Source organism: Porphyrobacter sp. TH134, assembly GCF_002855495.1.
In the GTDB taxonomy this organism is placed as follows: Bacteria; Pseudomonadota; Alphaproteobacteria; order Sphingomonadales; family Sphingomonadaceae; genus Erythrobacter.
The window spans coordinates 1-44519 of sequence record NZ_PKRO01000025.1 but is presented as its reverse complement, the minus strand read 5'-3'; the positions used below and the strand labels follow the sequence as shown (position 1 = coordinate 44519).

The 44519-nt window shown below is 63.7% G+C and carries 36 protein-coding genes; 15 read left to right on the top strand and 21 right to left on the bottom strand.

Features of this window, described 5'->3' with window-relative positions; translation table 11 throughout:
* Window positions 1-42: 42 nt before the first annotated feature.
* From C0V72_RS11265 to C0V72_RS11245, 5 genes are all read right to left on the bottom strand, one after another.
* A complete protein-coding gene (locus C0V72_RS11265; protein ID WP_172439002.1) occupies window positions 43-660 on the bottom strand; it encodes an FkbM family methyltransferase in 618 nt (205 codons plus the stop codon).
* On the bottom strand, window positions 653-1825 hold the full coding sequence (locus C0V72_RS11260; RefSeq protein WP_101794235.1) for a hypothetical protein: 1173 nt from the start codon (window positions 1823-1825) through the stop codon (window positions 653-655). The genes C0V72_RS11265 and C0V72_RS11260 overlap by 8 nt, the downstream gene beginning before the upstream one ends.
* Window positions 1822-2487, bottom strand: coding sequence for an HAD family hydrolase (locus C0V72_RS11255; protein WP_101794234.1), 666 nt, complete (start codon window positions 2485-2487; stop codon window positions 1822-1824). Before C0V72_RS11255 ends, C0V72_RS11260 begins: the two co-directional genes overlap by 4 nt.
* A gap of 6 nt (window positions 2488-2493) precedes the next feature.
* On the bottom strand, window positions 2494-3288 hold the full coding sequence (locus C0V72_RS11250) for an NTP transferase domain-containing protein (protein WP_101794233.1): 795 nt from the start codon (window positions 3286-3288) through the stop codon (window positions 2494-2496).
* A 105-nt stretch (window positions 3289-3393) separates the two neighbouring features.
* A complete protein-coding gene (locus C0V72_RS11245) occupies window positions 3394-4941 on the bottom strand; it encodes a tryptophan halogenase family protein (RefSeq protein WP_101794232.1) in 1548 nt (515 codons plus the stop codon).
* A gap of 158 nt (window positions 4942-5099) precedes the next feature.
* On the opposite strand from C0V72_RS11245, the gene C0V72_RS11240 reads away from it, so the two are divergent.
* The 4 genes from C0V72_RS11240 (at window position 5100) to C0V72_RS11225 (ending at window position 13397) form a co-directional block, all read left to right on the top strand.
* Window positions 5100-8468: a TonB-dependent receptor gene (locus C0V72_RS11240; RefSeq protein WP_101794231.1), complete on the top strand. Its 3369-nt coding sequence runs from the start codon at window positions 5100-5102 to the stop codon at window positions 8466-8468.
* A gap of 202 nt (window positions 8469-8670) precedes the next feature.
* Window positions 8671-9729: a LacI family DNA-binding transcriptional regulator gene (locus C0V72_RS11235; protein WP_101794230.1), complete on the top strand. Its 1059-nt coding sequence runs from the start codon at window positions 8671-8673 to the stop codon at window positions 9727-9729.
* Complete coding sequence (locus tag C0V72_RS11230; RefSeq protein ID WP_101794229.1) at window positions 9726-10925, top strand: MFS transporter; 1200 nt, start codon at window positions 9726-9728, stop codon at window positions 10923-10925. Before C0V72_RS11235 ends, C0V72_RS11230 begins: the two co-directional genes overlap by 4 nt.
* A 93-nt stretch (window positions 10926-11018) precedes the next feature.
* A complete protein-coding gene (locus tag C0V72_RS11225) occupies window positions 11019-13397 on the top strand; it encodes a glycoside hydrolase family 3 protein (protein WP_101794228.1) in 2379 nt (792 codons plus the stop codon).
* Between the two features lie 6 nt (window positions 13398-13403).
* On the opposite strand, the gene C0V72_RS11220 is transcribed toward C0V72_RS11225, so the two are convergent.
* Window positions 13404-15356 carry an alkyl/aryl-sulfatase gene (locus tag C0V72_RS11220; protein ID WP_172439001.1) on the bottom strand — a complete coding sequence of 651 codons (1953 nt, stop codon included), beginning with the start codon at window positions 15354-15356 and terminating at the stop codon, window positions 13404-13406.
* Between the two features lie 209 nt (window positions 15357-15565).
* On the opposite strand from C0V72_RS11220, the gene C0V72_RS11215 reads away from it, so the two are divergent.
* Window positions 15566-16702, top strand: a complete 1137-nt coding sequence (locus C0V72_RS11215; RefSeq protein ID WP_101794226.1) for a hypothetical protein — start codon at window positions 15566-15568, stop codon at window positions 16700-16702.
* A 12-nt stretch (window positions 16703-16714) separates the two neighbouring features.
* Window positions 16715-17104, top strand: coding sequence for an ArsR/SmtB family transcription factor (locus tag C0V72_RS11210; protein ID WP_233999907.1), 390 nt, complete (start codon window positions 16715-16717; stop codon window positions 17102-17104).
* Between the two features lie 24 nt (window positions 17105-17128).
* On the opposite strand, the gene C0V72_RS11205 is transcribed toward C0V72_RS11210, so the two are convergent.
* The 3 genes from C0V72_RS11205 to C0V72_RS11195 are packed head-to-tail and all read right to left on the bottom strand — an operon-like array spanning window position 17129 to window position 19798.
* Complete coding sequence (locus C0V72_RS11205) at window positions 17129-18697, bottom strand: SulP family inorganic anion transporter (protein ID WP_101794225.1); 1569 nt, start codon at window positions 18695-18697, stop codon at window positions 17129-17131.
* A 55-nt stretch (window positions 18698-18752) separates the two neighbouring features.
* Window positions 18753-19418: a carbonic anhydrase gene (locus tag C0V72_RS11200; protein WP_101794224.1), complete on the bottom strand. Its 666-nt coding sequence runs from the start codon at window positions 19416-19418 to the stop codon at window positions 18753-18755.
* 14 nt (window positions 19419-19432) lie between these two features.
* The gene (locus tag C0V72_RS11195; protein ID WP_101794223.1) at window positions 19433-19798 is read right to left on the bottom strand and encodes an ArsR/SmtB family transcription factor; all 366 of its coding nucleotides are present in this window, start codon (window positions 19796-19798) and stop codon (window positions 19433-19435) included.
* Between the two features lie 235 nt (window positions 19799-20033).
* On the opposite strand from C0V72_RS11195, the gene C0V72_RS11190 reads away from it, so the two are divergent.
* Window positions 20034-21200: an acyl-CoA dehydrogenase family protein gene (locus C0V72_RS11190; protein ID WP_101794222.1), complete on the top strand. Its 1167-nt coding sequence runs from the start codon at window positions 20034-20036 to the stop codon at window positions 21198-21200.
* An 84-nt stretch (window positions 21201-21284) separates the two neighbouring features.
* On the opposite strand, the gene C0V72_RS11185 is transcribed toward C0V72_RS11190, so the two are convergent.
* Window positions 21285-24647: a TonB-dependent receptor domain-containing protein gene (locus C0V72_RS11185; protein WP_172439000.1), complete on the bottom strand. Its 3363-nt coding sequence runs from the start codon at window positions 24645-24647 to the stop codon at window positions 21285-21287.
* Window positions 24648-25031: 384 nt separating this feature from the next.
* Between C0V72_RS11185 and C0V72_RS11180 the strand changes: the two genes are divergently transcribed.
* Entirely contained in the window at window positions 25032-26708 is a 1677-nt protein-coding gene (locus C0V72_RS11180; protein ID WP_101794220.1) for an acyl-CoA dehydrogenase family protein, read from the top strand.
* Here C0V72_RS11180 and C0V72_RS11175 read toward each other — a convergent pair.
* A complete protein-coding gene (locus C0V72_RS11175) occupies window positions 26705-27166 on the bottom strand; it encodes a response regulator (protein WP_101794219.1) in 462 nt (153 codons plus the stop codon). The two genes, C0V72_RS11180 and C0V72_RS11175, sit on opposite strands and share 4 nt — an antisense overlap.
* Window positions 27167-27319: 153 nt before the next feature.
* Between C0V72_RS11175 and C0V72_RS11170 the strand changes: the two genes are divergently transcribed.
* On the top strand, window positions 27320-28135 hold the full coding sequence (locus C0V72_RS11170; RefSeq protein ID WP_101794218.1) for a tyrosine-protein phosphatase: 816 nt from the start codon (window positions 27320-27322) through the stop codon (window positions 28133-28135).
* Between the two features lie 55 nt (window positions 28136-28190).
* Window positions 28191-29162: a thioredoxin-disulfide reductase gene (trxB, locus tag C0V72_RS11165; protein WP_101794217.1), complete on the top strand. Its 972-nt coding sequence runs from the start codon at window positions 28191-28193 to the stop codon at window positions 29160-29162.
* A gap of 17 nt (window positions 29163-29179) precedes the next feature.
* On the opposite strand, the gene C0V72_RS11160 is transcribed toward trxB, so the two are convergent.
* Both C0V72_RS11160 and C0V72_RS11155 read right to left on the bottom strand, forming a co-directional pair.
* Window positions 29180-29608, bottom strand: coding sequence for an MAPEG family protein (locus C0V72_RS11160; RefSeq protein WP_172438999.1), 429 nt, complete (start codon window positions 29606-29608; stop codon window positions 29180-29182).
* An 11-nt stretch (window positions 29609-29619) separates the two neighbouring features.
* Window positions 29620-30069 (bottom strand): MAPEG family protein, encoded by a 450-nt coding sequence (locus C0V72_RS11155; protein WP_101794216.1) that lies wholly within the window; start codon window positions 30067-30069, stop codon window positions 29620-29622.
* A 127-nt stretch (window positions 30070-30196) separates the two neighbouring features.
* Here C0V72_RS11155 and C0V72_RS11150 point away from each other — a divergent pair, with 127 nt between their 5' ends.
* On the top strand, window positions 30197-30568 hold the full coding sequence (locus C0V72_RS11150) for a tRNA-binding protein (RefSeq protein ID WP_101794215.1): 372 nt from the start codon (window positions 30197-30199) through the stop codon (window positions 30566-30568).
* Between the two features lie 21 nt (window positions 30569-30589).
* Here the strand turns inward: C0V72_RS11150 and C0V72_RS11145 are convergent, their stop codons facing one another.
* From C0V72_RS11145 to C0V72_RS11125, 5 genes are all read right to left on the bottom strand, one after another.
* On the bottom strand, window positions 30590-32101 hold the full coding sequence (locus tag C0V72_RS11145; protein WP_101794214.1) for an ATP-binding protein: 1512 nt from the start codon (window positions 32099-32101) through the stop codon (window positions 30590-30592).
* A 79-nt stretch (window positions 32102-32180) separates the two neighbouring features.
* Window positions 32181-33254, bottom strand: a complete 1074-nt coding sequence (locus C0V72_RS11140; protein WP_101794213.1) for an endonuclease/exonuclease/phosphatase family protein — start codon at window positions 33252-33254, stop codon at window positions 32181-32183.
* Window positions 33251-34543, bottom strand: a complete 1293-nt coding sequence (locus C0V72_RS11135; protein WP_199797791.1) for a metal-dependent hydrolase family protein — start codon at window positions 34541-34543, stop codon at window positions 33251-33253. The genes C0V72_RS11140 and C0V72_RS11135 overlap by 4 nt, the downstream gene beginning before the upstream one ends.
* Window positions 34544-34723: 180 nt before the next feature.
* Window positions 34724-35392 (bottom strand): DUF2490 domain-containing protein, encoded by a 669-nt coding sequence (locus C0V72_RS11130; RefSeq protein WP_101794212.1) that lies wholly within the window; start codon window positions 35390-35392, stop codon window positions 34724-34726.
* Window positions 35393-35456: 64 nt separating this feature from the next.
* On the bottom strand, window positions 35457-36044 hold the full coding sequence (locus C0V72_RS11125) for a phosphoribosyl-AMP cyclohydrolase (RefSeq protein WP_233999908.1): 588 nt from the start codon (window positions 36042-36044) through the stop codon (window positions 35457-35459).
* 151 nt (window positions 36045-36195) lie between these two features.
* Between C0V72_RS11125 and C0V72_RS11120 the strand changes: the two genes are divergently transcribed.
* Genes C0V72_RS11120 through C0V72_RS11105 form a run of 4 tightly spaced genes read left to right on the top strand, consistent with a single transcriptional unit; the run spans window position 36196 to window position 40698 of the window.
* Window positions 36196-37239 carry a sensor histidine kinase gene (locus C0V72_RS11120; protein ID WP_101794210.1) on the top strand — a complete coding sequence of 348 codons (1044 nt, stop codon included), beginning with the start codon at window positions 36196-36198 and terminating at the stop codon, window positions 37237-37239.
* A complete protein-coding gene (locus C0V72_RS11115) occupies window positions 37236-37901 on the top strand; it encodes a response regulator (RefSeq protein ID WP_101794209.1) in 666 nt (221 codons plus the stop codon). The genes C0V72_RS11120 and C0V72_RS11115 overlap by 4 nt, the downstream gene beginning before the upstream one ends.
* A complete protein-coding gene (locus C0V72_RS11110) occupies window positions 37898-40240 on the top strand; it encodes an ATP-binding protein (RefSeq protein ID WP_101794208.1) in 2343 nt (780 codons plus the stop codon). Before C0V72_RS11115 ends, C0V72_RS11110 begins: the two co-directional genes overlap by 4 nt.
* Entirely contained in the window at window positions 40237-40698 is a 462-nt protein-coding gene (locus tag C0V72_RS11105; protein ID WP_101794207.1) for a response regulator, read from the top strand. The genes C0V72_RS11110 and C0V72_RS11105 overlap by 4 nt, the downstream gene beginning before the upstream one ends.
* Window positions 40699-40757: 59 nt before the next feature.
* Here the strand turns inward: C0V72_RS11105 and C0V72_RS11100 are convergent, their stop codons facing one another.
* The 3 genes from C0V72_RS11100 to C0V72_RS11090 form a co-directional block, all read right to left on the bottom strand.
* Complete coding sequence (locus tag C0V72_RS11100) at window positions 40758-43040, bottom strand: TonB-dependent receptor family protein (protein WP_199797789.1); 2283 nt, start codon at window positions 43038-43040, stop codon at window positions 40758-40760.
* A gap of 452 nt (window positions 43041-43492) precedes the next feature.
* The gene (locus C0V72_RS11095; RefSeq protein ID WP_101794205.1) at window positions 43493-43891 is read right to left on the bottom strand and encodes a response regulator; all 399 of its coding nucleotides are present in this window, start codon (window positions 43889-43891) and stop codon (window positions 43493-43495) included.
* Window positions 43891-44433: a sensor histidine kinase gene (locus C0V72_RS11090; protein ID WP_267893436.1), complete on the bottom strand. Its 543-nt coding sequence runs from the start codon at window positions 44431-44433 to the stop codon at window positions 43891-43893. Before C0V72_RS11090 ends, C0V72_RS11095 begins: the two co-directional genes overlap by 1 nt.
* Window positions 44434-44519 lie beyond the last annotated feature (86 nt).

Below are 44519 nucleotides of genomic sequence, written 5' to 3'. Positions count from 1 at the left end.
CCCGCTCGGGCTACGCCCTCCCAGCGCTCGCCAAGGCGCGGATCAAGTGGCCTGATTTTGCGCCGCCCAATGGCCGACTTTTACTCCGCCGTTGACAAACGGAAGATCGCCCGCCAGCAGCGGGTCAAGCAGCGGCGCGTTGATGGTGTGGATGGTCACGCCTCCGCTGGCCGGCTTGCCATTGTCGCGCCCGGCCAGCGTTGCCGTGCCGGTGTGGCCCTCGGCGACGCTGATCGTGACCTCGCCCACGCTGTCAGCGATGGCAACATGGTGGAGCACCGTGCGCGCGGCCCCGCCGTTCAGCGCGACATTGGCCGCAAGCCGCGCGTGGGTTGCGGGCACAGGTTCAAACGCGATGATCTGGCGGCACCGGGGGTTCTGCGCCGCGACAAGCGAGTAAAGCCCCTGGTTGGCGCCGATATCCACGAACACGAAATCATCACTCTGTCCCAGCAACAGATCGGCCAGATCCCGGCCGTAGGTGCCAAAGATGCAATAACGAAACGTGGTGTCCTGCCAGTTCGGGGTCATCAGCACGCCGTAAGCTGAGCGCACCGGCCTTCCTGCGCGCATCGCCAGCACCGGCGAAAGCGCTGCGGCTTTCAGTTTGCGCAGCGTCTTGACCACGCCGTACCGCCAAAAATCGCCGAGCCTAGCCACCGGTGGTTGATCCTTCGAGGAATGCGATGATCGCATCTGCCGCACGGTCGGCTGACGCACGCTGGCTGAGCGAGAAGGTGGCGTCGACCAGTCCTTGCTGGATCGGGGCGTAGTCCGGATGGGCGGCAACCGCAGCATCAATCGCATCAAGCAGACGGTCGGGATTATCCAGCACCGGCCCTGCCCGCCAATGCAGGTAACTGGGATCATCCTGCCAATCGACCCCGTGGCTGTTGAGGAACAGGCAGGGGCGGGGCACGCGCAGGAATTCGTAAACCTGACTGCTGACATCCCCAAGGTAGATATCGGCCCGGTTGGTATAGCTCATATCGCTGCTGGCAGCGCTGCCGGTGTCGCAGTGAATGCGCGGGGCTGCGCGCAGGCTGCGGCCCGGCGGGACGACCCGTGCGAGGCTTGGGGGGTCAAGCGTGACCACCCATTTGCGTTCAAACAGCATGACGTGCGGCGCAAAGATGAGATTGTAGCGGTCCTGATCGCGGAACGATTGCAGCACGGCTGCGCCATGCTTGAACCAGCTCGACAGCTTGGGCGAGGGGTGGGGGTTATACAGCACGGTCGGGCGCTGGGGCGCAGGGAACGAGTCGGAAAAGCGGTTGCCCGCACACAGATCGAACTTGGGATAGCCGACCAACGCAATCTGATCCGGCCGCAGACCGGCCTCCGCTATCAGCCGATCGCGGATTTTGGGCCCGGAAACCAGCACCAGATCAAACCCTGCACTTTCGCGGTTGAAACCGATCGCCCGGTCGCCCGCCCCGTGCCGGGTGTGGATCAGCTTGAGGCCTTCAAGTCCGTAGACGGTCTTCAACAGCAGTGACGTTTTTTCCGAGACGACGACAGCATCAAAGCTCTGGAAAAAGTCCAGATTATCGCGGTATATCAGCAGCTTCGTGGCTGGCACCAGCTGCTCCAGCGTGGCCGCCAGCCATTGGGATCCGCCACGCTTCAGCCGCAGCCGCACAAGCTCCACCCGCGCCAGCAAAGCGGGATCGGTCTGCCGCTCAATCTCCTTGCGGATCGATACGCGCGTGAAGGCCAGCACGATCCGATGCTCGCCGCGTGCGGCCAGCGCCATCGCGATGGGCAGGCTGTGGGCCAGCTGGTGGATCTGGTCATGGTTGAAAAGGAAGCAGATGCGCTTCATGCCGCCGTGCTCCAGTCGGCCTGGGTCCAGCCGGGATCGGGCCGCGCGAAACGGCCGACAAGCACGCCGGTATCAGCGTAATTGAGGATCGGGGCGTCGCTGGCATGATCGGTGTAGGCTGTGCATTGGACATCAGCCCGGGTCAGCCCTGCGGCGGCAAGCCATGCCTGAACATTGGCAACCTTGTGGCCGCCATAATTGTTTTCGCCATCAATCAGCGCCAGCAAGTTGCCCTGCGCATCGCGTAGGTGCCGGGTGGCGATGCATGCATCGAACCCGAGCGCCTGCGCAATCCCTTCCGCATAGATTTCGGGCGCTGCGGTCACCAGCACAAGTTGCATCCCGCCCGCTCGGTCGGCTGCGATCTGCGTTCGCGCGCCGGGCTGGATATTGCGTGCAATCTGGCGCGCGACAAAGGCATCGATGCGCGGTTGCAGCCGCGGGCTGCGCACCACCCTTCCGACCATGATGCGAAGACCGAACTGCTTCAGCGGCTTGCGGCCATACAGCTTCGCCTTGTAACCCAGCATCGCCAGCACCCACAGCGGGACCGCCAGCAGCCGCAACGGATTGCCTGACGCCGCCATGTGAATGAGGAACGGCGTAAAGGTCGGCGCGCGCGTCACCGTGCGGTCAAGATCATAAAGAGCAATGTGCGGCACGCGGTGTCAGCCCCGCTCCGCCAGCAGCCGTTCGGCCAGTGCGTGATCTTCAGGCTTGTCCACATCCACGCCCATGCGTCCGTCGCTCAGCAGCACCGGGGCGGCGCTGGCCCCGAGCTTTGCGCCGGCTGCTGTGAGCGCCTGATGAACCGTCATCCGCCGCGCCAGCAGTTTGATCATCAGCACTGGGCCGAAATGCGACGCGAGGCGCAGCACCGACTTGCGGTCCTGTTCGACCTTTTCCCAAAACCTCAGCGCATTGGCGGCGGCAGGGGCGGTCAGGGCGAACAGGTTGGCACCGGTGAAGGCCCCATCCTTGAAGGTCAGCCACGTCCGGCGGTTGGGCCCGACAGCGGCTTCAAGCCTGGCGCGCTCGACCAGCGCCACGCTGACATCGCTTGCACCTGCCCCGCCGATAAACTCCGTGACGCTGGCCGGGGTCAGCATGACATTGTCGGCGGTGGTGACGAGCACCGGTAACCCCGTGGCCGGATCGCCGATCGCCGCAAGGACCGATCCGCTGATGGTGGCCCCCGATATGCGGGCCGAAATGCGCGGTTCGGCTGCGGCCCAGGCAAGGTGAGGGTGCAACAGCAGTTCTGGCGCATTCTGCGCAAGCACAATGATCCGGGCGATTTCAGGCGTATCGGCCAGCGCCATCAGCACCCGGCCCAGCATCACTTCACCCGCCACCGGAACAAGCGCCTTGGCTTCCAGCCCAAATTGCGCGGCCACCGGATCGATACCGGGGCGCTGTCCGGCCAGCACCAGCGCGGTCCAGCCGGGCGGAACGTGGGTCATGGCGGAAAACCTCGGGCGGGAAGGGGCAGGAGACGGCTGGCGTTCCCCTTCCTGCCGCGACCTCGGTTTGTCAAGAATCCCGCGCGGGCGATCCGTAAATGTGTGTCACGCCGCCATTGGTGCCGGGCAATAGCGCGCCAGATAGTCGCCGTGACCCGGCATGTGCTGCACCATGTAGCGGATCGATTTTTCCATTTCGTCGACTTCGGCCCGGGCTGCCGGGCTGTCGATCGCATCGGCCATCGCGTTGTGCCCGCCCATGGTGATGCCTTGCCCCATCATCACGGCAGCCCAGCTGGTTTCGGTGAAAAGTTCATCTTCCTCGCGGAAAATCTGGCCGTTAGCGCGGAAGATTTCGACTTTCTCCGTGAGGGTATCGGGCACTGCCATCGTCCTGACGTAGTTCCAGAACTCGGAATCGCTGCGCTGTGTGGCGTTGTAATGCAGGATCAGGAAATCGCGGATGCGGGCATATTCGCGGCCCGTCAGGCGGTTGAAGGTGTCTTCCTGCACCTTGGTGATCCCGTCCAGCGACAACAGCGAGATCAGCTTGTCGATCCCGGTGTTGACGAGGTGGATCGAGGTCGACTCCAAAGGCTCCATGAAGCCCGCCGCCAGTCCGAGGGCGACCACGTTCTTGTTCCAGAACTTCTTCCGGCGTCCCGTCGTGAAGCGCAGCCAGTTAGGTTCCGCCTGCGGCTTGCCCGCAATATTGCCGAGCAGAATGTCGAGCGCTTGGCTGTCTTCCATGTAGGACGAACAATAGACGTGGCCGTTACCGTTGCGGTGTTGCAGTGGCACTTGCCACTGCCAGCCTGCACTATGGGCGGTGGCGCGAGTGAAGGGCGGGGGCGGGCTGCCGTCCTCACGCTGGCAGGGCAGGGCGACCGCGCGGTTGCAGGGGAGGTAATGGCTCCAGTCATCGTAACCTGTCCTCAGCGCCTGTTCGATCAATAGCCCCCGAAAGCCGGAGCAATCGACAAACAGATCGCCCGCAAACCGGCGGCCATCATCCAGCGTTACACTGGTGACAAAACCCGTTTCGCCGTCCAGCGCCACATCGGCGATCCGGCCTTCCTCCCGCACGACGCCGCGCGTTTCGGCAAAGCGGCGCAGGTAGGCGGCGTAGCGGCCCGCATCGAGGTGATAGGCGTAATTGACCGGCGGCAGATCGTCGCGGGTATAATCCTCGGTGCGGGCAAACTTGCCGAAATAGGCCGCCATTGTTTCCAGGTTGAAGACCTGGATGGGGCGCTTGTCGCCGGCCCGGGTCATCCGGTGCCAGACATGATGAAAGCTGATCCCGCCCATCGTGTAGCCATAGGCACCAAAGGGGTGGATATAGCTGTCGCCCAGCTTGCCCCAGTTTTCGAACTGAATGCCCAGCTTGAAGGTGCCGCCAACCTCCGCGAGCATCTCTGCCTCGTTGATCCCGAGCAGCTGGTTGAAGCCGACAAAGGGCGGAATCGTGGCCTCGCCAACGCCGACGGTGCCGATCGCCTCGGATTCGATGAGCGTAATATCCACAGCCCGTCCGGCCTTGATGCGCGACAGCGCGGCTGCTGCCATCCACCCCGCCGTGCCGCCGCCAACGATGATAATCCGTTCTATCGCCACGTTTTCCTCGATCCCTGTCCAGCCTCTGCGGGCCATCTCAACGCCGGTATAGCGCCGCGTCCAAGTGTTGCCAGAATGCAATATGAACCCAAGATTACAAGTCTTGAGAACGCTCTCAACTTACGCTACAACCGGCCAGCAACCCGCAGCGACAGGCACGATATTGTCGCGCGGCATGGGGAGAGTTGAACATCATGAACACCGCACCTGTTGCGCCGCGTCGGCGCTTGTTCGCATTTGGCACGGCCTCTGCGATAGCCATCGCCGCAGCCAGCCCCGCGCTGGCGCAGGACGAGGCAGCCGCGCAATCCGCCGACGAGGCGAGCGTTGCAGGCGAGGGCGATGAAGAAAACGCGATCATCGTCACCGGTTTTCGCGCGTCACTGCAATCGGCACAGAACATCAAGCGGGATTCCGACACCTTTGTCGATGCGGTAACCGCCGAAGACATCGGCGCGCTGCCCGATCGTTCGGTTGCAGAGACGCTGCAACGCATCCCCGGCATCACCATTGGCCGCTTTGAGAAGACCACCGATCCGGACCGCTTCTCGGTCGAAGGCACCGGCGTCATCATCCGCGGCCTGCCCTTCGCCCGGTCGGAATTGAACGGACGCGACATCTTCTCGGCAACCGGCGGGCGCGAACTCAGCTTCAACGACGTTTCGCCCGAACTGCTCGGCCGGGTCGAAGTGTTCAAGAACGTCACCGCCGACATGATCGAAGGCGGGCCTTCGGGCACGGTCAACCTCGTCACCCGCAAGCCGCTCGACAAGCCGGGCACGCACATCGCGGGTACGCTTGAGGCCAATTACGGCGACTTGCGTCAGGAATGGTCGCCGGGCTTTTCGGTGCTGGGTTCGACCACTTTTGAAAATGCCGCCGGTGCGGTGGGCGTGCAATTGTCCTACGCCAAGTCGGAACTGCTGAGCCGCACCGATGCCTCGCAGGTGGCTGACCCGTGCTACCGCGCTTCGGGCCTTGGCGGGCCGTGCCTGCGCGCACAGTCGGTCGGATCGGGCGGGTTTGTGGGCGATCCCAATTTCACCCCGGACAACTTCCCGCCCGCTGGCGCCGTGCTGGTGCCCAAGGGTGCAGGTGTGCGCACCACCGATCTTGATCGCGACCGCGAAGCCTGGTCGGCGGTTGTTCAATACGAAGACCCTACCGGCAATTTCGTTGCCACCTTTGAATGGCTGCGGGCCGAAGCGGGCTTTGAATCCGAAGAATTCGCGCTGATTTCGCGCGTTGACGATGAATTGCTGTTCCCGGTTGCCGCGGCTGGCAGCACCTTGCAGTTCGACGATCGCGGGTTCTTCCAGCGCGGGGTTCTGACCCAGCGTCCGGGCGATGCCTATGCGACCCCCTTCGGCCGCGGCGGCATTCCGCTGGATTCGCTGCGCTTTTTGCGGGATACCCAGACAACGACGGAAGATTTCTCGCTCGACATCAAATGGAACATTACGGACCGGTTCCGGATCAATTTCGAAGCGCAGAACATCACGTCTGATCTGTCGCGCGATTCTGTGTTTGGGGCGTTGAGCACCTTTGCCAATGTCGACCTCGACCTGACGGGCAAGGTTCCGCAGGTCAATTTCATTGCGCCTCCGGGCGCCCCGGCCGATTACTTCACCTCCGGGCGGGACAGCTATTACTGGTTCGGCCTCGACAGCCGCGAAAAGAACGAAGGCGAGTTGCAAAGCCTGCGCTTCGATGCCGAATATGACATCAGCGATACCGGCTTTTTCAAATCCGCACGGTTCGGTGCGCGCTGGGCGGAACGGGATCGCACCACGCGCAACACCAACTTCAGCACTTGGGGCAACCTGTCTGCGGTCTGGGCTGGCCGGGCCGGCTGCGCGCCTTGGGGCGAGGGGTCGGGCTGCGGTGCGCAAGGGCCGGGGCCGTTCGGCAACGGGTTCATCCCGGGCCGTTACTACACTGGGCTTCCAGACCAGGAGTTTGCGATTGCGGGCGGTGCCTTCGTCGATGATTTCCCCGCCTACGCGCAATATCGCACCCCCTTTGGCGACAATTTCCAGCGCGGCGCCGCGCCGACGCCGATCCAGAACGGCGGTGCGTTCTATTTTGGCGGCGATGATTTCCTCGGCGAATATCTGTCCGGCCAGACCGACAAGCAGATCGGCGAGATCCAGGCTTTCGGTCTTTCGCCCGAACGCTTCAACTACGGTGTGAACGGCCGCCAGCGGCCCGACCCTGTCACCGGCGAGATCGTGCCCTGCAATATCGAAGGCGTGTATTGTCCGGGCGAAGTCTCGGTAGTGACCGAAGTGACCAAGGCCGCCTATGCCCGCGTCGATTACGGCACGGATTTCGGCAATGGCTGGAACATCGAAGGCAATATCGGCCTGCGTTACGTCGAGACCGAAGTCACCAGCCTAGGCCGCATCGGCTTGCCCGATCCGGCGCGCTTCGATGACCCGGCCAACAATGTGTCCAATGGCGATGGCATCGTCCAGGTGTCCGAATTGCAGGCCTTGTGCTCGACCCCGGATGTGCCCGGTATCCAGCGCGGGTACTGCGCCTTGTCGCCGCAGCGCCTCGCCCAGTTCGCCGCCGCCCATACCGGCGAAGTCTTGGTGGATGATCGCAACATCGTGTTCGAACACTGGCTGCCCAGCTTCAATGCCAAGCTAGACGTCGGCGGCGGGCTGTTGTTCAGGGTCGCGGCATCCAAGAACATCTCGCGCCCCGATCTGCAATTGTTCCGCGCCGGCGGCGGGATTGCCGATAACACCAATGCGCTTGAAATTGCCGGCGGTCAGGCCTTGGCCAATGGCCCGCTATTCGCCTTGCAGACTGGCAACCGCAATCTGTTGCCGGTATCGATCTGGAATTACGATCTGTCGGTCGAATGGTATTTTGACGACGTTGGCTCGGTGACGCTGGCCGGCTTCGTCAAGGATGTCAGCGGCTTTATTGATACCGGCTTCAGCACAGTCGATTACCAGTCGAACCCGCCGGTTCAGGTGGCGCTGGAAGGCCCGGTCAATTCGCAGGACGGGATCCTGAAGGGTGTCGAGTTTGCCTATCAGCAAACCTATGATTTCCTTCCGGGTGTGCTGAGCGGGTTGGGTTCGCAATTCACTTACACCTATGTCGATGGCAGTGATTTTTCGAACCCGAACCTGTCGGGCGTGGGTGCGCCATCGGTGGCGACGGGGGCCAACCAGCTCAACGGCGGCGCATTTGTTGCCGGGCAGCCCTTGGCCGGGATTTCCAAGCACGCGCTGAACGCGACGGTGTTCTACGAAAAGGACTGGCTGTCGATGCGGGCAGCCTACAACTGGCGGTCGGACTTCCTCATTACGCCGCGTGATGACATTTTCCCGTTCTCGCCGATCTGGCAAGAGGCCACCGGGCAGCTGGATGCTTCGATTTTCGTGACGGTGATGGACGGGTTGAAAGTCGGGGTGCAGGGCGTGAACCTGCTCGACGAAGTGACCCGCACCAGCCAGGTTGTCGACTTCGATGGCAACCGGGTAACACGGTCCGCTTTCCGCAATGACCGGCGCTACACCTTCCTTGCTCGCTTCGAATTCTGACGGGTGATCAGGCGATAAATGGGCAGGGCTGCGGCAGGCGGTAAGGCTTGCGGCAGCCCTGCTGTTTTGCGCGTTGGTGACCGCCCCGCAGAACGGTGCGGCGCCGGCAGCGCGACCGGCTGGATCAGGGCCGCCGCTTGCGCTAGTGATCCGGCAATGACGCGCGCGTGCATGCGGTGGGCAGGGCAGGGTTGAACGGGCAATGGCGCGGGTGCGCAAGACAGTCACAATCAGGGACGTCGCCGAAGATGCGGGCGTCTCGCTTCAGACGGTAAGCCGGGTGGTGAACGGCGGACCGAACGTGCGCCCGCAATTGCGCGACAAGGTGCGCGCGTCGATTGACCGGCTGGGCTATGTCCCCAGCCTTGCCGCCCAGCGGATGAGCGGGTCGCGGTCGTACATCATCCTGGCCATCAATGACCGCGAACGTACACTCGCCGATTGGCGCGCCCGGCTGGGGACCGACTGGGTTGACCAGATGCTGCTCGGCGGGATCCTGACCTGCACCCAGCACGGCTACCGAATGATGGTGGAATTGGTCGATACCCATTCCGATCACGTCGAGCGCGAACTGGGCGCGGCGCTTTCGGCGTTGCAGCCCGATGGCGTGATCCTGACCCCGCCGCACTCGGAAAACGGCCTGATTACCGCTTTGCTGGCAAGCCGGAGCATCCCGTTTGCGCGGATCGGATCGGACGCGCCGGGACCGGGGATCGCGCTGACAATGGGCGATGCGGGCGCAGCGCATCTTGCCGCCACTCATCTGATGGCGCTTGGCCACCGCCGCATCGGCATGATCGCAGGGCCATCGCAATACAGCCTGAGCGGCTGGCGGATCGAAGGCTGGAAGCGCGCGCTCGTCGAAGCAGGGCTGCCGCATGAAGGCCTGCTTGAAGTCGGCGATTTCGGTTACGAATCCGGCACCCGCGCCGCACGCGCGTTGCTCGACCGCAATCCTGATCTGACCGCGATTATCGCATCGAGCGATCAGATGACGCTGGCCGCACTGGAAGTCGCGCGCGAGCGGGGGCTTGGTGTCCCGCATGATCTGTCGCTGATTTCTTTCGACAATACGCCGATCGTTCGCTTTTCCCAACCGCCACTGACTGCGATCGATCAGCCGATTGCCGAAACGGTGTCGCGCGCGGTGGAGCAATTGATTGCGCGCCGGCCCGATGGTGACGGCGATACTGTCATCGAAGTTGCCGCCGCATTGGTCGAACGCGCCTCCACCGCGCCGCCGCCTGCGGACCGGAAGTGACGGACGCAGCGCCTGCGCCGCAGCCAGAACGCCAGCCGGGCTGGTTTCTGGCGCTGTTTGCGCTGGCATCGGCCGGAGGCGCGGTGGCCTATGTGCCGCTGCTGACAGTTCTACTGCCGCAGCGCATCGCCGAACTACAGGGCCGCGAAGATGTCACCGCGCTGGCGCAGGTCACCTTCCTTGGCGCAGTCATGGCAAGCCTTGCCAATATCGCGGTGGGCATGATGAGTGATCGCAGCCGCACGCGGCGGCCGTGGATCGCGGTGGGGCTTGTCCTTTCAAACGTGCTGCTGCTGGCGGTGGGCGAGGCGCGCAGTGTGACTGCCATCGTGGTGCTGGTAATGATGTGGCAAGTGGCGCTCAACCTGATGCTTGCGCCGCTGATGGCGTGGGCGGGTGACTGCTTTCCCGATGCACAGAAGGGCGTGCTGGGCGGGGCGCTGGCGCTGTCGCCGGCGCTGGGCGCGCTGGCAGGATCGCTGGTCACCTATGCCGGGCTGGTGGTGCCCGAGGCACGGCTTGCGCTTGTTGCCGTGCTGGTGAGCGCGCTGGTGCTGCCAGTTCTGCTGTGCGGCGCCCAGCGCGTGCGGCCAGCGCTGATGGTGCCGCGCGAGGCAATCCGCCGGACCTCGCCGCTGCACCAGAGTGCGATGGCGCGGATGTGGGCGGCCCGGCTGCTTGTCCAGGTGGCCGAAGGCGGCATGTTTGCCTTTCTGCTGTACTGGCTGCGGTCGATCGCGCCGGGCTACCCCGAAAACGGCGCGGCCAATATCTTCAGCGCGGTGCTGGTGTGTGCGGTGCCGATCAGCCTTGTGGTGGGCCGCTGGTCCGATCGCCGCGCCCGCCCGGTGGTGCCGTTGATGGCGGCGGCCCTGCTGTGCGCAGCGGGCATGCTGGTGATGGCAGCGGCAGGCACGCTGCCCCTGGCGATTGCGGGTTACGTGCTGTTTGCGATAGCGGCGGCGGTGTTCCTGGCCCTGCATGCCAGCCAGACCTTGCGGGTGCTGCCCGCCCCTCAACACCGGGGGCGCGATCTTGGTGTGTTCAATCTCACCAACACAGTGCCCGGCATGGTGATGCCATGGCTGACGGTGTTGCTGGTCCCGCGCTTCGGATATGCAGGGCTGTTTGTGCTGTTTGCCGCGCTGTCGCTGTGCAGTGCGGTGCTGCTCGCAAGCCTTGGTCGGCGGGTTTGAAGCGCGCCTAATCGCTTGCCAAAGCGGGCGGGCGGCGGCATACGTTGATAACGTTCTCAAAATGAGCAGCAGGTCTTGGGAGGGACTGGTTTGATGGTACGCAACGGGTTGGGCCGATTGGCTGGCGGGGCAGCGCTGGCAGCGCTTTTGGCCGGATGCGCCGCCGTGCCCGATGTTCGGTCCGCCAGCGCGCCTGCCGCCGCCACGGCCAGCGCAAACACGCCTGAAGCCTTGCTGGCGCGCATGAGCCTGGAGCGCAAGGTGGCCCAGATCATCATGCCCGATATCGGCGCGATCACGCCGCAGGACATGCGCCGTTACCGTTTCGGCACGATCCTCAACGGCGGCAATTCCGGCCCTTACGGCAACGACAAGGCCCCGGCCGCAGACTGGCTGAAGCTCGCCGACGAATATTGGCAAGCCTCCACCGCGCCGCTGACGGGGGGCGAACCGGCGATCCCGGCGCTGTGGGCGACCGACGCGGTGCACGGCCATGCCAATGTGATTGGCGCGACGGTGTTCCCCCATAACATCGCGCTGGGAGCGACCGGCGATGTTGACCTGATCCGCCGCATCGGCGCTGCAACCGCGGCTGAAATCGAAGTGACCGGGATCGACTGGACCTTTGCCCCCACCATCGCGGTCGCGCGCGATGATCGCTGGGGCCGCACCTATGAAAGCTATGGCGAAGACCCGGTGCTGGTCAGCCGCCTTGGTGCGGCGATGGTGGAGGGCCTGCAAGGCCGCCCCGGCGAGCCCGGCTTTCTCGGGGAAGGCAAGGTAGCCGCCACGGCCAAGCATTTCTTCGGCGATGGCGGTACGGCGCAAGGCGTGGATCAGGGCGATGTCAACGGCAACCTTGCCGACCTGATGGCCATCCATGCGGCACCCTATCCAGCCGCTATCGGCGCAGGCGTTGCCAGTGTGATGGCCAGCTTCAATTCGATCAACGGCTCCAAGATGCACGGCAACGCGCCGCTGCTTACCGGCGAGTTGCGCGGCACGCTGGGATTTGAAGGGCTGGTGGTCGGCGACTGGAACGGCCACGGGCAGGTTACCGGCTGCACGAATGGCAATTGCCCGCAGGCGCTGCTGGCGGGCCTTGATGTGTACATGGTGCCCGAAGACTGGAAGGCGCTTCACGCCAGCCTGCTGGCACAGGTCAAGGATGGCACGATCCCGATGGCGCGGCTGGATGAAGCGGTGCTGCGGGTGCTGCGGTTGAAGGCCAAGCTGGGGATTTTCGATGGCGAGGTGACGCCTTCGGCCCGCGCGCTGGGCGGCAAGTGGGACCGGCTCGGTTCGCCCGAACACCGCGCCATCGCGCGCGAGGCGGCAGCAAAGTCGCAGGTGTTGCTGAAGAACGCCGGGCTGTTGCCGCTTGACCCGGCTGCGCGGATCGAAGTCGCCGGGAGCGCGGCGGACAATGTGCCGCAGCAAGCGGGCGGCTGGTCGGTGACATGGCAAGGCGGCGGCGATCTGACCGCTGCCGATTTCCCCGGTGCAACGTCAATCTGGGCTGGGATCGCGGCTGCGGTCAAGGCGGGCGGCGGCGAGGCGGTGCTGGCACCCAAGGGCAGCACGGCCAGCACGCCGGATGTCGCCATCGTCGTCTTTGGCGAGGAACCCTATGCCGAATTCGTGGGCGACCGGAAGGATCTGGTCTTCCGCGACCAAGAGGGCTTGGCGCTGCTCAAAGCCTACCGCGCGCGCGGCATTCGCACCGTCGCGGTGTTCCTGTCGGGCCGCCCCTTGTGGGTGAACCGCGAGCTGAACGCCGCCGATGCCTTTGTGGCCGCGTGGCTGCCGGGCAGCGAAGGGGCAGGGGTAGCCGATATCCTGTTCGGCCAGCGCCGGCCAACCGGGCGCCTGTCGTTCAGTTGGCCTGCAACGTGCGAGGGCGCTCCGGTCAATGATGCGCAAGCCGCGCTGTTTCCGGTCGGCTTCGGCCTCGCGTTCGAGAGCGCGCGGACGCTGTTGCCGTTGGACGAAACCTGCGCCGCGCTGACCGCCGATACGGGCGCGGTGTGGTTTGCCAATGGCAAGCTGGGCATGCAGGTTCAGGCAGTGGCGGACAATGCATTGCTGCCCGACCTGCGGGGCGGCGGCAATGGTATCACCGCGACCGGCCTTGATCGCCGCGCCCAGGAAGATGCCCGCCGGATCGCCTTTGCACCGGGAGCGAAACTCACCCTGACCGGGCCTGAAAGCGGCGCGGCATGGCGGATTGCCTATCAGGTCAGCCAGCGCCCGGCCGGGCCGGTGACGGTTACCGCAGGCGGCAAGTCGCTCGATATCACGCAGGGCCTGTCCGTCGCTGAAGGCAAGGGCTGGCGCGAAATGGTGCTGACGCCGGCCTGCCTTGATGCGGCGGGCGCACGGCTGACTTTCGCATCGAAGGGGGACTTTACCCTCCAGATCAGCGAAATCACCCGCGATGACAGCGCGGTGCAGGCCGAATGTTCGTTCTGACGCGCTTCAAGGCGTGACGATTTCAAAGCCCTGCGGCATCGGATCGAGCGCATCGATCAAGCCCTGCAAAGCGGCCTTGTCGCCTTCGACCTGAAGCCCGCCGCCTTCCAGCGCGCTGACCGGCTGCTTCAGGAAGAACAGAGCCAGCAAGGCCAGCCGCGGACCGCGAATGGTCACATCCGGCGCTTTGGGCAGCGTGCCGACACGGCCGATCATTGCCTGACCATTGGCCTCGATCATGGCCTGTTCGTTGCGGTCGGTCAGGTCAATCCCGATCACCAGGGGGCGGGTGCCGAAGCGTTCGGGCGCAAAGCGGGTGGCCGCTGAATCGAGCAGTTCCTGTGTTGCCAAGGCTGCGATCAGATCGGCGCTTTGGGCCGCCGTCATCGCCGCGCGGCCGCGCGTGAGGTCGCTTGCCGCGCCGAGGAATTGGTTGCGCCAGATCGCGCTTTCAGCCTGATAGCCTTGCTGCTGATAGCTATGCGCCAGCCTGGCTTTGGCAGCCGCATTGTCAGGCGCTGCAAACACAAGGTTTTGCAGCAAGTCCGATGCCCAGCGATAATCGCCGGCTGCCATCGCCGTCTCTGCCAGCGCCAGCGTCCGCTCCGCCCCGCCGAGCGCCTCGACCAACCGCTGCGCCCGCGCGACTGGCGGATGGGCGTGGAGATTAGCAGGAACTGCATCATACCATCCGAGATAGAACTGGTAGATCGCCTTGGCGTTGTGGCTGACAGTGCCGTAATAGCCGCGCGCCGACCACTCGCCCGCCAACCCCGGCGGGGCCGCGTTTTCGAGCGCTTCGGCGATTTCGTGCATCGTCTCGCCCCGGTTCATGCGGCGTACGGTCTGATCGTGCAGCCAGCGGTAATTGTCGCGTTGGGCGGTCAGCCAGGCTGTGCCCTCGGCCCTCCCGAAGATCGGCCAGCAATGGCTTGAAATCACCACATCGCTGGCCGGGGCATAGCGGCGGGCGGCCTCATCGAGATAATGCGCCCACGCCCGTGCATCGCGCACCTTCGCGCCGCGCGGGGTAAGGATGTTATGCAAGGTGCAGGTCGCAATCTCGGCGGCCAGAAAGGTCTTTTCGGGTCGGATGAAGACATTGAATTCGGCCGGAGCCTCGGTGCCTGACACGATCTGGAATTCGAGGCTGATGCCGTCCACCAGCCGCGTCTCGCCGGTTTTGGCGATCGTGTCAGTCGGCGCGATCAGCGACAGCGTGCCGGCCGACAGCCCCATGCCGATCCCGCTGCCCATTTGCCCTGCGGGGCCGGGGGTCAGGCCGGTGCCAAACTGGTAGGCTGCGCGCCGCATCATCGCGCCGCCAGCCATGACGTTTTCGGATGTGGCCTCTTCCATGAAGCCTTCAGGCGCGATCACTGGCACGCGGCCCGCTTTGACAGCGTCGGGTTCCACCACGCCGCGCGCTCCGCCGAAATGATCGCCGTGGCTGTGGGAATAGATCAACCCGCTGACAGGGCGCTGGCCAAGGGTGGCATTGACCAGCGCCAGTGCGGCCTGCGCGGCCTCGACACTGGTCAGCGGGTCAATCACGATCCAGCCCGTTGCGCCGCGAATGATCGTCATGTTCGATACGTCAAACCCGCGCACCTGCCAGACATTGGGGGTGACCTGATACAGGCCGTGGTGCTTCAGATGGGTCATGTGCCGCCACAGGCTGGGGTTGACCGTATCGGGCGCCGGACCTTTGACGAAATCATAGGCGGCAAGGTTCCAGACAGGTTTTCCGGCGGCATTGAGGATCAGCGGCTGCGTGCCAGTGGCCAGAAAACCGCGCGTGGAAAACGCGGCGTCGCGGGCGCCTTCGTCCGGCAAGGCGGCGAGGGCGGCGGCTTGTGCTACGCGCGTGGCCTCGCTTGCGTTCTGGGCCTGCGCGCCGCTGATCGCGGCCATGACAAGCGCCAGCGCCGCACCGGCGCGCAATCTTGCGGGTATCATTGTCGTACCATCCCCCTCTGCTCCCGCCGCGATGATGCCTGTGCGATGCCGCGGTTGCAAGACGCGGTACAGCGCGCGCACAGGAGGCATAAATCTGCAATCATTCATATTTTAGAACGTTTGCGAAGAAAGATTGAATTTTTCTGGAGGTGCACGCGGGTCTAACAGGCGGCCTCTGTCTTCTCTCGGGCACGCAAGGGATCCGGCATATGGACCACAGCAGTCACATCACCGACCAGCAATCGGCTGTCGCTCGTGCAGGCATGATGTCCGCGCGCGGCCCGCAATTGTCGGTCGTGACATCGCCGTTGCGGCTTGCACAGCCTGCCGAATGCGCCCCGGACGATTGGAGCGCTGCGCTGGCGCAATTGCTGGATTGGCTGGGGATTGCGGTTGAATTCGTGCCGGCTGCGCGTTCGCGCCGCTTGCCGCGTATGACCGATTGGGCGCTTGCTGGCAGCAATGCTGTACCCGCTCCGCCGGTCTTTTCGCCGTGGATGGGCTGGAGCCCGGCTGCCTTTCAGTATGGCGGCCTCGCCGGTCTGCCGCCCGCAGATTTCGCCGCGAGTTATCTCATCGATCACGCCCGCGGCGCTGCTGCCAGTCAACGCGGGTTCGATCTGATGTTGTTGAGCCCGCATCCGGCGCAATGTCCGGTGGATGAGGACTGCGGTGTTCCGTTGCCGCGCGCGGGCCTGATGCGCCGGATGATCCGCGCCGCCCATGCCGAGGGGCGCGAGCGGCTTGCGATCATCGTCCACGCCCGGCAGCGCAATGCGCTCGCCCGCCAGTTGCTGGCCGCCGGCAAGGGATTGACCCACGAGGCACCCGCATTTGATATCCTGACGATCGAGCAGGCGTTGCCAGCGCTAATGGCAGGTAGCCCACAATGGGATGCGATCATCGCCATGCCCGATGTGCGCAGCATTGTGTTTACGCTGCTGAGCGAAGTCAGCGGGGTGCGCAAAGCATGGCCGATTTTGTGGCATGGGCGCGGCCTGCGACTGGCAGGATGCGAGATCGCTGGCGAAGGACTGACCCGTATCCCGCTTGACGCGCCGGCGCTGATCCACGCGCTGGCGCTGGTGCTGCATGAAGGCGGCGCGGCCCGCGGGGCATGGCGGCTCTACGCAGGCTGGGCGCAGTTGCGTGATAGCGGCGTGACCACATCGGGCCGGGGCGGCGATGCGCCTTACCTGACGCAGGTCAGCGATAGCGATTTCATTTCCATGCTGTGCAAGGGCGCGGCTGTCAGCAAGCGCGACCAACCACCGTGGCGCGCGATAAAAATTGCACAAACTGCAATTTCCGGGAGCCAATCACCCTTATTGCGCGTTGTGTCGTAAACAATCACCAGTTTGTTGCTTTTGAAAGGTCGCCTGATGCCCAGCCGTAAGATTGTTGCAAATGAATTGGCGCATGTGTTGCGGCAGATATCGCATCCTGATCGCATCAGGCTGTTACTGAAACTTCAAGCGGGCGAACAGACCGTCAACGAGTTGGGCGACATGCTCGAAATCTCGCCCACCCGTGTCTCGCAGCACCTTGGGGTGTTGCGGGCGATTGCCTTGGTCGAAACCGAAACCCAAGGGCAGAAGCGCGTCTATCGTTTGGCGCAGCCGGATTTGGCGACCTGGCTGATCGACGGAATCGACTTTATCGCTCACCGGCTGAGCCGCGCTACACCCGTCGATATTCAGCAAGCCAAGCGGTTGTGGAGCGCAGAGGCGGTCGAACCGGTGGCCTGACCGGAGGGCCGCCCTGCGTCAAAGTTATGCGGCAGGGCGGATCATCAGGCCCGGTATCTCGGTCTTGCTGGGGTCTTCCGACCGGCGACCGTAGCGTTCCACCAGCTCGCTCCATTCCACCACAAGAGAACCGCCGGTGCTTTGGTGGAGTTTTTCCCACGACGACAGCATTTCAAGGCAGGCGTGGTCGATATAGTCGAGCTTTTCGACGTGGATGTGGACTTCGGCGCCCGCGGGCGAGCTTTCCAGGGCCTTGCCCAATTGCGGGATCGAGAAGAACGTGGCTGATCCTGTCATCCACAGATCGACCCGGCCCGTCTGCTCGTCATGCTCGCGCCGGATATCGAGGTGCGAAAAGGTATAGACCAGTTTGAGGGTCGCAAGGCCAAAGCCGATGACCACCCCGGTCAAGAGATCGATCAGCACGACGCCGGCGAGCGTGGCGAAATAGATCACCAGTTCCTGCCGGCCAAACTCGGCGATCTTGCGGATCTGCGCGACATTGACCAGCTTGTACCCGGTGTAGACGAGGATCGCGGCCAGCACCGAGGTCGGGATCGCGTTCAGCACGAACGGGAAGGCAACGACCGCCAGCAGCAACCAGCCGCCGTGCAGGATCGCGGAAAGCCGCGTGGTCGCGCCCGCTTCGACATTGGCAGCCGACCGCACGATCACCCCGGTCATCGGCAGTGCGCCCAATCCGCCGCAGATCATGTTGCCGATGCCTTGGGCGCGCAGTTCTTTGTCGTAATCGGTGCGTGTGCCGATGTGCATCTTGTCGACGGCCGTGGCGCACAGCAGGGTTTCGGCGCTCGCAACAAAAGCAAAGACAAGGCCGAGCGTCAGGATATCGGGATTGGTGAACCCGGCCAGCGCCTCGGCGGTGGGGATATTCAGACCGCTCGCAAGGTTGTCGGGAATAGCGACCAGCGTGATTGGCAGCGCAAAGATGAGCGCGAACACAGCCCCGACAATCACACCAAGCAGCGGCCCCGGCAGCAGCGCCAGCGCCTTGGGCTTGAACTGGTTCCACAGCACGATCGTGGCGATCGTCACAATCCCTGCCATCGCCGCAAGATGGTGGACCGAGCCATCAACGGGGAAGACCTTCACAATCGCCTCGGGAATGGCGGCAATGTTCAACAGACCGCTGGCCCGCGGCGCATCATCGAGCATCACGTGGATTTGCGACACGAAGATCAGCACGCCGATCCCGGCCAGCATCCCGTGAATGACCGAGGGCGAGATCGCCCGGAACCATTGGCCGAGCTTGAAGACCCCGGCCAGCAATTGCAGCGCGCCCGCGATCAGCCCGACCACGCCGAGCATGAGCAGCCCGTGTTCCTGCACGAGCTGGTACACCAGCACGGCCATGCCGGCGGCAGGCCCGCTGACCTGCAAGGGTGATCCGGCAATGCTGCCAACCACCAACCCGCCGACAATGCCGGTGATCAAGCCAAGCGCAGGCGGCGCCCCTGACGCAATCGCCACCCCCATGCAAAGGGGCAAGGCGACCAGAAAGACCACGATCGACGCAAGAAAATCGCGGCCGATGGCAGCAGAGGTAGGCGGGGCGGATGCAGCAGCATTCATCAGTGAAGGTCTCCGGGGGAGGGGCTGTCAGTCAGCAAGAATAGGCGCCGCCGCGTTAGCAAGCGTGATGGGCAACCACCGCCGAAGCAAGATCAGCGGCATAGCGATCCTCGACCGATACCCACGTGCCGGTGGCATCATCATAGGCCGAAACTTCCCCGGTCTTGATGTCATACACCCAGCCGTGCAGTTGCACGGCATTCTGCGCCAGAGCGACCGCAACCACCGGGTGGGTCTTCAAGTGCTGCAATTGCAAGATGACATTCTGCTGGAGCAGCATGTGCATCTTGGCTTCGGGATCGAGGCCGGCGCCCAGTGCTTCGACAATGTCGACCGCACCCTGCGAATAGCCGAGCCATTCGCGCACATGCGGCAGGCTCGTCAGCGCCGCACGGTTCATCGCGCCCTTCATGGCCCCGCATTCGGTGTGACCACAGATCACGATATGCGGGATCTTCAGCGCGCCGATGGCGAATTCGATCGACGCGGTCATACCGCCCGTTTGGTTGGTGTGCGGCGGCACGATATTGCCGGCATTGCGGCAAATGAACAGCTCGCCCGGATCGGTCTGCGTGAGCATCGCGGTTTCGATCCGGCTGTCCGAGCAGGTGATGAACAGCGCTTCGGGGCTCTGACCGGTGCTCAGCTTTTCGAACAGCTCGGCTTTTTCGGGGAACACCTCGCGCTGAAACTTGACGACGCCGTGGGCGAAATGAGGCATTGAAACGATCCTTTTCAACAGGCTGAGTTGGGGTCACGCACGCTCCACAGGGCGCGTGCTGCATCGATGTGATCGGTGTCTTTGAGCCGCAGGCGGATATCGACCAGGGGTAGGGCGTCGATGATCCAGTCGGCGATGAAGGGGTGGGCAAGCCGATAGAAATGGCTGCGCCCATCGCGGCGTTCTTCGACGAGGCGGTGGGCTCGCAGCAGGCCCAGATGCTGGGAAATGCGGGTAGTGGGCAGGCCGAGCGCCACAGCAAGCCCGGTCACATCCTTTTCGCCGGCCCGCAACTCCTCGATCAGCCGCAGCCGGTCGGCATGGGCTAGCAGCTTGAACATGTCGGCAAGCTCGCGCGATGCGATAAGCCGGCTGGGCATGCTGTTGCTCTCCCTCGTCACCTGCAAGATTTTGCAGTCTTGCACATATAGAGGTATGTGATTCGGCATTGGACGTCAACCAGCGACGACAAGCCTGCACTGCGGGCACGATTGCCCGCGCAGGTTTTCGCGTGAATTTGGCGCACCCTCTCAATCCTGCGGGTGACAGCTTGCGTAATGTGTGGTGTCAGGGGCGCTGCCAAACCCGGAGCAAGGATAGGGGACGACAACAGACATGAACTTCGAGCTTGCCCACGAACACGTGATGCTGAAGGAGCTGGTCAGCAAATTCGTGGCCGATCAATTGATGCCGTATGAAGCGGCAGTGATTGCGCGTGAAAACGTCGGCCAGGGCACCTATCTTACGCCTGAAGAGACCGCGAAGGTCGATGCGGTCAGCCGGGAACTGGGGCTGTGGGGTCTTGACGCGCCCGAGGAAGTGGGCGGCATGAACCTGCCGATGGTGGCGATGGTGGGCGTGTCCGAGGAACTGGGCCGCACCGTCGTGCCCTATTATCTGCCGCCCGATTCGCCCAACTTGCGCATGCTGATGGTTGCCGCCGACGAACGCCAGCGCGTCGCCTATCTGGAGCCCTATGTGCGCGGCGAGACCATCAGCGCGATCGGCATTTCGGAACCGGGCGCGGGTGCTGATCCGGCTGGCATGAAGACGACGGCGGTGCAGGACGGCGATGACTGGATCATCAATGGTCGCAAAATCTGGATCACCAAAGGGGCCGAAGCGGACTTTACCATCCTGATGGCCGTCACCGACAAGAACCCTAACGGGCGCAACGGCATGTCGGCATTTCTGGTCGACCGCGATACGCCCGGCTTCAACGTCACCCGGAAGATCCCGATGATCGATGGGACAGCGACCTATGAAATCGCGCTCGACGATTGCCGGGTGCCTGGGTGGAAACTTCTGGGTGAGCGGGGCCAAGGCTTTGCGCCGATGCAGGTCAGGCTTGGCACGCGGCGGATCGAAATGGCGTCATGGGCGATTGGCATGGCGAGCCGCGCGCTGGAGATGATGATCGATTATGCCCCGCAGCGCGTCACGTTTGGCCAGCCCTTGTCGGCGCGCCAGACCGTGCAGAACTGGGTTGCCGATGCCGCGACCAAGATCCACGCAATGCGGCTGATGACCTATGACTGCGCCTGGAAGATTGACGAAGGCCGCGATACCCGCAGCGAAATCTCGATGATCAAATCCTTCTGCATCGAAAGCGCTTACGAAATCGTCGATCACGCGATGCAGCTGTTTGGCGGCATGGGCATGACCCGCGAATTGCCGCTTTATCTGATGAGCAACAAGCTGCGCACCATGCGCATCTATGACGGGCCGAGCGAGATCCACAACTGGGTGGTGGCGCGCAATTTGCTGGGCACGCGCGGCTGAAGGTCTCACAGGCTGGACGAAAGTAAACGGGCGGAACAGCGATATGCTGTTCCGCCCGTTTCTATTGGCGCTGAGGCGCGGATCTTACATCGATGCGCGCAGTCCCAGGAAGAAGTAGGTTCCCAGCGGGCTGACCGGGAAGGCCTGCTCGGTGATGAACGGCTTCTTGTTGAAGATGTTGTTCACCCCGCCGTAGAACTCGAAGCGCTCGCTGGCTTCAAACCCGAAGGCGATGTCGTGGATGAAGGTATCATCAGCAAGGCCGTTTTCGGGCGAGAAGTTGTCGGCGCCGGTATTGCCGACATCCTCGATTTCAACGGCACGCAGGGCTTGCTTGCCGAGCCAGGTGGTCGACCAGGTCAGGGTGAGGCCCTTCCAGTCCCACGATGCCGCACCGCGCGCCGCCCATTCGGGCCGCTGCAATTCGCCAAGCTCGGGATCGATCGCAGTCGGATCTTCGGGGTCGAAGAAATCGTTGAGCTTGTCGACCCAGGTGCCGCTGCCGGCCAGGGTGAAGCGGTGCTCGCCGACATCGAAACCATATTGCAGCGAGGCTTCGACCCCGGCGGTTTTCTGCCGGACGAAGTTCAGCGTGATCTGCCGCAGCGAGCGGAAGCCGCCATTGCCCGGACGCCGTTCGATCAGGTCGCAGAACTGGTTGTTGATCGAAGCGCTGTCGACGCAGTTATCGACGATGTCCTGCGCCGAGATGAAGTTGATCGAATCGTCGATGCTGATGTTGTAGTAATCCGCGCTCAGCACCAGGCCGGGAATGAAGCTGGGTGTGAACTGGGCCCCGGCGGTCCAGGTGGTGGCGGTTTCTTCCTGAAGATTGGGATTGCCAAGCTGCAAGCCCGAGAACCGCGCGGTCAGCGGATCGACATAGGAATAGGTGCCGGTGCCGAAGGTCGGATCAAAGCCGATGGCAGCGAACGACGCGACGCAGTTGGCCCGCCGCTGCGTCGGATTTGGTGCCGTCGCGATGTTGTTGACATCGCAGGGATCGAACGGACGGAAGAAGGCGCCCTGACCCGGGTTGAACAATTCGTTGATGTTCGGCGCCCGCACCGCAACGGCATAGGTGCCGCGCAAGGCAATATCTTCGATGGGGGCGTAGATGCCGCCGACATTCCAGGTAAAGGTGCTGCCGATCGTCGAGTAGTTGGAGTAGCGCGCCGCCGCGTTCAGTTCGAGCGTTTCGGCAAAGGGCACACCGCTCAGCAGCGGCAGGCGGATTTCGCCGAAAATGTCGTAAACGGTGAAGTCGCCGCTGGCGTTGTTGATGATCGAATCCGGGTCGAACACCAGCGAGTTCTGGGCCACCGGAAGATCGCGCAGCAGATCGCCTTCGTTTCCGAAGGGCGTTGTGACTGGCAGGACGCCGAGCACCAGCGGATCGAAGGTCGAACGGCTCTTTTCCTGCCGCAGTTCGAACCCGGTGGCAAACCCGATAGGCCCGCCGGGCAGTTCAAGGAACGCCCCGGTGTCACCGGTGAAGATCATGTCGAACACCATCTGCTCAAGCTCGAAGGTGTCGATCACGGTTGTGGTCACAAAGTCGATCGCGTCCTGGCTGATTCCGCCCACGCCGCCAAGGATATTGGCCGGCTTGCACTGGCCATCGCCGGGGTTGAAGGTGAAGAAGCCCGGATCGCCCGTCGGGATGCCGAACGGCGTGGTGGCGGGCGGCGTGCTGTCGATGTCCGAACGGCAGATCGGGGCGCCCCCCGGGCCGCGTACCACGTCGATCGCAGCATACCAGCGGTCCATGATAACGCGGTTGTTATCAATGCGGGTCTGCGTGAACTTGCCGTAATTGCCGCTGATTTCGTAGGCGAAGTGATCGGTGATGTCCCCGCGCAGGCCGCCCACGAAACGCCAGGTTTCATATTCGTTGCGATCGCGGTTGGCGCCAAGATCGGCCGGGTCGCGGGTGATGTAGAACCCGCGCTGCACCCCGTCGCCAAAAAACAGCTCGCCGATGAACGGGCGCTGCTGCGCGGTGATGAAGGGGTTGTCCTCACGCACGGTCAGCAGGTCGTAGAAGGTGTTGGGCTGGGCCTGAAACTCAGCCTTGTTCGAGACATACTTGCCTTCAAAGAAGAACTGCGCCTCGCTCGAAATCTCGTAGTTGAGATTGACGTTGACCGACCAGCGTTCCGTTTCGGGGATCAGCGAGTTCTGGTTGAAGCTGTTGGGAATGCCGGGACCGCCAAATCCGTTGAACAGACCGGTGATCGTCCCGTCATTATACACGCCCAGCGTGCCGTCGGGCCCGATCACGGCGCAGCCGCCCGCCAAGCCGAAGGCACCGGGGTTGAAGGTGGAGTTGAACCCGACCGAGCTTTCAAGGCAGTCGGCCCGGCCGTTGTTGTTGATGTCCGGGCCATCGGACAGGCCGATATCGCCCGGTGCAATCACCCCGCCGGCCGAAGACAACGAAAACCGCGGGTCGGACGCAATGAACCGGCGCGGCGCGTTGGCGGCGCGGTCGATCAAGGCCAGTTCGGTCGCCGTCAGGTTGGGAGCAACGCCGAACAGGTCGAGGAACTGGTCACCAAAGTCAGCTGCCGAAGGGATCGGGAAGCCGGTTGGAAAGCCGCCTGCTCCCACGGCAAAAAAGCGTGCGAAGTTGGGCGTGCTCGCGCCGATATCACCCTGCTGGAAGCGCAGCGCGGGATTGTCCTGATCGTCGGCGATGCGGTTATCGCGCGAAAAGTCGCGGTCGCCATCGCGCACTTCGTCATTGCGGGCGTATTCGCCCGAGATCGTGATATTGCCGCGCCCGTCGGCAAAGTTTGCGCCCCATGTCAGATCGCCATTGATGCGCCAGCCATCGCCTTCGGAGGAAATGCCGGTCTGGACGTTGCCCTCCAGCCCTTCAAAATCGTCCTTCAGCACGAAGTTGACCACGCCTGTCACCGCGTCCGCCCCGTAGATCGACGAGGCGCCGCCGGTCAGCACTTCGACCCGTTCGATCAGCGCGGTCGGGATCGAGTTGATGTCGACCGCCTGTTCGCCCGCCACGCCCGATACGTGCCGGCGGCCATTGACCAGCGTCAGGGTACGGTTCGAGCCGAGGCCGCGCAGGTTCAGGACGGACTGGCCGACCCCTTCGGAAAACAGGCCGTCGATTGAGCCTTCCGACGTGGTCGAGGTCGACAGTGCGGGGATATCGCGCAGGGTATCGACGACGTCGGATGTGCCCGCGCGCTGCAATTCTTCAGCCGACACAGCGAGGATCGGGGCCGGCGAGCCGATGTTGGGATCGCGGGCAATGCGCGAACCGGTGACGACGATCGGCTTTTCCGCGTCCTCGGCAGCGGGGCTTTCATCGGCGACGCTATCTTGCGCGTTGGCCTGCGACGGGGTGAGCCCGGCGACCAGCATGGCCGCAGCCAGCGCCGGAAGCGATGCGGAATGACGGGAGAACTTGGTAATGCGCATGATGTGCCCTCGCATAGGTGTTACCGGGACCGGCCTGCAATGCTGCATGGCATTGCAGTGCTCTGTCGTGTTCGCCAGCGCCGCTGCCGATGAGGCAGACCTGCCCCCGTCAACGGCCGCTGTTCGGTTCTTCCTGCGCGAGAATGAGGGGCCGGGCATTTTCGCCCTGTACCTGTCACCCTCGTATATAATTCATGCCGCTGCCAAGAGGCAACGTAGCGTCTAGTATTACGCTTCTGGCATTTGGTGGTAAGTGCCAAAGCGGCCTATTCAGCTTCCAGCAAGGTTTTGCGCCGGCACTGTGACACGAGGGCAACATTCCCGCCAGAGCCTGCGCGAATTTGGGGCTTCGCTTGGGCACGGCCGCTCTGCTACCATCGCGGGATGAACGAATGGATCGGTGTGGGGCGCGCTGCTTTGGCGGCGGCGCGGGATTATGCAGAAGCCGTACGGCTGCGCGTTACGAAGGATACGGCGCCCAATGGCGCAATTGATCCTGCCCGCCTTACCCTTGCGCAGCACCGTGTGCATGGCCTTGCCTGGATCGCCGCTACGATTGCAGCAATGGAAGCGACGCTGGATTGGGCCGTGCGGGGTGAGGCTGCGGGCCGGTTCGGCCCGGCGGAAGCGCTGACCTTGCGGATCGGTTTTGGCGAATATCTGGCGCAGCTTGCCAGCGGCCTGCCGATGAGCGCGAACGAATTTGTGCGTCCGGCGAGCTTTGCCGCCGACAACGAAGCGCGCATATTCGCAGCAGACCCTGCGGCGGCGCGGCTGCTGGCCGAAGGCAACACGGCTGAAACCCGCGCCGCCTTGGCCGCTTTGCTGGCTGACGGCGTGCGGCCCGAAGATGCGCTGGGCGACGACGCGCTCGATCAGGTGCGCGGCCAGATGCGCGCCTTCACCGCCGATGCAATCACGCCCCACGCCCACCAGTGGCACCTTACCGATGCGCTGATCCCCGATAGTGTGATCGCCGAGATGGCAGCGCTGGGCGTGTTCGGTGTGTGCATTCCCGAAGAATATGGCGGCCTCGGCCTCGGCAAGCTGGCGATGGCGGTGGTCTCGGAAGAATTGTCGCGCGGCTGGATTTGCGCCGGATCATTGGGCACCCGTTCGGAGATTGCGGGCGAACTGATCGCCGAAAACGGGACGCCTGAGCAGAAAACGGCCCTTCTCCCCCGCATCGCTGATGGGTCGTGCCTGCCGACGGCAGTGTTCACCGAACCTGATACGGGCAGCGATCTTGCCGCCGTGCGTACCCGCGCGGCGCGGGCTGAAGATGGCAGCTGGCGGGTGACGGGCGCGAAAACGTGGATCACCCACGCTGCGCGCGCCGATCTGATGACCATGCTGGTGCGCACCGATCCCGACGCGCCGGGTTATGCTGGTCTGTCGATGTTGCTGGCGCCCAAGACGCGCGGTACGTGCGCAGCGCCGTTCCCCGATGCCGGGATCGAGGGGAGCGAAATCGAAGTGCTCGGATACCGGGGCATGAAAGAATATGCGCTGGGGCTGGATGGCTTTAAAGTTCTTGCCGATGGGCTGCTGGGCGGGCGAGAGGGGCAAGGCTTCAAGCAGTTGATGCGCACTTTTGAAGGCGCGCGGATCCAGACAGCGGCGCGCGCGATCGGGGTGGCGTGGAATGCGTTTGACCTGGCGCTGGATTATGCGCTGGGGCGCAAGCAGTTCGGACAAGCGCTGACGGCATTCCCTCGTGTGGCTGACAAGCTCGCGCTGATGGCAGCCGAAATCGTGATGGCGCGCGAGCTGACCTATGCCGCCGCCCGCGCCAAGGATGCGCGGGCGCGCTGTGATATTGAAGCCGGGATGGCCAAATTGCTGGCGGCGCGGGTGGCATGGACCGCTGCCGATAATGCCGTGCAAATCCACGGCGGCAATGGTTACGCGCTGGAATATCCCATCAGCCGCGTGCTGTGCGATGCCCGCATCCTCAATATCTTCGAAGGCGCAGCCGAGATTCAGGCGCAGGTGATCGGGCGCGGGTTGCTGGCCGGGCAGGCGCCCGCCGTCGCCGTCGTCGCAGTAGCAGCCGCCTAGATCAGGCGCCGCACCACGCTGCTATCCACCTCGCTGCGCAGCGGGTTGCCGACCACCGCGCTGACAATATCGACATGGCGCGGGCGGCTCCCTCGCAGCTTGATCAGGCGGCTGACCCGGGCGAGCAGATCGACCGGATCAAACGGTTTGGACAGGAAATCCTGCGCCCCGGCATAGATCGCCTGCACCTCGTCCTGTTCGCCGCTCATCGCGGTGAACATCATGACCGGCAGATCGTAAAGTTCGGGCGAGCGGCGCAGGCGGCGCAGCAGCGTCATGCCGGATTCTCCCGGCATCGACTGGTCGAGCAACAGGATGTCGGGCCGCTTGCGCTGAACGCATTGCCACGCCGCCGCAGCCGAGGTGACCCACCCGCAGGCATGACCCGCATCGATCAGCAGTTCGCTCGCCAGTTCGGCGATCAATTCGTCATCATCGGCAATCAGAATACGGGCCATGGCGCGGGGCCTTGTTGCAAGGTTACTGTTGGGACGCGCCGGATTAACCTTGAAGCCGTTCCGCTTGGCTTGGCCAGACCCCTCGCAAAGCTCCCTAGGCGCCTGCCAGACCCCGGCTTGCCCTGTCTTGGTGGGCCTGTATTGGTTCTCGCCATGACCCGCGATTCTCTCGATACCGCTGCCAACAGCGCTCGCCTTGGCCCGTTCTATGTCACGCAAGGCATTCATAACCTTCGTGATTATGGCGGCTACCGGGCGGACGGCGGCGGGCAGGTGCGCAGCGGTGTGCTGTTCCGGTCGGGCCAGCACATGGAAGCGTCCGACGATGATCTGGCGCTGATCCATGCGCTTGACATCCGCACCGTGATTGACCTGCGCGGAACCAGTGAGCGGGAAGGGTTTCCGTGCAGACGCCATCCCAGCTTTGCCGCGCAAGTCATTGCGCACGATGGTGAAACCAGCAATTCGCCGCCGCACGAAGGGGGCGGGGGCCAGGTCGTGATGACGCCGCAAAAGGCGCGCGAGCGGATGCTGGCGGTCTATACGCGGATGCCGGTGAACCCGGCGATGATCGCAATGTTCACGCGCTATTTCAAAGCATTGGATGAAAATGATGGCGGGTCATTGGTGCATTGCTTTGCCGGGAAAGACCGCACCGGCATCGCGGCAAGCCTGCTGCTCCACGTTCTCGGCGTGCATCATGATGATATTGTGAGCGAATTTCTGCTGACCAATGATGCGCCGACGCGCGCCATCCTCGAACGCCAGTCGCTTCCCCGGATGCAGGCGCATTACGGAACGATCGAACCTGAAGCCTTGCACAATCTGATGGGTGTTCTGCCCGAGTATCTCGATACTTACATCGCCAAGGTAACCCACGATCACGGATCGCTTGACGCGTATCTGGCGACAATCTTAGGTGTCGATAGCCCAAGAAAAGAGCGTCTGCGCGCCAAGCTGGTGACGTGACAATGCGGCATCCCTTTCCCATATCGTCTTTCTGAAATCCATCCGAGGCACTCCCATGGCGACCCATACCACCAAGATGCTCATCATCGGCTCCGGCCCGGCGGGCTATTCCGCCGCGATCTATGCCGCGCGCGCCATGCTCGAACCGATTGTCGTGCAAGGGCTTCAGCCCGGCGGCCAGCTGACCATCACCACCGATGTCGAAAACTATCCCGGTTACCGCGATGTGGTGCAGGGCCCGTGGCTGATGGAGGAAATGCGCGCGCAGGCCGAACATGTCGGCACGCGCATGATGTGGGACACGATCGTTTCGGTCGATCTCGATCATGGTTCGCCGTTCCGCGCCATCGGCGATAGCGGGGATGAATATATCGCCGATTGCCTCGTCATTTGCACCGGTGCGCAGGCCAAGTGGCTCGGCGTTCCGGGCGAGATGGATCTGGGCGGCAAGGGCGTCAGCGCCTGCGCGACGTGTGACGGGTTCTTCTACCGCGGCAAGACCGTCGCCGTGATCGGCGGGGGGAACACCGCGGTCGAGGAGGCGCTGTACCTCACCAACCATTCCGACAACGTGACCCTGATCCACCGCCGCGACAGTTTGCGGGCCGAGAAGATCCTGCAAGAGCGTCTGTTCGCCAATCCCAAGATCTCCGTGCTGTGGAACAAGGCAGTCGCCAGCTTCGAAGCGGGCGAGAACGGGATGCTGCACCACCTGGCGCTGACCGACACCGTGACGGGTGAGGCATCGACGCTGGAGGTTGACGGGGCCTTCGTCGCCATCGGCCACGCGCCCGCGACGTCGCTGTTCGTCGGCAAGCTGCCGATGGACGAAAGCGGCTATCTGCTGACGGAACCCGGCACGCCGAAGACCGTGATCCCCGGCGTATTTGCGGCCGGCGACGTGACCGATCATGTCTATCGCCAAGCGGTGACCGCAGCGGGCATGGGCTGCATGGCCGCGCTCGATGGAGAGCGTTACCTTGCCGAGCGCGCGCATGCGGTGCAGGAGGCCGAGGCGGCGGAATAATCCGCCGCCGCGCCCATTCAAAACACCGCCAGTGCGGCGTGCAGGATCAGCGCCATCAGCGCGAAGCTTGACAAGGCGAACAGCGCAAACCGCACGATGACCCGGTTGATGGTCGCCTGCACAATGCTGTGCGCGATGCGCAGGCCGACATAGGCCCAGGCGAGCGTGGTGTTGAACCCATCGCCCTGACCGATGATCGCCAATACGATCGCCACCGCATAAAACAGCGTAGGTGCTTCGTGCAGATGGTTGTAATTGTCGGCTTTCCAGCTGACGCTATCGGGCAGCTTCGCGCGCAGGCTGGCGCCGTTGCTGCCCACGAGGTTCTTGGCGTCGATCCCGGCCTTGTTCATCGCCGGGATGCGGGTGGCGTACATCCACACCCACATCACCATCGTCCACGCCAACAGCGCCACCACGGGCTGGAGAATATCCATTCCGATCATCAGGTCTCTCCTTAAACGGGCAGGGCCGAAGGGTCGGCCAGCAGGGTTGCCATCGCAGCGCGGATCGCCAGCGCCAGCAGCGCCATGCTTGAGACGAGAAACAGCAGGAAGCGCACCGGCACCTTGTTTACTGTCGCCTGCCAGACCGAATGCACGATCCGCAGACCAACATAGGCCCAAGCCAGCGTGACATCCACGGCGCCCGCGCCCATGATCGCAAGGATCACGACCGTGGGATAGAACACCGTCGGCTGCTCCATCAGGTGCGAATAATTGTGGGCAGGCCAGTTGATCTGCGGGTCGAGCTTCCCTTCAAGATCCTGTCCCCGGCCGCCGGGCCGCGCGCCCAGATCGATCCCGGCTTTCTTCAAGGCGGGCAGCCGCACGCCCGCCATCCAGAACAGCATGATGAGCGTCCACACCACCAGCACGGCGGCGGGCGCGAGTATTTGCGCTTGCATGAATGTGATCCCCTTCGAGAGCCTCTCTCCGCCGCGCAGACTGCGAGCGCGATGATGGATTGTCAAATGCAACCCATCATCGCGCGCCAATAGACAGGCTGCCCGGCGGTGCGCTAGTTTGGCAGCCATGCACATGCTTCACGATCCCGCCGATCCGGCCGCGGCGCCGATTGCCTTCGACGATTTCCTCAAAGTCGATATTCGCGCGGGGCGGATCATCCGGGTGGACGCCTTTCCCGAAGCGCGCAAACCGGCCTTCAAGCTCACCATCGACTTTGGCCCCGGCATCGGGATCAAGCGTTCGTCAGCGCAGGTCTGCGGGCTGTACACGCCCGAGGCACTGGATGGGCGAATGGTGGCAGCAGTGGTGAACTTCCCGCCGCGCCAGATCGGCAAGTTCATGTCCGAAGTGCTGACGCTCGGCTTTCCCGACACGGCGGGCAATGTGGTGCTGTTTGCGCCTGATAGCGATGTGCCGCTGGGCGCGCGGTTGTTTTAGGCCGGGCGCGCCCGCCGCCGCCTATTCCGCCGCGTCGGCCAGTGACAGGGCGTGCGGCACAGTGATTGTGCGCTCCCCGCCGAAATCCTCGCGCACCACGATCAGGCCCTGCCGTTCGAGGTGGTCGAGCAGCCGGCGCACCCGGCTGGGGGATGAGCTGCCGTAGAGCCGTCCCAACTCGTCTTCACCGGGCATGGGCGTGCCCTGCGCGGCGGCCATCAGGATGGCGAGGTAGGGGGCGAGCACATCATCCTCCACGCCCTCTGCCGCCTGGGCGATCACGGCAAGGCCCGCGCTTCCGATCTGGTCGGCCCCGCTGACGGCAAAGGCAAACATCCGGCGGAATCGGGCCATGTCGATATGGGCGCTGGCGATGCCGCGCTGGCGGCAGCGGACCGCGAAATCGCGAAACAGCGCGGTCGCAGAGCGGAAGGTTGCGCCCTCGCTCAGCGCCAGTTCGCGCACCACGGCCTCAAGGTTGTCGGTCGATTGTGAGAGGGCCGGAGCAGGAGCGGGAGGCAGCGCTGGGGCCGGGGCCGGAGCGGGCCGCGCTGGCGCGGTACCGGGCACCACGTCGGGCAGATCGCGCGGTGCGGCGAGCGCTTGTTCCACTGCGGCGCGCGGCGGGGCGGGCGGCGGCGCTGCGCGGCGGACGGGCTGGGGCTGGGCCGCTGCTTCGGTCAGCCGTTCGGTCAGCAAGGCTTCCATCGCGCCCTCGGCGGCATCGGGCAGCGGGATCAACCCCTGTCCGCCGCCGCGCCCGGCCGTGCGCACCGCGCCGACATGGACGGCCACGGGGCGCCGACTGATCGCCGGGCCGAGCCCCAGAAACTGCCCGCGCTGCAAATCGCGGATCCGTTCGGCCTGCCGCCGGTCCATGCCGAGAAGATCAGCCGCACGCTGCATGTCGATATCGAGGAAGGTACGCCCCATCAGGAAGTTCGATGCTTCGGCGGCGACGTTCTTGGCGAGCTTGGCCAGCCGCTGGGTGGCGACGATCCCGGCCAGGCCGCGCTTGCGGCCACGGCACATCAGATTGGTCATCGCCGACAGGGTCGCGCGGCGGGTGTCGTCATTCATCTCGCCCGCAGCGGCTGGGGCAAACATCTGTGCCTCGTCCACCACCACCAGCGCAGGATACCAATACTCACGCGGGGCATCGAACAGGGCGGTCAGGAACAGCGCCGCGCAGCGAATCTGCTGTTCCACCTCAAGCTCGTCGAGAGCCAGCACCACCGATGCGCGGTGCTGGCGGACTCGCAGCGCCAGTTCTTCGATCTCACGCGCGGAATAGGCCCCTGCATCGATCACCACATGGCCGAATTCGTCGGCGAGGGTGACGAAATCGCCCTCGGGATCGATCACGATCTGCTGCACCTGTCCGGCGCATTCCTCCAGCAGTCGGCGCAGCAAGTGCGATTTGCCCGAGCCGGAATTGCCCTGCACCAGCAGGCGCGTGGCAAGCAGCTCCGCCAGATCGATCCCGATCGTCTGTCCGCTTTGGTCGCGCCCGATGTCGATGTGTGCTGTCACCCGCAGGGGATTAGGCAGGCAGCGGCCCCGCGCAAAGGTGCGGCCGAGAGTTTTCCAGCGATTTGGGACGGGCTGCGCGTCAACGCCGTGGTTCGACCCGCGCGCCCGGTGCGGCGGCTGCCTTCAGTGCGGCGAGCGGCTCAATGGCATAGGTCACGATATACGCATCATGGTCGGACAAGCGCCCGCCTGTGTCTGGCCCGTCAAACCACGCTTCAATCCGCACAGGGCGCAGGGCGATGCGGTCGCCGTTGTCGTAGATTTGCAGGTCCTGCGTATCGAGCCAGGGTGCATCCCCGTCGAAACTGACCCGGATATCGCACGGCGGCATGGCCGGATCATCACGCGCCTCAAGGCAATAACGCCGCGCCAGCTGATACCCGTTCCGGGTTTCAAACGCATCGAGCCGCGCGGGGTTTCGCCGCATGTTGAAATCGCCCGCCAGCACCAGCGGACTGGCAGGCAGGCTTACCCGGTCAAGGAAATCGGCCAGCTCGGCCGACTGGGCATTGTGGGCAGCAAGGTGCTTTTCCGGCGGGGCCTTCGAAGCACCTTGCGCGTTCATGTGGGTGGTGGCGATCTCGATGGGGTCAGCAAGGCCGGGGACCGCGATCCGGACCAGCATAACGCCTTTGTTGGCGAGGCAATCCCACCCCGCACACGAGGTCGGCCCATAGGGCTGGGAAAAGCTTGCGGTGATCGGATAGCGCGAGGCGATTGCGATCCCGCTTCCCATGAAGCGCACACCCCATTCGCCGCGCATCACGTTGCGCTTGCGCAGCACGGGGTCGCGGGTTTTGGGCAGGCCGGACCGCATCGGTGCGCGCGGGCCCAGGGCAGCGTAGGGATGCGGAGTCGACGTGGCTGTGCGCAGCGCATCGGTGCTGAAGGCTTCCTGAAACAGGATAACATCAGGCAACACGCCGCCCGCTTCCATCCGTTTAAACTCGGCGGTGATGGCTTCGAGAAACGGACCTCGCCCGGTGCGCGCGGGCCAGGTGAGGCCTTCGAGGTTGAAGGTCATCACGCTGAGAGTGGCCGGAGCCGGGCCGGGCGGGGTCGCCGTGGCTTGCGGCGCGGGCACATCGGGATAGGAAACGCACCCACCCGCCGCCAGCGCCAGGGCGGCGGCCAACAACCCTGCGCGGATCATTCCGCCGCGCTTTTCACGATCACCCCGTCCTTCATGATGACGGTGAAATTGCGCGCCGGATCGCCGATCAGGTCGATATCGGCCAGCGGGTCACCCCGCACAAGAATAAGGTCGGCAAGCGCGCCTTCTTGGACCACACCCAGCCGCCCTTCATAGGGCGTGCGCGGGCCGGACAGCGCAAGCAGTTCGGCATTGCCCGACGTCACCAGCCGCAGGAGTTCGGCAGGCGTGAAGTAGGGCTTCAGCCGCAGGATATAGGCGTTTTGCTGGGCGTTGAGTTCAGGCTCGAACAGGAAGTCGGTGCCCCAGGCGAGTTTCACGCCCAGACGCTTGGCCATCGGCCAGACGATTTTCTGGCCTTCGATCACCGGCTTGCGCTTTTCGCGGCGCTTGGGGTCCATCGCCTCGGTCGAATCGACCAGCATCTGCCCCGACAGCCAGATGCCCTTGTCCGCCATCAGCTTGAGCGTGTCTTCATCCAGCAGGTTGCCATGCTCGATCACCTTTACCCCCGCCTCGATCGCGCGGCGCACCGATTTGGGGTGATAGGCATGGACGGTGACATAGGTGTTCCAGTCCGACGCCGCATCCACCGCCGCCTTCATCTCGTCGAGCGTGTATTGGGTGACGTCGAGCGGATCATATTCCGAACTGGTGCCGCCGCCGGCTGCGATCTTGATCTGGCTTGCGCCCAGACGCAGGTTCTCGCGCACGGCGGTCAGCACTTCGTCACGCCCGTCTGCGACGACGCTCGCCCAGATTTCTTCGGCCTTGGACATCTTGCCTGAAAACCGCCGCGAAGGCTCGCTGGGGTGGCGCAAGTCGGCATGGCCCGAGGTCTGGGAGATCATCGGCCCCGCCGGCCAGATGCGCGGGCCCATCACCTTGCCGCTGTCGATCAGGCGCTTCAGCTGGAACGAGGGCCCGCCGACATCGCGCACCGCGGTAAAGCCGCGAAGCAGCATCGCGCGCGATTGCTCCGCCGACAGTGCCATCACCTTTTCAAGGCTCATGTCGGGCGCGGCCATCTGCGCGGGCGAGAGGCTGTTGAACATCATGTGCACATGATTGTCGATCAGGCCTGGCATCAGCGTCTGGCCGGCTGCGTCAATCACGGTTGCTTCAGCAGACGCAGGCGGGGAGTCCGGCCCGATCGCGGCAATCACATTGCCGCGCACCACAACAGTGGTCGGCGCAGACAACGTGTCGGCGGTGCCATCAAATACCCGGACATTGGTGAAGACGACTTCACGCTCTGCCGGCTGCGCGCGCAGCGGGCCGGTGGCCATCAGCACCCCTGCCAGCACGAGCGCCCCAACCGCCCTCCATGATCCTCGCTTTGTCATCTTGCCCTCAGCCACCTGTTGATATGCTGAGACAATACGGACAGGCTGACGCATGGCAACACGGCAATCGTTTGATGGGTTGAGATTACGCCGATTTGATGGAAGCCGCGATTACCGGCGGGTTCAGAAGGTCATGAACAGGTTTACGTTGGCCGTGTGATCCGACCGGTCGCGTCCGTCGCGCACGACATGCTGGTTGAGATAGCCGGGCACCACTTCGATGTTTTTCGCCAGTGGCACCGATACGCCGATGAAATTGCGCCAGATCGACAGGCCGCCGCGCTGCACACCGGTCTGATTGAGGTCAAAGAACGGTTCGGTGTAGGCGACCAGCTTGTTGTTGTCGCTGACAGGCACCCGCAGCTGCACGAACTGGCGCAGCCGCCACGAGGTGTCTTCGCGTTCTTCAAATGTGCGCTGTTCCAGACGGGTGCGCGAATCCAGCGTCACGCCGCCCTGGCTGGAAAGCAGGCGCACGTTGAGCTCCTGGTAATAGCGATGTTCGTTCAGCAGCGCCGGGCCGACCGGATCGGTGCGGACATAGGCATAGCCGACGCCAAGATTCACATCCTTGTCGATGCGATAGCCGACCAGCGACCGCAGCAGCAACTGGCCGAGCCGCTCGGCATCATTGGTGAAGCGTTCCTGTGCTTCGAGCCGGACATAGACCTTGTCGGTCGCATTGATCGTGGCGAACTGGCCAAGCCAGATGTTGGCATCGTCCTCTGCGGCAAAGGCCGGTGCCGCACAAACAGCGGCCAGACAGGCGAGGGGAAACAGACGCAGGGTCATCGCAAGCGGATACTCCAGGCCGGAGCGCGTCCGTGCAGGCCGCGCCCCGGTGGCTTCAGGACAATCAGGCGCCGTTATACGGAACCGATGACTGGTGCACGACGATCTTCAGGGCGCCCTTCGGGTCGCGGATATAGCCGAAGGTGTATTCGACCTTGGTTTCCTCGGCAGCACCCGCAGCGGTAAACCAGTAATTGCCCATCGCCACAGCCATGGTGCACGAATTATTGGTGATCCCGACATTCTTCCAGCGCACTTTGCTCCAAGGCTTGATGGCAAAGCCCTTGTCTTCGGGATAGGTAGGATTGCCGCCAACGAAATAGGACAGCGCGGAATCGAACGAGGTGCGGAACTGATCGACCGATGCGAGTGTCGGCTTGAACAGTACGAGGCTGAGATCATAGGCGTAGAACTGATCGATGTGGGCTGCCGCCGCCACGGTGTAATCGCCGCCGCTCGAATAGACCTTGCCGATGTTGACGATGCCATCACCCCACGCCTTCTGCGCGGCAACGACTTCCTTCTCGGTGATGCAGTCGGCCGTTGCTTCGGCCGCGACCGGGGTGGCGGCGGGTTTGCGCGACTTGGCTTCGGCATAGCCGGGCGTGCAGGCGGTGATAAGGGCGACAGCAGCGGTCGCCAACAGGGTCATCTTCACGAGGGGCTCCATCAAAATGGTTGGCACTGATGCCACCGGAGATGGCGCAGCTCTCAAAGCCGCGCGTCGGCTGGATGGCTGGCCTGATGGCCTATGCCGAATGGCATATGACAAAGCGCATCGCGGGCGTTAGGGCTGTCCGGCCATGCCTGCCCCGCTCGTCGCACCGACGCCTGAAAACGCTGCCGATTTGCGGCAGTTGTACCGCGCTGCCGAAGATCGGGCGGCGCGGTTGAGAGTGTTGGCCGATGCCGGCCAGGCGCTGGCCGCGGCAAGCCCGGAGGCACTCGATGCGGTGGCCGCCGATGTCGCGCGGGCGGCGGCGCATCTTGCCGGTTTTGCCAATGGGTATGTGGCCAGTTCGGATAAAGTGGCAGCGGCGATGCCGGGCACTCTTGTGCTCGATCTCAAGGCCCCGGGCAGTGACGGGACGGAGATCGGCGTGCTGGTGCTGGAGGAGCGCCGCGGCGAACCCGGCGCAGAAGACCGCGAAACGCTCGGCCTGCTGTGCCAATTGCTTGGTGCAAGCCTGTCTGCCCGCGCCCGCGAGCGCCGGCTGGCGATGCTGCTGGGAAAACTGCTGGGCGGTCACGAGGCGGAGCGCAGCCGGATCGCGCATGAATTGCATGATGGCGTGGCGCAAAGTGCAGCCGCGTTGATGCGCCGGCTGGAACTGGCAGGTGACGGCGATCCGGACGACCTTGCGATGGCGCGCGAGCAGGCCAAGGCGCTGGTGGGCGAGCTGCGACGGGTGATCGCCGGAATGCGCCCGCCGGTACTCGATGATCTCGGGCTTGTCCCGGCGCTGCGCCAATTGGCGGAGGATGCGGCCATTGCAGGTCTCGCAGTGACGCTCGACCTCGTGCTTGCACCTGACGAACGCCCAGCCGCCGCGACTGAGACAACGCTGTTCCGGGTGGTGCAGGAAGCGCTCAACAACGCCCGGATGCATGCCGGCCCGGCGACAAAAGTGGTGGTGCAACTGCGCCGCGCAGGCGCCAATATCACGCTCTGCGTACGCGATGATGGCTGCGGGTTCGATCCGGCTGCGCTGCGCCAACCGGGCGCTGCGGGCGGGCTTGGCCTTGCCTATATGCGCGAACGGATTGCGCTGCTTGGCGGGCAGCTCGTCATCACCAGCACGCCCGGCGCGGGCAGCATGATTACCGCCGAACTGCCTGCTGCATGAACACCGCGCCTGCTCGCATTGTGATCGCAGACGACCACGCGCTGGCCCGCGAAGGGTTGCGTGCGATCCTCGAGCGGAGCGGCCAATTTGCCGTGGTCGGCGAGGCGGCGAGCGCCGAGGCGGCCTTGGCATTGTGCGCCGAATTCAAGCCCGATCTTGCGCTGCTCGATATCCGCTACGGCCCGCAAGGCGCAGGCGGGATCGATGGGCTGGAGGCCGCGCGGCGGTTGTCCGAGGCCTTGCCGCACATCCGCATCGTCATGCTGACAATGCACGAGACCGCCGATTATCTGCGTGCAGCGATTGCTGCGGGCGCGCGGGGCTTCATTACCAAGGATGCCTCGCGCGAGGAATTGCTGAATGCGCTTGCGCAGGTCGCTGCCGGCGCGGTCGCCTTTCCGCCTGCTCTGATGCGCAGCGCCGTCAAGCTGACCCACCGCGATCCTGCCTTTGTCGCGCTGGACCACCTCACCCCGCGCGAAAGTGAAGTGCTGAGCGCCTTGGCTGATGGGCTGACGAACAAGGAAATCGCTGGCCGGCTCGGCATCAGTCCCGGAACGGTCAAGACCCATGTCGAACGACTGATCGGCAAGCTTGGCGTGCGCGACCGGACGCAGGCGGCAATTCTGGCGGTCGAACATCGCACACGGCGCTCCGGATGAACGGGCACGCCATCGCCGGCTGGTGGGCCAACCGCGCGCTTGCGACCAAGGGGCTGGTGGTCGTGGCGCTGCCCCTGCTGATCTTTCTGGGATCGGTGGCGGTGTTGTTTGCCATCAGCCGGATGGAAGCGGAGGCCGAACAGGATGTCCGCCTGACCATCGCAATCCAGACCGACATCAATGAAGTCCACGCCCTTCTTGCCGAGGCGTCAAGCGGGGTGCGCGGTTATTTGCTGACGGGCGAACGGCGCTTTCTTGAACCGTACCAGCGGGCCGAAGACACGCTGCCAGCGCTGTTTGCGCAGCTTCAGGCGGCCATCCGTGATGCTGATGCGGCCCGGCGGCTGGCGCGGATCGAAGCGCTGGCCGAACAGAAGCGCGATGGGCTGACCGCGCTGCTGGCGGCGCGCGAGGGTACAGGTACGCTCGATCAGGCGACGATCGGCGATGGCCTTGCCGCCAACAAGCGCGTGCTGGATGCCCTGCGCGCCCAGATCGAAGGGATGCAGGCGCGCGAACGCGAATTGCTGGCCGCCCGTCAGGATCGGCTTGACCGGCTGCGCTCGGGCGGGTTGCTGGCGACCGGCATCCTTATGTTGGCGGGGCTGGGTGGCAGCCTGTTTGCGGTGTTCCTGTTTTCCAGCGGGATCGTGCGCCGCATCCAGCGGCTTGAACGCGATGCGGTGCTGCTGGCGCAGGGCGATGTGCTGACCGGGCGCGAGGATGGCCGCGACGAGATCGGGCTGCTGGCCGAACGCATGGGCGAGGCCAGCCGTCTGCTGCGCGCCCGCGAACAGGCGCTGCGCGACGGCGAAGAGCGTTTCCGCCTCGTGATCGAAGGCGTGCGCGACTACGGCATCTTCGCGCTCGATACACAGGGCCATGTGATCAGCTGGAACACCGGAGCGCAGCGCATCAAGGGCTGGCACAGCAGCGAGATTATGGGCTGTCATTTCTCGGTCTTCTACCCCGGCAAGGACGCAAGAAGCCGCTCGATGCGCAACCTCGCCGATGCCATGCGCGAAGGCCGGGTCGAGGACGAAGGTTGGCGGGTGCGCAAGTATGGCACCCGGTTCTGGGCCAATGTCGTGATCACCGCGCTGTATGACGAAACCGGCGCACTGCGCGGCTTTTCCAAGGTCACCCGCGACATCACGGAGCGCCGCCGCGCGCAGGAAGCCTTGGAGATTGCCCGGCAGGAAGCCGAGACGGCAAGCGCTGCCAAAAGCCTGTTCCTGTCACGCATGAGCCATGAATTGCGAACGCCGCTCAATGCGATCCTCGGCTTTGCCCAGCTGCTCGAACTCGATCGCACGGCCAATAGCCCGCAGGACAGGGGCAGCATCGATCATATCCTGCGCGCCGGACGCCATCTGCTGGCGCTGATCGACGAAGTGCTCGATATTGCCCGCATCGAAGCGGGTAAACTGGGGCTGGAAATTGCCCCGGTGGTGCTGTCTGCGGTGATGGCAGAAGCGGCCGGCTTGGTGCGGCCTCAGGCCGAGGCCCGCGGCGTGACGATGATCTGCGAGGCGGGCGGGGTGCCGCCGATTGCCGCCGATCCGCGCCGCCTGTTGCAGGTGCTGCTCAACCTGCTCAGCAATGCGATCAAATATAACCGCGATGGTGGAACCGTGGTTCTGCGCGCGCAAAGAGTGGGCGGCATCGTGCGGATCGACGTCATCGATAGCGGCATCGGGATTGATCCCGAGCAGGCGGGGCAGCTGTTTCAGCCTTTCACCCGGCTGGCGGCGGGGGCGGCAGGTTCTGAAGGCACCGGCCTTGGCCTGTCCTTGTCGCGCGCCTTGGTCGAGGCGATGGCTGGCGCTATCGGCTATGCCCCGCGTGACGATGGGCGCCAAGGGGCGTGCTTCTGGATCGAATTGCCGGTTTCTAAAACGCCGCTGCCGGCCGAGTTTGCCCAAGGCGACCCGGCCTCGAGTGCGATTGTGCAGCCGCGCGCGGTCACGATCCTGTTGATCGAAGACAACCTTGCCAATGCCCAGCTGATCGAAGCGGTGATTGCCCGTCACCTGCCCGATGCGCGGGTCCTGAACGCCATGCAGGCGCGCATTGGCCTTGACCTCGCCTTGCAGCACCGCCCCGATCTGGTGCTGCTGGACCTGCATCTGCCGGACCGCGATGGGGACTGGGTGCTGGAAGAACTGCGGCGCACCATCCCGGCCCTGCCGGTCATTCTGCTGACCGCCGACGCGCTTGCCGCACAGGCCGATTGGGCCGCCCGCGGCGCGCGCGCCGTCCTGACCAAGCCGATTGATGTGCCTGCTCTTGCTGGGCAGTTGGAACGCGCGCTGACAGAAGGCGTTGCGGACGAGTGACACGTGCTGCCGATGATGCCCGGATTCTGGTGATCGATGATGAGCCAGCCAACCTTGCCCTGGTTGCGGCGGTGCTGGCGCGGGAAGGCTACGCCAGCGTCGAAACCGTGCCCGATCCGCGCCATGCCATTGACCGCTATCTGGCGTTCCGTCCTGATCTGGTCTTGCTCGACCTGATGATGCCGGGGATTGACGGCTATGCCTTGCTTGACCGGCTCAGACGGCTCGCCGTGGCGGATGATCCGGTGCCGATCATGGTGCTGACGGCCGACACCTCGATCGAGGCGCGTCGACGCGCGCTGGCGCTGGGCGCGCGGGACATCGTCACCAAACCGTTCGACGTGTTCGAACTCGGCTTGCGGATCGCCAATCTGGTGGAGTTACGGTTGCTGCTGGAACGGCTTTACTTGGCGGGCAAGGGTACGGGCGGGCGCGGCGATGACAGCGGCGCTTGTTGATCACAACGCCGCTGTTCCGACCGCTTTTTGCGCTTCGATCACCCTGACCTGCGACCTTATCAATATCGCAGAGTCACGCCCGCCTGAATGGTGAACGGCTGGCCCGGCAGAATGCCCCGCGCGCGGTCAACGACATAGAGCCGGTCGAACAGGTTGCGCACCGTGGTGAACACCTCCCAATTGCCCTGCGGGGGACCATAGGAGACCGCCGCGTTGACCTGCGTCCACCCTTCGATCAGCCCGCGCTGGCCATCGGGCGTGACCGGGATCAGGTTGACATCATCGGCGAAGATCGAAGACTGGCTGACCACTTCCAGCTGACCGGTGAAGCCCTTGTGTTCGACCCCGACTGCGCCCGACACCAGCCATTCCGGCGAATAGGGCAGGCGGTTGCCTTCGACATTGCGGGCCACCCCGCAGGCCGCCGGGCCGGAGCCTGTGGCGACCGGGGTGCCGGAAACCGCGCCGTCAAAGCAGGGTGCGGTGGCAATGCGCGTGCTGCTGAACTTGGCGTCGGCAACCCAAGTTACCGCCAGCCGCGCAAACACATCGGTCTCGCTTTCGGTCCAGCCCGCATCGCGGGACGAGGCATTGAGCGAAAACTCGCCGCCGCGGTGCATGGTCTCGCCAGCAGACGTCAGCTGCGTCCCGATCCCGCCCGCCACGGATTGCGCAATGATCTGGTTTTCGAAGTCCATCACGAAGAACGTCGCATCCGCGTTGATGCCGCGCACGATGTCTCCGCGAATGCCGATTTCGTAGTTCCAGCTCAGCTCCGGATCGAGATCGACCGAGCCGCCCGCTGCGGTGATGATGTCCTCCACGCGCGGCGGGGCAAAGCCGCGGTGCACGCCGCCGTACAACGTGATGCTGTCGGTCAGCGCCCACGTCGCGCCGATGCCGGGCAGCACCTCGTTCAGGCTCTGGCTGCCGCTGGTGGCCTCCGTCAGCGTGCCCGAGGGCCGACCATTAACGAGCACATCGATCGGCAGGTTGCGGCGGGTCAGGTCGATGAACTCTGCCCGCACGCCGGGGGTGATGGAAAGATCGCCGAAAACTAAGTTCGACTGGATGAAGGCAGCAAAGGCAGTCGTATCGCGCTCGTTGTTTTCGCGCACGCCTGCGTTCACGCCGGTGCCGGGGCGGCGGGCGTTGGGCGTGTCGCCATTAAGCTGCTGACGGCTCTGGCGTTCTTCATGATAGCGGACGCCGATTTCGGTCGCGCCGTCCAAGCCCAGCAAGCCGTGATCCACGCTCAGCCGCGTTTCGACGCCGTAAGTATCGTAATCGCGCAGCCGGCCTTCATTGCCGCAGGTGGTGAGCAGGTTGGCCAGCCCGCCGCAGGTGGGATCGCTCGCATCATTGGGGCGCTGTCCGCTGTTGGAAGACTGCCGCCACCAGTCCCGCGTGAAGTAATGGTAGTAGCCGGTGGTCAGCAGGCGCAGGTTCTCATCCAGATCCCAGCGATGGGCGATTGTCGCGTTCAACCGCTCGGTCTGGAAATCATCATTGACGAACACATTGCCGCGCGGATCGGCGGCAAATTCGTCACGGCGCAGGCCCGAATAGCCGACCTGGCTGTCCTCGCGGAAGCGCGACAACTTCACGGTCAGGCCGTGATCGGGGCCAAGCTCCCATGCGCCCTTGATGAAGATATCGGTAAAGCGCAGCGCCTGATTGTCGCGGTTGCCATCGGTCTGGTTGTGGTTGACGTGCACCAGCACACCCCCGCCCAGCAGCTTGCCGCCAACCTGTCCGTCGAGCATCAGCATATCCCGATTGCCTGCTGCGACCGTGCCGCTTGCGACAAACTCCTCAGGCACTTCCGGGGTAATGTAATTCACCACGCCGCCGATGGTCTGGGGACCAAAGCGGATCTGGCCCGCGCCCTTGAGCACCTCGACCGCGCTGAAGCGCTGGATCGGCGGGTGATAATAGGCCGCGTTGTCGCCGTAAGGCGCAAAGCCGAGCGGGATGCCATCCTCCAGCAGCAACACCTTGGTCGAACGGATCGGGTTGAGGCCGCGGATGCCGATATTGGGGCGCATCCCGGCGCCTTCCTCGTCGCGCACGAACACGCCCGCCACCTGGCGCAGCGCATCATTGACATTCAGTACGCGGGTCCGGCGCAGGTCATCATTGGTCACAGTGGCAAAAGACCCGGCGATCTCGTCAGCTTCGTCCGGGTTGCCGACGACCACGATTTCCGTCGCAGGCTTGGCCGCGCTGGCAGATGCGGCGGCAGGTGCGGCAAAGTCAGCGGCCAAAGCCTTGGCGTCAGCCGTTTCAGCGACCGCTGGAACAGCAATCACAGAACAGCTGAGCAGGAGCCCAACGCGCAAACTCGGTAGCATTTGAGAGAACCTTTCGCAGTGCAATTGCGATCCCGCTACTGCGAGTTAGTCGCATAAGCAAGGGCAATTCTGCGCCCCGGAAATAAAGGGCTCAGACGCCGGAATTGTGGGTCCATCGGGGAGAGAAGCTGGCCGCGCACACCCAATGGCGCGGCGTCCTCGGGGGTGTCGCAAACGCGCCCTTGGCCGAACAGGCAGTAGCGCAGGATATCGCAGCGGGTCGCGCGCTCGATGCCGCTAAGGAACAAGCTGCACGTGACCGCAATTGGCAACCTTGATGGCACAAAGAAGGGGGCTGGCATTGCTGCCGGCCCCTCACCCCATGGGGATACGCATTTAATTCACGATAGCACGCTATTGTTCTGGCCAATCGGCCATCGGTACCCGTTTGCTATTCTCCATCATCGAACAACAACTGGTCCATATGTCCTGAAAACCCGTCAGTGCCGGTACAATTCAAGTCCGGGCGGCGCTGCCGGAAGCGGCAATCCTTCAATTACCGCTTCGGCAATTTTGACTGAACCTGCCAGCAATCTGTCTGAAAACGGCTTGGGCAAACAACCTAGTGCAAGATCGGGCCTTGGCCCATCTGGTGGGTTGCCCGTAAGAAAGATGCAAATGACTCCATTCTTCTGAAGTTCAGCCGCTGCGTCGAGGCCTGAGCTACCATTCGCCAGCTGGATATCGACAAACGCGAGTTGTGGCTGGGCACGTTCCGCTTCATTTACGGCCGAGACTACATCATCCGCGATGCCTACAACATCATGTCCCTGCTTTTTTAACAAGGCCTTCAGTGTCATAGCGACCATGAATTCGTCTTCGACGACCAATATCTTCATTAATTCGCGCCTTTTACGTTAGATGACTGAGGCTTGGTCGGTATCGTCAAGACGACCTTTGTCCCGGTGCTAGCACTTTGGGTCACGATTTCACCACGCATCTGATGAACGAGACCTTCAACAATTTCGCTCCCTTGACCAGACTTTTCCTCAGCCGCCGCAGGACATATGCCAGCGCCATTATCGCTGATGACCAGCGTGATCTGTTCGCTGGATCGAACAGCGGAAATGGACAACCTTGGCTCTTTTGAACTCAGGCCGTATTTGAGTGAGTTTGTAACGATCTCGTTGAGAACCAGTACGAGTGGGCTCACTTGACTTATCTTAATCATCAAGTCGCCCAAGAAACTAAATTCTAAATCTACATCACTTCGTCCTGCAGAGATGACCAAATCGGTAACAATCTCTTCGATAGCGATCTTCATATCAACACGGTTGTGGGTTCCGCTTTGATAGAGAAGCTGATGGACACGTGCAATCAAGGCCACCTTGCTGCGAGCAGACATAATGGCTGAATGGGCTTCTCCGTCGTCTAGGCTCAGGCCCCATTAAATTGCTTGCGCGAGACGTGATCGGTTGATTCAATGGCGGCGCTGAGGAGGCGCTGCCGTTGACTGAAGTCTGGATG

Excerpts from the sequence above, each read along its gene's own strand:
- C0V72_RS11260 (WP_101794235.1), bottom strand. The coding sequence starts at position 1,825 with ATGAAGCGCATCTGCTTCCTTTTCAACCATGACCAGATCCACCAGCTG.
- C0V72_RS11250 (WP_101794233.1), bottom strand. The coding sequence starts at position 3,288 with ATGACCCACGTTCCGCCCGGCTGGACCGCGCTGGTGCTGGCCGGACAG.
- C0V72_RS11245 (WP_101794232.1), bottom strand. The coding sequence starts at position 4,941 with ATGGCCCGCAGAGGCTGGACAGGGATCGAGGAAAACGTGGCGATAGAA.
- C0V72_RS11240 (WP_101794231.1), top strand. The coding sequence starts at position 5,100 with ATGAACACCGCACCTGTTGCGCCGCGTCGGCGCTTGTTCGCATTTGGC.
- C0V72_RS11235 (WP_101794230.1), top strand. The coding sequence starts at position 8,671 with ATGGCGCGGGTGCGCAAGACAGTCACAATCAGGGACGTCGCCGAAGAT.
- C0V72_RS11225 (WP_101794228.1), top strand. The coding sequence starts at position 11,019 with ATGGTACGCAACGGGTTGGGCCGATTGGCTGGCGGGGCAGCGCTGGCA.
- C0V72_RS11220 (WP_172439001.1), bottom strand. The coding sequence starts at position 15,356 with ATGATACCCGCAAGATTGCGCGCCGGTGCGGCGCTGGCGCTTGTCATG.
- C0V72_RS11215 (WP_101794226.1), top strand. The coding sequence starts at position 15,566 with ATGGACCACAGCAGTCACATCACCGACCAGCAATCGGCTGTCGCTCGT.
- C0V72_RS11205 (WP_101794225.1), bottom strand. The coding sequence starts at position 18,697 with ATGAATGCTGCTGCATCCGCCCCGCCTACCTCTGCTGCCATCGGCCGC.
- C0V72_RS11200 (WP_101794224.1), bottom strand. The coding sequence starts at position 19,418 with ATGCCTCATTTCGCCCACGGCGTCGTCAAGTTTCAGCGCGAGGTGTTC.
- C0V72_RS11195 (WP_101794223.1), bottom strand. The coding sequence starts at position 19,798 with ATGCCCAGCCGGCTTATCGCATCGCGCGAGCTTGCCGACATGTTCAAG.
- C0V72_RS11190 (WP_101794222.1), top strand. The coding sequence starts at position 20,034 with ATGAACTTCGAGCTTGCCCACGAACACGTGATGCTGAAGGAGCTGGTC.
- C0V72_RS11185 (WP_172439000.1), bottom strand. The coding sequence starts at position 24,647 with ATGCGCATTACCAAGTTCTCCCGTCATTCCGCATCGCTTCCGGCGCTG.
- C0V72_RS11180 (WP_101794220.1), top strand. The coding sequence starts at position 25,032 with ATGAACGAATGGATCGGTGTGGGGCGCGCTGCTTTGGCGGCGGCGCGG.
- C0V72_RS11175 (WP_101794219.1), bottom strand. The coding sequence starts at position 27,166 with ATGGCCCGTATTCTGATTGCCGATGATGACGAATTGATCGCCGAACTG.
- C0V72_RS11170 (WP_101794218.1), top strand. The coding sequence starts at position 27,320 with ATGACCCGCGATTCTCTCGATACCGCTGCCAACAGCGCTCGCCTTGGC.
- trxB (WP_101794217.1), top strand. The coding sequence starts at position 28,191 with ATGGCGACCCATACCACCAAGATGCTCATCATCGGCTCCGGCCCGGCG.
- C0V72_RS11160 (WP_172438999.1), bottom strand. The coding sequence starts at position 29,608 with ATGATCGGAATGGATATTCTCCAGCCCGTGGTGGCGCTGTTGGCGTGG.
- C0V72_RS11155 (WP_101794216.1), bottom strand. The coding sequence starts at position 30,069 with ATGCAAGCGCAAATACTCGCGCCCGCCGCCGTGCTGGTGGTGTGGACG.
- C0V72_RS11150 (WP_101794215.1), top strand. The coding sequence starts at position 30,197 with ATGCACATGCTTCACGATCCCGCCGATCCGGCCGCGGCGCCGATTGCC.
- C0V72_RS11140 (WP_101794213.1), bottom strand. The coding sequence starts at position 33,254 with ATGATCCGCGCAGGGTTGTTGGCCGCCGCCCTGGCGCTGGCGGCGGGT.
- C0V72_RS11135 (WP_199797791.1), bottom strand. The coding sequence starts at position 34,543 with ATGGCCACCGGCCCGCTGCGCGCGCAGCCGGCAGAGCGTGAAGTCGTC.
- C0V72_RS11130 (WP_101794212.1), bottom strand. The coding sequence starts at position 35,392 with ATGACCCTGCGTCTGTTTCCCCTCGCCTGTCTGGCCGCTGTTTGTGCG.
- C0V72_RS11125 (WP_233999908.1), bottom strand. The coding sequence starts at position 36,044 with ATGACCCTGTTGGCGACCGCTGCTGTCGCCCTTATCACCGCCTGCACG.
- C0V72_RS11120 (WP_101794210.1), top strand. The coding sequence starts at position 36,196 with ATGCCTGCCCCGCTCGTCGCACCGACGCCTGAAAACGCTGCCGATTTG.
- C0V72_RS11115 (WP_101794209.1), top strand. The coding sequence starts at position 37,236 with ATGAACACCGCGCCTGCTCGCATTGTGATCGCAGACGACCACGCGCTG.
- C0V72_RS11110 (WP_101794208.1), top strand. The coding sequence starts at position 37,898 with ATGAACGGGCACGCCATCGCCGGCTGGTGGGCCAACCGCGCGCTTGCG.
- C0V72_RS11095 (WP_101794205.1), bottom strand. The coding sequence starts at position 43,891 with ATGAAGATATTGGTCGTCGAAGACGAATTCATGGTCGCTATGACACTG.